Here is a 56,111-nt window from a genome sequence, read left to right on the forward strand (position 1 = left end):
CCGCAAATGAAACACGCGCCACCGAAACCGGCAAATAGCTGGTCCCGATTCCACAGTAGACGCAATCGGCCGACACCGGTCGCCGACACCCGCCGCCGTCGACCTCACCGTCGACGGGCGCTCTGCGCACGCGGCGTTCGAGCTGTCGTACCGGCAGCTCGACGAGCCCGCCCAGCGGCTGTTCCGGCTCGCCGGGCTGCACCCCTCCGGCGAGTTCGCCGTCCCCGCCGCTGCGGCCCTCGCCGGCCTGAGCGCCGCCGAGACGTCCGCGGCGCTGGGCCGGCTCGCCGACGCCCACCTGGTGCTCGAGCCGGCCGAGGGCCGGTTCCGGCTGCACGACCTGCTGCGCGAGTACGCCGCCGGGCTCGCCGCCGCCGACCCCGGCCACGCCGAGGCCACCGACCGGCTGCTGGACTGGTACGTGGCCGCGACCGCCGCCGCCACCCGCTTCTGGGAGCCCCGCCGGGACCGCGGCGCCGTCGACGACCTCCCCGGCGTGCCGGGCACGCCCACGTTCGCGGACCTGGCCGCCACCCGCGCCTGGCTCGACCGGGAGATCGCCAACCTCATCGCCGCCGTCCACCTCGCCGACCGGCTCGGCCGGCACCGGCACGCCGCGCTGCTCACCCGGGCCCTGTGGGGGTACCTGTTCCGCAACTCGATGAACGACGTCTCCATCGACCTGCACCGCCGTGCCCTGGCCGGCGCCGAGGCCCTCGCCGACGACGAGCTCGCCGCCATGGCCCACAACTACCTGGCCTCCGCCTACGCCCGCGCCGGCCACCTCGACGATGCCGCACACCACCTCGGCCGGATCGTCGAGCACCCCGGCTGGGGCTTCCGCGCCCGCAACAACCTCGCCGCCGTCTACCTCTACGCCGGCCGCCTCCGCGAGGCCCTCGCCCTGCTCGAGGACTCCATGCTCGCCGTCTACGGCGCCGACCGGAGCTGGGCGTTCGGCCAGTGGACGTCCCTGGCCACGATCCTGCAGCAGCTCGGCCGCACCGGCGAGGCCCTCACCGTCGCCCGCCGCGCCCACGCCGTCGGCCGCCTCGACCGGCTGCCGTCCCTGGCCGCCAACGCTCGCTTCGAGCTCGCCGTCATCCACCAGCGCCTCGGCCACCACCGGCTCGCCGCCCTGCTGCTGCGGGCGCTGCTGGCCGACCCGTCCCCGGAGATCGGCCCCGCGCTGGCGTGCCTGGCCCGCAGCCAGCTCGGGCTGGCCGAGCTGGCGCTGGACCGGCCCGGCGACGGCCTGGACCTGCTCGCCGCCGCGCACCGGGCCGCCGAGCCGCTCGAGCCGCACGTGGCCTGTCTCACCGGCAACAACCTCGGCACCGGGCTGCGGCTGGCCGGCCGGCCCGGCGACGCCGCCCCGGTGTACGCCGCCGTGCTCGACCAGGCCAGGCGCATGGGCTACCGCCACGAGCAGGCCCGCGCCCTGCACGGCCTCGGCCTGTGCACCGGCGACCCGGCGGCGCTGCGCGAAGCCGCCGACCTCTTCGCGCGGATGGGCGCCCAGTAGGCTTCCACGCCGTGACCCCAACCGACGACGACCCCGCGGCCTGCGTGGCCGCCGGCGACAGCCGCCTTCGCCGCGGCGGCCGGCTGAAGTTCTTCTACGGCCCGATGGACTGCGGCAAATCCACCCTCGCGCTGCAGATGGACTACAACCACGCCCGCCAGGGCCGCCACGGCCTGGTGCTGACCACCATCGACCGGGCCGGCCCGGGCCGGCTCAGCACCCGCATCGGCCTGGGCAAGGACGCCGTCGACGTGGCCGGCCTCGACCTGCGCGACCTCGTGCGGGACCGCTGGGCCCGGGGCATCCGGGTCGACTACCTCATCTGCGACGAGGCCAGCTTCTACACCGTCGAGCAGATCGAGCAGCTGGCCGACCTCGTCGACAACTCCGACGTCGACGTCTACGCCTTCGGCCTGGCCACCGACTTCCGCACCGCGCTGTTCCCGGCGGCCCAGCGGCTCTTCGAGCTCGCCGACGAGGTCACCCGGGTCCAGGTCGAGGTGCTGTGCTGGTGCGGCCGGGCCGGGCTGCTCAACGCCCGCGTCGTCGACGGCGTCATCGCCCGCGAGGGCGACCAGGTCGTCATCGGCGACACCACCGCCGACGGCGTGGTCCCCGACGCCAGCCCGGCCGACGTGCACTACCAGGTGCTGTGCCGCCGTCACCACCGCACCGGCAACCTCGGGCCCGCCGCCCGCACCGGGGGCCAGCTCCGCCTGGTGTAAATCGGGTGCCGCGGCGCGCCCGCGGCCGTAGGCTCCCCGGTTCGTGCGCCTCAGTGACTTCCGCCTCGACGTGCGGCCGCTGCGGCATCGGGACTACCGGCTGCTGCTGGGCAGCGGCGTGATCACGATGTTCGGCAGCTTCATCACGCTCGTCGCCGTGCCGTTCCAGCTCAAGCTGCTCACCGGCTCGTACGTCGCGGTCGGTGTCGTCGGCGTGGTCGAGCTCGTCCCGATGATCCTCAGCGGGCTGTGGGGCGGTGCGATCGCCGACGCGGCCGACCGGCGGCGGGTGGTGCTGTGGTGCGAGGCCGGGATGGCCGTGTGCGCCGGCGGGCTGCTCGTCAACGCGCTGCTGCCCAGCCCCGCGGTGTGGCCGCTGTACGTCGTGGCCGGCGCCGTCGCCGCGCTCGACGGGCTGCAGCGGCCATCGCTGGACGCGCTCATCCCGCGGCTGATCCCCCGCGACGAGCTGACCGCGGCCAACGCCGTGCAGGCGCTGCGTTACCAGATCGGGGCCATCGCCGGGCCGGCGGTCGGCGGGGTCCTGGTCGTCTCGGCCGGCGTGCAGGTCGCGTACGCGATCGACGTGGCGACGTTCCTGGCCTCGATTGCGCTGCTGTACGCGCTGCGGCCGGTCCCGCCGTCGGAGCACGCCGAACGGCCGAGCCTCGCCGCCGTCGCCCGCGGCGCGCGGTACGCCTGGTCCCGCCCCGAGCTGCTGGGCACCTACTTCGTCGACCTCGCCGCGATGTTCCTGGCCATGCCGATGGCCCTGTTCCCGTTCGTGGCCGACGCGCTGCACGCCCGGTGGGCGCTGGGGCTGCTGTACGCCGCGCCGACCATCGGCTCCCTGGTGATCTCCCTCACCAGCGGGTGGACGTCCCGGGTGCACCACCACGGCCGGGCGGTGCTGATCGCCGCCGGGGTGTGGGGCCTGGCCATCGCCGGGTTCGGGCTGGCCCCCGGCATCTGGGCCGCGCTGGCGCTGCTGGCCGTGGCCGGCGGCGCCGACATGGTGTCCGGGCTGTTCCGCTCCACGATCTGGAACCAGACGATCCCCGACCACCTGCGCGGCCGCCTCGCCGGGATCGAGCTGCTGTCGTACTCGATCGGCCCGACCGCCGGCCAGCTGCGCTCCGGGCTGATGGCCGGGTGGGTCGGCCTGCGCCCGGCGATCGTCGTCGGCGGCCTGCTGTGCTCGGGCGTGGTCGCGGCCTGCGCCCCGCTGATGCCGGGCTTCACCCGCTACGACGCCCGGACCGACCCGCACCGGCAGGCCGCGGAGGCGTCCGCTACCGCGGCGGCGAGTCCTTGATGAAGGCGATCGCGTCGTAGTTGCGGACGTGGGCCGGGGCCAGCGAGGCGTACCCGAACCAGGGCGACACCCTCGGCACCGCGGCGGCGAGCCTGTCGCCCGCCCGGCGCAGGTCGACGAGGAAGCGTTGCTCCGGTTCGGCGTACAGCATCCCCTCGAGCGTGTCCGGCGGCGGTTCGCCGACCCCGTGGTGGCGGATGGCGCCCAGTGCGGTGGCCACGAACGCGTACCCGTCGCGCAGGTCGGTCGCGGCGATCGCCCCGGCGCTCCACCACCGCAGGTCCATGCCGGCCATCCGCATCGTGGACCTGTCCCGCTGCAGGTGGGCGTTGTGGGCGTGGACAAGGGTGGGGGCGTCCGCGGCGAGGGCGAGGAGGTTGGCGGCCATCATGGCGTCGCGCTGGGCGCAGAGCCTGCCCAGCCGCTGCGGCGACGGGTCGGCGAGGCCGGCGTGGTAACGCAGCAGCCCCGCGGCGGTGCGCGCGTAGAGCCGCAGGAGGCCCAGGTCGCCGCGCTCGGGGGCGTGCGTTTCGACGAGCCCGGCGAGGTCGTCGGCGATCAGCCGCAGCCGCTGCGCCTCGGCGCCGCGCCCGATGGACTGGCTCGGGTCCATCATCGCGGCCGGGTTCGTCCAGCGTTCGTCGTCGCCGAGCAGCTCGTCGAGCTCCCCGGCGGTGCACGGCACCGGGCCGGGGCCGAGGCGGGCGTGCAGCGCGGTGAGGGCGGTGCGGGGGCTGGCGGCGCCGCTCATCTCCAGCGGCCCGTCGAACCCGGCGAACCGGACCTGCTCGGCCTCGGGCCGGTGCTCGTTGTGGGCGCGCATCCAGCGGACCAGATCGCGGTTGGCGGCGGACTCCCCGAAGCCGTGGCTGAAGCCGCGGGCCATGACGTCGTCGAGGTCACCCCGGCCGGTGGTGACGTAGGCGTCGACTTCGAGGCCGAGGAGGCAGTCACTTTCGATGGCGATCCGGCGGTACCCCTGCGCCTCCACCAGCTCGCGGAAGAGATCGTTGCGCAGCTCGAGCAGCACGTCCTCGCCGTGGGTCGGTTCCCCGAGCGCCAGCAGCCGCGGCCGCCGGCCCAGCATCCCGATGAGGTCGGCGGCGCCGACGGGAGCAGTAGCAGTCATACCCCTGAACCGTACCGCTGAACCGACGGTTGAACCTTCCGCGCGACCCGGCACGTCCACGGCGCCACAACCCTCAAACCAGGTTTCGCTGAAGTCCCACTCGATGATCGTCAGCGCGCAGTTGGCGAGCTCGGCGCGGTCCTCGGGGGCGCTAGCGCCGAGGTGGGCGTGGGGTTGTGCACCGCCTGTGGATAAGCGGAAACCGTCCGTTACTGCAGGCCGGGTGGGGGGTTCTCGGCGATGGCGAGCCAGGCGTCGGCCTCGGCCGGGCCGTGGAAGCGGATGGACCAGTCGACCTGGCGCAGGCTCATGTGGGCCCAGCAGGCCTCCAGGACCTCCGGCGGGGCGAGCTGCGCGGCCTCGGCGGCCAGCGGCCGGGCCAGGGCGGGGGCGCGGCGGCAGACGTAGAACAGCAGGGTGACCAGGTCGAAGGCGCGGGTGCCGCGGCCGGCGCCGTCCCAGTCGACGATGCCGGTCAGGGCGCCGTCGGGGGCGACGAGGACGTTGCCGGGGTGGAAGTCGACGTGGACCAGGTCGTCGCCGGGGAGGGTGTCCAGGGCAACGCGGCGGATCGAGGACAGCAGCGCGGCCGAGCGTGGCGAATACTGCGCCAGGGAGTCGTGGTGGCAGAAGCCGGGGCCGGGCTGGTGGAGGTACAGGTGCAGCGGCGGGACCTCGGTGGCGCGCAACAGGCCGGCGAAGCGGCGGCTCACCGCGGTCATCTCGTCGACCAGCCGCCGGTCGATCCGCTCCGGCGGGCGGCCCGGCAGCAGGGACTGCACGACGACCCGGCCGTCGATCAGGTCGTAGGAGGGGGCGGGGATGCCGGCCGCGCGGGCCAGGCCGAGCAGGGGCGCGCTGGCCGGGTTGCCTTCGGACAGCACGCCGCGGCGGCCGTCCGGCCAGCGGACGTAACCGGCGCCGATCTCGCCGCCCGTGCAGGGGCCTTCGTAGGCAAGGCCGAGACGGGCGGCGTGCCTTGCCGCATCGATTCGCACTGGAGGGCCGCCAAGGGCTATCGTTGACCGCTCTGGCATGAAAAAAGACGCCCTAAAGGGCGCCGTGTTGTGAATGTTATCCGACTGGAGACGGGTTGTCAAACTCATCCGACACCGCCGACACCGCTGACATTGTCGAGGAGCAGGAGCATCTCGACACGCTCTACGGGCACCTCGACCGGCTGCGGGGGGACGCGGCCAGCGCGCTGTCGCAGGCGCTGCTGCAGACCGGCGCGACACCCTCGGACCGGTCGCACCGGGACTCGACGGCGACGCTGTACAACGACCGGCTGGCGCAGTACTCCGCGGTGGAGAACGGGCTGTGCTTCGGTCGGCTCGACTTCGCCGACGGCGAGCGGCGCTACATCGGCCGGATCGGCATCTTCGACGAGGACAACGACTACGAGCCGCTGCTCATCGACTGGCGGGCCCCGGCCAGCCGGCCCTTCTACCTGGCCACCGCGGCCGCCCCGGACGGGGTGCGCCGGCGCCGGCACATCCGCACCGACCGGCGCGCCGTCACCGGCCTCGACGACGAGGTGCTCGACCTCACCGAGGCCCACGGCACCGGGCGCGGCGCCCACGACGGGGTGACCGGTGAGGCGGCCCTGCTATCGGCGCTCACCGCGTCGCGCACGGGCCGGATGCGCGACATCGTCGAGACCATCCAGGCCGAGCAGGACCACGTCATCCGGGCCGACCTCGGCGGGGTGCTGGTCGTGCAGGGCGGGCCGGGCACCGGCAAGACCGCGGTGGCGCTGCACCGGGCCGCGTACCTGCTCTACACCCACCGGCAGGTGCTCTCCTCGCGGGTCGTGCTCATCGTCGGGCCGAACGCGACGTTCCTGCGGTACATCTCCCAGGTCCTGCCCTCCCTCGCGGAGACCGGCGTGCTGCTGGGCACCATGGGCGACCTGTTCCCGGGGGTCACCGCGCACGGCGAGGAGCCCGCCAAGATCGCCGCGATCAAGGGGCGCGCCGAGATGGCCGGCGTGCTCGCCGCGGCCGTGGGCGACCGGCAGCGGGTGCCGGACGAGGCGCTGCCGCTGCGCCTCGACCTGCTCGACGGCGACACCGTCATGCTGGAGCCGGCCGTCATCGAGGACGCCCGCGAGCGCGCCCGGCGCACCGGCAAGCTGCACAACCTGGCCCGCCCGGCGTTCGACGCGGAGATCATCCACGCGCTGTCGCTGCTCGTCGCCGACACGATCGGCCTGGACCCGTACGCCGATGACCCCCTCGGCGGCGACGACGCCCCCGGCGAGGCCCAGCTGCTCGAGGAGGCCGACCTCGCCGAGATCCGCCGCGAGCTGCGCGGCGAGGCCGAGGTCCTGGGCGCGCTGGACTGGCTGTGGCCGATCCTCACCCCGCAGCAGCTCGTCGCCGGCCTCTTCGCCTCCGACGCCCGCCTCGCCGCGGCCGGCGCCGACCCGCGCCTGAAGCGCTCCGCGCGCGAGGGCTGGACCCCGGCCGACGTGCCGCTGCTGGACGAGGCCGCCGAGCTGCTCGGCGAGGACGAGACCGTCCTGGAGATCATCGCCGAGCGGCGCCGCCGCCAGCAGGTCGCCTACGCCGAGGGCGCCCTGGAGATCGCGTTCGGCTCCCGCTCGATCGACGTCGAGGACGAGGACGACCCCGAGCTGCTCATGGTCACCGACCTGCTGGAGGCCGACCGCCTCGCCGAGCGCCACGCCAACGGGGAGGCTCTCACCCCGGCCGAGCGCGCCGCCGCCGACCGCAAGTGGGCGTTCGGCCACGTCATCGTCGACGAGGCCCAGGAGCTCTCGGCGATGGCCTGGCGGCTGCTCATGCGCCGCTGCCCGAGCCGTTCGATGACCGTCGTCGGCGACGTGGCCCAGACCGGCGACCTGGGCGGCGCCTCTTCGTGGTCGCACGTCCTCGCCCCGTACGTGGGCGAGCGCTGGCGGCTGCGCGAGCTCACCGTCAACTACCGCACCCCGGCCGAGATCATGTCGGTGGCCGCGGGCGTCCTGGCCGGCATCGACCCGGACATCCAGCCGCCCCGCTCGGTCCGCGAGGCCGGCGTCGAGCCGTGGATCCGCGGTGTCGCCCCGGCGCGGCTGGCCGAGGCCCTGACGGAGGCGGTCGAGCGCGAGGCCGAGGCCGTTGGCGAGGGACGCCTCGGCGTGCTGCTCCCGGCGGGCATTTTCGAGGATCTGGTACCGCACGTGCGCAAGGCCGTCCCGGACGCCGCGGTCGGCGAGCAGCCGGACCTCACCGCGCGGGTCGTGGTGCTGACGGTCAAGCAGGCGAAGGGCCTGGAGTTCGACGGGGTGATCGTCGTGGACCCGGAGCGCCTGGTCGAGGAGTCCCCCCGCGGCGCCAACGACCTCTACGTGGCCCTGACCCGAGCCACCCAGCGCCTGGGCATCCTGCACCCCGGCACCCTTCCCGACTCCCTGCATGCCGTCGTGGGCATATAGGCTCGACGGGTGGTAGCGCCGTTCGAAGTCCTGGCCGAGCCGACCCGCCGCCGCATCCTGGACGCGCTGCTGGACGGCCCCCAGCCCGTCGGCGCCCTGACCGATCGCCTGGGCCTGACCCAGCCCGGCACCTCGAAGCACCTGCGCGTGCTGCGGGAGGCCGGGCTGGTCCGCGTGCGCACGGACGCCCAGCGCCGCTTCTACGAGCTGCGCCCGGAGCCCTTGGCCGAGATCGATGCGTGGCTGGCCCCCTACCGCCGCCTGTGGCACCGCCACCTGAACGCCCTGGAAGCGGCGCTGGACGCGGACCAAGAGGGGGAAAGCTGGGAGCGTGATGGGTCGGACTCCAGCACGCTCACCGAGCCGACCTGAGCCTAGCAACCCCCTTTCGGCTACTTTCCAGCGCGGTCTCCAACTGTGCGGCGAGGTCGCTCGCGGCCCCGACCAGCCCCCGCAGGGTGGTCACCACCACGTACGCGCCCTGCTCATCGCTCCCGAACGACCCGGTCCTCTGCAGCAGCATCCGCGCCACGTCGGCCGGCGGCAGCACCCGCAGGTCGTCGCGGAGCTGACGCCAGACGAGCTGCGCGAACCGTGTCGGCGTCCGGCCGCCTGTAGAGATGTCGAGCGCGTGCCCGTAGATGACAAGGCGGTCCATCGGCGGAAGGTCGGTCGCGGGCCGCAGGAGCAGCTCGAGCAGCACGCGATAGGCCGAGACCGGGCCTTCGCTTGCGTAATACCGCACTTGCGGGCCGAGATCACGCCAGATCGGGATCATCGTGTCCAATGTTTCCCCATCTTCCTGCAGAAATAAGGCGAGCCGGGCCGTGCGCCAGCCGGGGCTGTCAGCGTCCGCCAGGAAGTCCGGGAACGGCCCGTGCGGCCTGGTGACCCAGCCCAGCGAACGAAGCAACGCGATAGGGCCGCCGGGATGTGACACCGTGACGTCGGACCCGTCGTACTCGACGCGCAGGACGTCGACGAGGCGCTCGAAGTCTTCGGACGGCAGTTGGCTCTGCCAGAGGCGGGCATGCCGGATCCATGCGGCGGGGCCGTCATCACCGAAGAGGTCGGCTCCGCGAATCCGGCCGCGGGACAGGACGACGGCCAGCCACACCAGGTTGGCGGAAAACGCGGCGTGGCGGGCGGCGACGGGGCGCCGCAGCGGCTCGTACTCCTGCAGGGACCACCTCGGGTGCGGGTAGCCGGCGTCCGGCAGCAGCTCCAGGACGAGGCCGAGGCACTCGGCGCGGCGCTGCTCGTCGAGGGCGTCCAGCATCGCCTGGCAGAAGGCGCGCAGCGGGCCGCGGCGGGTGACCGTGACGAACGACGTCGCCGCGGAGAAGTAGCCGGCGTCGAGGTGACCCGGCTGGCGGCGCCCGGCCCGGAAGGCGCGGTCGGCGGCGAGGTCGTTCAGGGCGGTGACGATGTGCCGCGCGGCCAGGAACTCGCCGAACGTGGCGTGCAGGAACTCGAAGCTGGTCTCGGGGCGCCCGACGTCCCGGGTCGCCTGAGAGTCGTGGATGAAGAAGAAGCGGCCGACCAGGAACTGCCCGACGGTCAGCGCCCGGTTGAGGTCCCGGGGATCGGGCCGCGGCAGGTCCTCCGGGTCGAGCAGGTGCGGCATGTCGGCGTCGAGTTCGGCCTCGGTGATCACGTCGCCGCCGCGGTTGAGCATCGCGATCGCCACCGCCGTCAGGCGCCGCCACTCGCGGCCGGCCTCCTCGCGGCGCACGGCCTCAGTGAGGTCCGAGCCGAGCTTGTCGACCTCGCGGTCGATGAAGTCGGCGAAGAGACGCTCGTACAGCTCCCCCCGGCCCAGGTCGGCCTCGGAGCGCTGCAGCTCGTTGGCGGTCGCGTCGTACAGGGCGAGCAGGAGCAGCAGCAGCGGCTGTCCGGCCAGCTCCGGGTGGGCCAGCACCGCCTCGGGCGGCAGCGGCGCGAGCGAGCGGGCGCCCAGCTTCGCGGTGTTCGCGCCGTTCCACACGGAAAGCCACGAGCGGACGCGGGGCTCGTCGAAGGGCTCCAGCCGCACGACGACCGTGCCGTCCGGGAACCGGGCCCGGTCGGCGACCACGGTACGGCTGGTGACGACGACCGCCGCCGGCCGGCCGACGTCGGCCTCGCGCTCCTGGAACTGCCGGACCCGCTCCAGATAGTCGGACTGGTTGACCCCGGTGGCCTGCAGCAGCTCGTCGAAGCCGTCGAGGAGCACGACCGGCAGCGCGTCCCCGGCGCTGCGGGACAGCTCGGCCCACCCGACCCGCTCGCCGATCTCCTGGTACAGCGCCTGCTCGATCTGGTTCTGCACCGACGTGTCCGCCGGCACGCTGCGCAGCTCCACCCGCACGACCAGGAAGTCGTTCTCCGGCATGGTGGCGGCGAGCACCCGGGTCAGCACCGACTTGCCCGACCCGGGCTGGCCGAGCACGACGAGCGGCGCCGCCACGGCCCAGGGGGTGGTGAGGTGGGCGCCCAGGAATCCGCCGAGATCCTCGACCGGGCGGCCGTCGTGCCACCACGACTCGGACGCGGGACTGCCGCTGGTGCAGGTCCGCACCCGGCACCGGGGCGAGACGTAGGCGGCGCCGAGGGTCGGCATCGCCACGTGCTGCGGTACCGCCGCCGAGTCGAGGATGCTCCGGTCGAGACGCACGCGATAGCGCTTGGCGAGGTCGGCCCGCCGGGCGTCGGCCGCCGCGCCGGTACTCATCGACGCCAGAATCTCGCGCAGTGTGACCGTCTCGAGCCCGGCCCACACCGCGAACTCCGGGACGTCCGCTGCCAACCGTGCATAGGACAGGCTGTATGTCTGGTGAGCGCCGGCCGCCGCACTCGCGCCAAGTAGTACGTCAATCGACTCGTAGTAATGGCGATAGTGTTCGCGGATTGCGTGAAAGTCCTCATCAGGCGAGGGCGCCGGCAACTCCTGATCGGTGAGGAACGCCTCGACCTCGTCGTGGCGACGGCGCGTGAACGGGATCGAGTTGAGATCGTCCTGGTCGGTGTTCTCGAGATAGGCGGTTACCGCCAGTATCGAGTGGACCGCGAGCAGAATTTCGGTGCGCTCGAAACGCCCGATACCGGCAATCCGCCCCGGCAGGTCCCGCAGGATGTCAGCGCACCACGTGACCAGCCGCCCGCGCTGAGCAAAGAGGGGCCCGTCGCCCATGGTCGCGGCCTCGGCATCGCCGTCGGCGCTGGTCATCGTGGCGACCAGCGCGGTGATGGGGCCGTCCGCGCCGTCCAGGAGGGTCACGGCGTCGCGGTAGCTCAGGGACCGTGAACCGTACGGTATGCGCATCGTGTGACCGTAGCGGAACCAGTGGCATGATCACGTGTGTGGATGAGGCTGCGTTGTTGGTGGCGGTGGGCATCGAGCCCGAACATGGGCAGATCGCGCTCAAGGCCGGTCGGCTCGGGGCGTCGGAGGACGGGTACTGGCCGCCGCAGTGGGACGGCGGCGAATGGGCGGTGTCCGGCACCGGTTGCATCCTCGTGGCGACGCGGCCCGACTCGGAGGGCACCGTCGACGTGGCCGTGTTTCGCGGGCGGCCGCACTTCGACGGGGACTGGACGCGCGTGCACACCGCCAGGATCGTCGTCGAGGAGGACGGCGGGCTGGCGGTCGCGATGACGGTGAGCGACGAGCAGACGCCGGTGCCGGTCGGCGAAGGGCCGTACGGGGTCGAGGTGTGGGTGCGGCCCCCGACGTCGCCGGAGGCCGTCACGTTCGTGCTGCTGGGCTAACCGGCGACCTCCTGGCGCAGGGCGTCTGCGGTGTGGGATGGGGCGAAGGCCAGGAGGTCCGACGGGGTGCCCTCGAAGATGATCTGGCCGCCCGCGGCGCCGCCCTCCGGGCCGAGGTCGATGATCCAGTCGGCGTTCTTGATGATGTCGAGGTTGTGCTCGATGACGATGACCGAGTTGCCCTGGGTGACGAGGCGGTCGATGATCGCGAGCAGGTGCTGGATGTCGGACATGTGCAGGCCCGTGGTGGGCTCGTCCATGACGTAGACGGTGCCGGACTTGTGCAGCTCGGTGGCGAGCTTCACGCGCTGGCACTCGCCGCCGGACAGGGTGCTCAGGGGCTGGCCGAGGCGCAGGTAGTCCAGGCCGACGTCGACCAGGGCGCGCAGGATCGGCTGGAGCTTCTTCTCCGGGAAGAACGCGGCGGCCTCCTCGGCGGTCATGTCGAGAACCTCCGCGATGGTGCGGTCGCGGAGGCGGTGCTGCAGGACCTCGGGGCGGAAGCGGCGGCCCTCGCACTCCTCGCAGATGGACTTCAGGCCGTCCATGAACGCCAGGTCGGTGTAGATGACGCCGAGGCCCTGGCAGGCCGGGCAGGCGCCCTTGGAGTTGAAGCTGAACAGGCCGGGGCTGACCTTGTTGGCCTTGGCGAACAGGGCGCGGATCTCGTCCATGACGCCGGTGTAGGTGGCGGGGCTGGAGCGGATCGAGGCGCCGACGGCGGACTGGTCGATGGCGATGGCCTGCGGGTGCTGGGTCAGGAACGCCTCGTTGACCAGGGAGCTCTTGCCGGAGCCGGCCACGCCGGTGACGACGGTCAGGACGCCGGCGGGGAAGTCGACGGTGACCTTGCGCAGGTTGTGCACGGCGGCGTCGGTGACGGTGAGCACGCCGGTGCGGGGGCGGACCTCGGTCTTCAGCGGCAGGCGGTGGCGCATGTGGCGGCCGGTCAGGGTGGGCGCGTCGGCGAGGGCGGCGACGGCGCCGGCGAAGACGACCTCGCCGCCGTGGGCGCCGGCCTTGGGGCCGATGTCGATGACGTGGTCGGCGATGGCGATGACGTCGCGGTCGTGCTCGACGACGAGGACGGTGTTGCCCTTGTCGCGCAGCTTGCGCAGGAGGGTGTTGAGCCGGGCGACGTCGCGGGCGTGCAGGCCGATGCTGGGCTCGTCGAAGACGTACATCATGTCGGTCAGGGCGCTGGACAGGTGCCGGACCATCTTGATGCGCTGCGACTCGCCGCCGGACAGGGTCGCGGTCTCCCGGTCGAGGCTCAGGTAGCCCAAGCCGATGGTGACGAGGTTGCCGACCCGGTCCAGGAGGCTCTCCACCATCGGCGCGGCCACCGGCGCCTCGACGGTGCGCAGCACCTCGACCAGTTCGGTGGCCTCCAGGGCGGCCAGCTCGACGATGGAGCGGCCGGCGACCCGCACCGACCGGGCGGCCTCGTTGAGCCGGGCGCCGTTGCAGGACGGGCAGACGGCCTCGGTGACATACTGCGCGACCCGGTTGCGGGTGCGCTCCGACATCTCGGCCACGTCCCGTTTGATGAACAGCCGGGTGAACTTCTCCACGACGCCCTCGTAGGTGGCGTTCATCTGCCCGCCGCCGACGGCGACGGGCAGCTTCCCGCGGCCGTGCAGCAGGTTGTGCCACTCCTGCTCGCCGTAGCGCTCCAGGGGCTTGTCCATGTCGAAATACCCGCTGGCCGCGTACATCTGCCAGTACCAGGTGCCGGGCTGGAAGTCCGGGTGCAGCAGGGCACCCTCGTTGAGGGACTTGCCGCGGTCGAGGAACGCGTCGAGGTCGAGGGTGGTGATCCGGCCGATGCCCTCGCACTCGGGACACATGCCCTGCGGGTCGTTGAACGAGAACAGGTTGGACGCGCCGAGTTGCGGGGTGCCGACCCTGGAGAACAGCAGCCGCAGGATGGCGGAGATGTCGGTGATGGTGCCGACCGTGGAGCGGGACCCGCCGCCGAGGCGCTTCTGGTCCACGACGATGGCGGCGGAGAGGTTCTCGACCGAGTCGAGGTCGGGCTGGCCGTACTTCGGCAGCCGCGCCCGCGCGAAGGCGGTGAACGTCTCGTTGAGCTGCCGTTGCGCCTCGGCGGCGATGGTGTCGAAGACCAGCGACGACTTGCCGGACCCGGACACGCCGGTGAAGACGGTGATGGCCTGCTTGGGCACCTCGACGGTGACGTTGCGGAGATTGTTCTCCCTGGCCCCGACGATCCTGATCGAGTTCAACGACCCTCCCGTGTGCGCGACGAAGGAAACACCTTACATCGTAGAGGGTTTAAGGACCAGCTCCGCGACGACGGCCCAGTGGTCGGAGCCGGCGATGACGCGGGTGCCGAACTCACGCACCCCGATGCGCCGCTCGACCAGGACGTGGTCGAGCGGCACCGGCGGCGTCCAGAACGGCAGCGCCGCGTGCGCCGAGGTCTTGCGCGGCCACGTCGGCGCCAGCCCCCGCCCGCGCGCGGAGGCGGCGTCGCGGAACCCGGCCCGCAGCAGCCGGCGCAGCGCCGCGTGGTCGGCGGTGGCGTTGAAGTCGCCGAGCAGCACCACCGGAGGGCCGGCCGGGTCGGGCCGCGGCTGGTCGGCGAGGTTGTCCCGCCACACCCGCACCCACCCCCGCCGCGGCGGGTACGGGTGCGCCGACTCGACCAGCACCGCCCCCGCCCCGGGCACCCGCACAAGGCCTCGGGTCTGGGCCATCGGCACCGGCGGGAGCAGCCGCACCTCGGGCTCGTCGATCGGGTGCCGGCTGAACAGCGCGGCCCCGCCGCCCCCTGGCCGCGGTGCGACCACCCGGTGCGGCAGCAGCGCCTCGATCCCGGCCGCGTGCAGCGCGGCGAGGCCCTCCTCGGTGAGCTCCTGCACGGCGAGGACGTCGATGTCGTCGACCTTCACCTGCTCGACGAACCGGGCGGTGGCCGCGGCGCCGAAGAGCAGGTTGGCCGCCATCACCCGCAGCCGCACCCCGTCGGCGGGCGCCCGCCCTGGCACGAGCCGCGACACGACCAGGCCGGCGAGCACGACCCCGGCGCCCAGGCAGAGCAGCCCCGGCCCGGTGGCCCCGGCGGCGAGGACGATCCCGCCGGCGAGGAGGGCGCCGGCGGCGGCATACGGGGTGTACGTCACCAGCTGCGTCAGGGGCGTCCCCCGCTCCGCCCCGAGCAGCCGCACCGCCGCGAACGCCGCCGCCAGCCCGGCGACCACCCAGCACACCACCGTCATGGGCTGCACGCTACCCAGCGGGTGTGACAGTTTCCGTCAGCCGGCGCTCCAGCGGCGTCCGGAACCGCGGTGTCACCCGCACACCCCCGAGCCACCCGGAAAGCTCACCGGCGGCGGAGGCGATCGCCCGGCGGGTCGCCGCGGGCACCTCCTCCAGCAGCTCGACGGCCACCTCGCCGGTGGACCGCTGCGCCCACCCGCCGACGATCCGCCCGCCCGCCCACACGGTCGGGCCGGTGTTTCCGGTGCGGTCGAACAGCTCCGGAGCATGCGGCCCGAGGTACCAGTGGCGGCTCTGGAATCCCATGACCGTCGGGTCGAGGCCGGGCAGCAGGGCGACCCACGGCCCCGGGTCCTCGACCGGGTCGGCGTCGCCGGGCAGCACGTATCCGGTCTCTCCCCCGTCCAGGGCGACCTCGACCGCCTCCAGGGCGCGCAGCGCGGCCCGGGTCTGCGTCATCGTCCAGCCGGTCCACCACTTGAGGTCGGCGGCGGTGCCGGGGCCGTAGCGGGCCAGCCAGGCGCGGGCCAGCTCGGTCCGCGCGGTCGCCGGCTCCGGCTCCCGCATCGGCTCGGGGAGCCAGTCGGGCAGGCACGACCAGGCGTACTGGGTGCTGATCCAGCTGCCGAGCGGGCGGCCGCGCACGATCCGGCCGTCGGCGGCGAGCAGGAGCAGCAGCCGGCTGGTGACGTACTGGCTGCCCTGCGGCAGCACCATGAGGGTGCGCAGCCGCGGCTCGTCGGCGGCCAGCTGCGCGGCGGTCGCGCTGCCCCGGCGGCGCAGCGCCTCGTACGTCGACTCCTCCACCTCGGCGAGCCAGGCGGCGTCGCCGGCCCCGGCCTGGGCCAGGTGGCGCAGCAGGTGCTTACGCTGCTCGGTGGCGACCGCGCGGGTCGCGCCGGCCTGCACGACCCCGGCGAACCCGACCGGCACGACGAACATGGTGCGCCGCATGCCGAGCATCCGCAGCAGGGTCCGCCGCTCGTACAGCGCCTCCTCGACGTTCGCGACCAGCGGCGCGTGCAGCCGGGCGGCGACCGACAGGTGCACGGTCGCCGGGTCGGTCGCGTGCAGGGCCACCAGGTCGGCGGCGACGTCCTCGGGTCCCTTGCCGGGCGGCACCGGCCCGGCCAGCCCGTGCCGCCAGGCGAGCCGGGCCCGGCGCTGCCCGGTGTCGATGTGGAAGGTCACGCGATCAAGTATCGCAACCGTACCGGACGGTAACCTGTGTGCCATGACGCGATTCGTGCAGGGCGGCCCGTCGCTGCGTGACCCGTACACCGCCGACCCCCAGCTGCGCGGCTGGCTGGACCGGCTGCTCGGCGAGGACGGCCACGCCGCCGCCGGGCAGCGCCTGGCCGGCCTGTCCGCCGAGGTGCTCGGGCCGCTGCGGGAGGCGCACCACGACGCCGAGACGCACCCGCCGGCGCTGACGCGGTTCGACGCCTGGGGCCGGCGCGTCGAGCGCGTCGACACGAGCGCCGGCTGGCAGGCGCAACGGGCCGCGGCCGCCCGGCACGGCGTCGTCGCGCTGCCGTACCTGCCGGACGCCCGCGCCGCGTGGGGCCCGGGCGCGCGCGTCGTCCAGCACGCCCTGCTGCACCTGTGGGGCCCCGAGTCGGCGACGTTCTCCTGCCCGGTCGCGATGGCCGACGGCGCCGCCGCCCTGCTCGCCCAGTCCGGCGCCCAGGGCGGGTGGCTGGCCCGCCTCACCTCGACCGACCCGGACGTCGCCGTCACCTCCGGGCAGTGGATGACCGAGTCGCAGGGCGGCTCCGACATCGCCCGCTCCACCACCACCGCGCACCCCGACGGCAGCGGCGGATGGCGCCTCACCGGCGACAAGTGGTTCTGCTCGGCGATCGACTCCGCGATGGCGGTCGCCCTGGCCCGCCCCGAGGGCGCCGGCCCCGGGTCCCGCACCCTGGTGCCGTTCCTCGTGCCCCGCTACGCCGCCGACGGCGTGCGCCCCGCCGAGGGCCTGCAGGTGCTGCGCCTCAAGGACAAGCTGGGCACCCGCGCGGTACCGACGGGGGAGGTTCGTCTCGACGGCGTCGAGGCGTTCCCGCTCGCCGACCCGGCCCGGCCCGGCCTGGCCGCCATGATGACCCTCGTCGTCGTCACCCGGCTGCACAACGCGGCCGCGGCGGCCGGCGGGATGCGCCGCGGCCTCGAGTACGCGCTGAGCTACGCCGCCGAGCGCACCATCGCCGGCGGGGTCCTCGCCGACCACCCGCTGCACCGCGCCACCCTCGGCGGCCTCGCCGTCGACGCCGCCGGCGCGTTCGCGCTCGCCGCGCACTCGTTCGCGCTGCTGGGCCGGGCCGAGCACGGCGACGCCGCCGCGGCCGCCGAGTTGCGCCTCGCCGCGCCCCTGGCCAAGCTCACCACCGGCCGGCTCGCGGTCGCCTCGGCCAGCGAGTACCTGGAGGCGTTCGGCGGCGCCGGCTACGTCGAGGACACCGGCATCCCCCGGCTGCTGCGCGACGCCCAGGTCCTGCCGATCTGGGAGGGCACCACGAACGTGCTCTCCGTCGACGTGCTGCGGGCCTTGTCCGCCGCGGACGGGGCGGCGCCGCTGCTGCACCGGCTCACCGCGGCCGCCGACGCCGGCGCCGGCGCCCACCGCCTGCCCGGGGTCGCCGAGGCCCTCGCCGCCGCGACCGCGCGCCTGGCCGCCGACGTGGCCACCGCGGCCGCCGACCCCCGCAACCCGCGGGTCGTGGCCGGGGCGCGGGAGCTGGCGCTGCGCCTGGGCCACGCCTTCACCGCGGCCCTGCTCATCGAACACGCGGCGTGGGCGGCCGGCCGCGGCGACGAGCGGCCGGCGCTACTGGCGTCGCTGTGGACCCTGCGCCGCCTCGGCCAGGCCGACATCTCCGCCGACCTGCACGAGCACTTCGCCGCCCTGATCTAAAAGCCGGATGGCTCAGGTCCGCCCAACCAGGGCTCCGTTGCTCCCGTCAGACACCGGTCGGCCCTGGGGGCCTCCCTGCCAGCGCCGTCGTGCCAAGACCACAGGTCAGCCGGGCTTGCGGCGGGAGCGCGCCGCCGCCAGGGCGTAGGCGGGGTCCCGATCGAGGTTGTACCGGTCCCGGTCGTAGCGGCGCGTGGTGCGCGGGTCGGCGTGGCCCATGGCGTCCTGCACGTCCTCCAGCGACACGCCCTCGTCCCGGGCCGCGGTCGCGAACGCGTGCCGCAGCGAGTGCGGCGAGAGCCGTTCCCAGGCCGGCACCCCGGCGTCGCGGGCCAGCCGCCGCACGAGCCGGAACACGGCGTGCCGGTCGACCCGCCCGCCGGTGGCGGTGGCGAACAGCGGCCCGGGCGTGTCGCCGCGCACCGGGAGGTACTCGTCGATGGCCCGCACCACGGCCGGGGTCAGCGCCCGCCGCCGCGCCTTGCCGCCCTTGCCGACGAAGCGCACCGTGCGGTGCCCGCGCTCCGCCCCGAGGTCCTCGACGTCGAGGGCCACGACCTCGCCGACCCGCAGGCCCAGGTCGGCCAGCAGCACCAGCACGGCCCGGTCGCGGGCCGCGGTCGGGCCCTCCAGCCGCGCGGCGGCGGCCAGCATCGCGTCGACCTCGGCCGCGGCCAGCCCGACGGTGGCCGACACGTCCCGGGCCACCCGCGGCCGGTCCGCGCCCCCGACCGGGTTGGCCGGCACCGCGTCCAGCCGCACCAGGAACTGGTACCAGCTCGACAGCGCCGAGAGCTTCCGCGCCACGCTGGCCGGCGCGAGCACCCGCCCGGTCCGTGCGTCGACGGTCGCCTCGAGGTCCCGCGCGTACGCGTTGACGTGCAGGAACGAGGCCCGCAGCGGGTCGACCTCGCGGCCGGCGCACCAGCGCAGGTACTGCTGCACGTCCCGCCGGTACGCGGCCCGGGTGTGCGCCGAGAGCCGGCGGTTGGCCAGCCACCCGTCGGTGAAGTCGCCCAGCGGCTCGCCACTCACGGGCAGCCGCGGCGGCGGGATCTGCGCCGGCGTCGTCATCTACGGGTTGACCGCCCACACGGTGGTGCGCTTGATCGGGGCGTCCTCGAGCGTCTGCGGCACCGGCACGTCGTACTCGGCCAGCAGCGTCAGATGGTCCTTCGGCAGGTACGCCCGCCCCGGGTCGCCGACCAGCACCCGCGCGCCCCGCCCGGCGGCCCGGCGCAGGTAGGCGAGCATCCGCCGGGTCATCTCCCGGCTGTAGAAGACGTCCCCGGCCAGCACCACGTCGGCGTCGGGCTCCTGCTCGAGCACGTCGCCGAGCAGCGGCGTCACCGCGACCGCGTTCGCGTCGGCGTTGATCCCGATCGCGGTCACCGCCAGCGCGTCGATCTCCACCGCCGTGACCCGGGCGGCCCCGGCGTGCATCGCCGCGATCGCCACCAGGCCCGACCCGGCCGCCAGGTCGAGCACGTCGGACCCGTGGACGAGCGCGGGGTGGTCCAGCACGTACCGCGCGAGGGCCTGCCCGCCCGCCCAGGCGAACGCCCAGAACGGCGGCGGCATCTGCTCGCCCTGCTCGGACTCGGTCCGCTCCCACAGCTCAATGGCCTCGTCGGCCAGGTGCAGGCGCACCTCGGGGGTCAGCGGCACCGGTGCGAGGCGCGTGTTGGCCAGGACGAATTGCGCGGTCATCGCTGCGGACGGTATCAAGCCCGCTTGTCACTCCTGCGTGCGACGCCCCGGGCGGTGTCCCTTCGGTACCGCCGGGCCCCATGGCGGGCCCTGAGGGCATCGACCGCGCGAGGTACCGGCGGCGGCTCTCTATGCTGGATGCCATGGCCGAAACACCCACGCCGGACGTGTCGTACCTGCTCGACCACACCAGTCACGTGCTGCGCACCCGGATGACGGCGGCGATGGCCGAGATCGGCCTCACCCCGCGGATGCACTGCGTGCTCACGCACGCACTGGGCGAGGAGCGCACCCAGATCCAGCTGGCCGAGATCGGCGGCATGGACAAGACCACGATGGTGGTCACGGTCGACGCCCTGGAGAAGGCCGGCTACGCGCTGCGCCGCCCGTCGAGCACCGACCGCCGGGCCCGGATCATCGCCGTCACCCCCGAGGGCGCGGAGCTGGCCGCCCGCAGCCAGCAGATCGCCGACTCGGTCCATGCCGCGGTGCTCGACGCGCTGCCGGAGGACGAGCGCGCGGTGTTCGTGCGGGCCCTGACCAGGCTCACCCAGGGGCACCTGGCCACCCCGGCCGAGGCGCACGGCGTCCGCCGCGCCCGCCAGTAGCGCCGCGCCGGTTTGAGGAATATCACACCCTCCCATAAGAGATAGTTCCATAGCAGACGTTCCGCTACGGTCCTACTCATGAAACAGAACCGCTGGCTCGCGCTTGCCGTGCTCGCAACCGGCATGCTCATGGTCGTTCTCGACGGCAGCATCGTCACCGTCGCCATGCCCGTCATGCAGCGCGACCTCGGGTTCACCCCCGAGGGCCTCACCTGGGTCATCAACGCCTACCTGATCGCGTTCGGCAGCCTCCTGCTGCTCGCCGGGCGGCTCGGCGACCTCCTCGGCCGCAAGCGCACCCTGCTGGCCGGGACCGCGGTGTTCGTGGCCGCGTCCGTGCTCGCCGGCCTGTCGAACGGGCCGGCGATGCTCATCGCGGCCCGGTTCCTGCAGGGCGCCGGCAGCGCGATGGCCAGCGCCGTGAGCCTGGGCATCCTCGTCACGCTGTTTCCGGACCAGCGCGAGCGGGCCCGCGCGATCGGCGTCTTCTCGTTCACCGGCGCGGCCGGCGCCTCCCTCGGCCAGGTCCTCGGCGGCGTGCTCACCGACGCCCTGAGCTGGCACTGGATCTTCCTCATCAACGTGCCGATCGGCCTGGCCACGCTGGCCCTGGCCGTGCCGTACCTGCCGGCCGACCGCGGCCTCGGCCTGCGCGCCGGCGCCGACGCGCTCGGTGCGCTGCTGGTGACCGGCGGCCTGATGGCCGGGATCTACGCCGTGGTGCAGACGAGCGGCAACCGCCTCCTCACCGCGAGCCTGGCCGTGCTGCTGCTCGCCGGGTTCGTGCTGCGCCAGGCCACCGCCCGCACGCCGCTCATGCCGCTGCGGATGCTGCGCTCGCGGCAGGTCGCTGGCGCCAACGCCCTGCAGATCCTCATGATCGGCGCGATGTTCTCGTTCCAGATCCTGATCGCCCTGTACATGCAGCGGGTCCTGCACTACTCCGCGCTGCGCACCGGCCTGGCCATGCTCCCGGCCGCCCTGGCGATCGCCGCGGTGTCGCTCGGCGCGTCCGCCCGGCTGATCCACCGCTTCGGCGAGCGCACGGTCCTCATCGCCGGCCTGGTCCTGCTGACCGGCGGGCTGGGCTGGCTCACCCGGCTGCCGGCGGACGCGCGGTACACCACGGACCTGCTCCCGGTCATGCTGCTCGTCGCCGGCGGCGGCCTGGTCCTGCCCGCCATCACGGGGCTGGGCATGTCCGGCGCCCGGCCCGAGGACGCCGGCCTGGCGTCGGGTCTGTTCAACACCGCCCAGCAGCTCGGCATGGCGATCGGCGTCGCCGCGCTGTCCACGGTGGCCGCCGCCCGCACCGCCGGCCACCTGCGCGCGGGCGCCGCCGAGGCCGTCGCGCTCACCGACGGCTACCGCCTGGCGTTCACCATCGGCGCCGTCCTGCTGGCCCTCTCCATCGCCGGCGCCGCGTTCGTCCTGCGTCCGGCCGCCGCCGGGGCACCGGACGAGCCGGCCACCGCCACCCCGGCGACGGGCGCCGCGGCGGCGGCCCGGGGGCGTCGATGAGCGCGGGGGCGGCCTGCCCCCGCATACTCAACGACGTCTGCAACACTGTCGCGCATGCTGCAGCGGGTCGGGGGCGCGTTCGGGGCGTCCGGGGTGTTGGTATCGGCGGTATTGGCGTTCGGGGCGCCCGCGGTGGCGAAGGCGCCCAGCCCCGGGCCGAGCACATCGGCGTCGGCGAACCCGAACCTCGGTCCCGCAATCGCCGGCACCGCGATGTGCACGATCAGCGACCCGCAGATCACCGACGTGTCGGGGCTGGTCGTCACGGCCGACGGGTACGCGGTCATCAACGACAGCAAGGCCGAGCGCGCCCGCGCGAAGATCTTCTTCCTGGACGAGCAGTGCCGGCCGACGCGCAGTGTGTCGTACCCGAGCAACGCCTTCGACCCGGAGGACCTCGCGGTGGCGAAGGACGGGACGCTGTGGGTCGCCGACGTCGGGGACAACACCACCCTGACCGGCAGCTCCGCCAACCGCCGCTCCTCGATCGCGCTGTGGAGCCTGGCGCCGGGCGGGAACAGCCCGGTGATCCACCGGCTGGCGTACCCGGACGGCCGCGCCCGCGACGCCGAGGCGCTCATCATGGACGAGGACGGCCGGCCGATCATCATCACCAAGGACCCGGTCGGCGAGATCTACGCGCTGACCGGGCCGCTGCCGGCCAACAACGCCAATCCGGAGCCGCTGACCCGGGTCGGCACCTTCCGGCCGCAGACGACCGGCACCACCAACCCGTACGGCATCGTCGGCACCGCCGTGGTGACCGGCGCGGCACTGAGCCCGGACGGCAAGCGCGCGGTGGTCCGCACCATGTCGGACGCCTACGAGTTCACGGTCGTGGACGGTGACGTCGTCGCCGCGATCACCACCGGCACGCCGAGGATCACCCCGCTGCCGAGCGAGCCGCAGGGCGAGGCGATCGCGTTCACGCTCGACGGCCGGTATTACGTGACGGTGTCGGACCAGCCGAAGGCGACGCCGATCCTGCGGTACTCCCCGTATCAGCCCCCGGCGCCCCCGTCCGCGGCCCCGGTGGTCCAGCCCCCGGCGCCGAAGGCGGAGGACCGCTCGTTCATGGACTCCCTGTCGCTGCGCGACATCACGCGGATCGTCATCGGCATCGGCCTGTTCGGGGTGCTGCTCGTCGTGATCGGGGTGGCCGCGGTCGTCCTGTCCCGCCGCCGGCGCCGCGCCCAGCTCGCGGCCGAGCTCGCCGCGGCTCCCGCCGACCCGGCGGAGACCGGCACCGCGCCGGCCCCGGCGGACGCCCAACCGGCTGCGGCCACCGCTTCCACCGCTCCGGCGGCCCGCGCGGCTCTCACCGAACCGCCGGCCGGCGCGGCTTCCACCGAACCGGAGGCCGGCGCGGCGGACGCCGGACCCACCGAACCGGAGGCGACCGGCCAGGACGAGGCAGACCCGGCGGCGGCCACTCCGGTGGCCGACACGTCCGCGGACAGCGTGGAGATCCCCGCGGCGGCGCGGGGCGACCAGGACGCGCCGAAGCTGGCGGTCCCGCCCACGCAGGCCACCGCCGCCGACGAGCCGGAGACGGTGGCGGCGACCTCCGCCGCCACGCCCCGCAAGCGGACAACGGGGGCGGCCAAGAAGACCGGCACGCCCCGCAAGCGGCCGCCCCGCAAGGGCGGCAACGGCTGATCATCCTCCCACGTGCCCCGAACTTGTACGATCGTACAAGTTCGGGGCACGTGGGGTTCTGGGGAGGATCCGTGGCGTATCTGTTTCTGGTGCTGGCGATCGCGGTCGAGGTGGCCGGGACCAGCCTGTTGAAGGCGACCGAAGGCTTCACGCGGTTCTGGCCGACGGCCGGGGTGCTCGTCGCCTACGCGCTGGCGTTCGTTTTCATGGCGCAGTCGGTGAAGGTGGTGCCGGTCGGGGTCGCGTACGCGATGTGGTCGGGACTCGGGACCGCGGCCATCGTGGCGATCGGGGCCATGTTCCTCGGCGAGCCGCTCAGCGCCCCCAAGGTCATCGGCGTCAGTCTGGTGATCGCCGGTGTCGTCGTGCTGAACGTCGGGGGCGCATCCCATTGATGGCGAGCGCGGCCGGTGGCGGGCGGCGCGATCCCGAAGGCCGGCGGCGGGCGCTCGCGGCGGCGGTCGTCGCGGTCGTGGCCGAGGTGGGGGTCGGACGGGCCACGCACCGGATGGTGGCGGCCCGGGCCGGGGTGCCGCTCGGGGCCACGACGTACTACTTCCCGACCCTCGCCGACCTGATCGCGGCCGGTCTCGCCCTGGTCAGCGACTCGATCGCGGACGACCTGGCGTCCTGGGAGGCGGCGATCGGCGAGGCGGGCGGCGTCGCGCAGGGGCTGAGCCGGCGGGCCGCCGAGTACGCGCGGGACCAGCGCAGGGCGCTGCTGGAGTACGAGCTGTATCTGGCCGCCGCGCGCGGCCCCCAGCTGCGGCCGCTGGCGAGGGCCTGGCTCGACGGCATGCACGAGATCCTCGCGCCGCGGGTGGGGGCGCGGGCCGCCCGCGCGATCACCGCCCTCGTCGATGGGGCCATGCTCCAGGCGGCCGTCACTGGCGACCCGATCGACCAGGCCGCCCTGGCCGAGGCGATCGAGGCCCTGTCCGCCTCGCCCCGCCCGTAGTTGGCCGGTAGGCCCCCGGGCGTCGCGACAACCCCTGGTTGACAATGACAACTGGGGGTTGTCAACATGTGGCAGTGGACCAGCACAACGAGCCTCAGACTCGAGCGGACCTCATCGACCGGCTGAAGGAGGTGCGGGCCGCGGCCGTTGAGCATGCCCGCATCGCGCGTGAGCTGGCTCGGGAACGACGGCGGCTGATCGAGGCGCTACTGGCCAGCGGCCTGTCCCAGTCCGACATCGCGCGGGAGCTCGGGGTAACCCGGCAGGCGATCCAGAAGATGGTCGAGGCCGGCGCGGAGCGGCCACGGCGATGAGACGCCGGGGCGTTCTCTACGACGCAGGCCGGGTGCTCTGGGTCAATTGGCGTCCTGTCTTCGACCCCGCGAACTTGCCGTGTGCCACCCGCTTCCGCATGACCCCCGTGGTGGTCATGCGGAAGCGGAACGCGACACCCCCGAGGCGGATCCAGAACATGGCCCTCGAAGCTTGCGGTCAGCCGGCCGGCAGGAACCCTTCCGCGCCGAGCCACGCCTCGCATGCCTGGGCCCAGCGGGCCGTGTGCGGAATGTGGATGGCACCATGCGCGCCGTAGGCGACTCCGTTCGCCAAGCCGAGGCCGTGCCATCCCCGCGGATAGATGTGCAGCTCCACGGGAATGCCGGCGTCGAACAACGCCCTCGCGTACGCGAGGGCGTTCGGGAACCCCGGCGGGTCCTCGGCGGTAGCCCACAGGAAGGTCGGACAGGTGTCAGCGTCGATGTTGCGAGCCGGTGACAGCTCCTCGCGCAGTTCCATCCGCCCGTCGAGGATCCACTGCACCGGTTCATCCGGCAGTAGGTGCAGGTCTGCTGGCGAGTAGGCGAGGATCGCGAAATCCGGCCGCGGCGGCGGCGCGGCCAGCCGTTCCGTCGAAAGCACCGTGCCAGTCGCCAGCAGGCCGGCGAGATGCCCGCCGGCGCTCGAGCCGATAACGCCGACGCGCTCACCAATGTCTAATCCGTGCTCGCCGCTACGGATCCACTCCAGGGCGGCACGGCCGGACTCCAGCGGTGCAGGGAAGCGGTGGTCGGTCATCAGCGGGTACCGCAGGACGAACGCGTGGAGCCCGATGCCGCTCAACCAGCGGGCATAGCCTTCGCCCTCGTGCTCAGTGTGGAATCGGTATCCGCCGCCTGGTAGCACGAGTACTGCCGGTCGCCGGCCGGGAAAACGCTCATCAGCCGGGTAGGAGGTGATATCGGGTTCGCCAGCGGCGTGGTCGCGCCGTACGCCTGCGGTGTTGGCCACCACCGCGTCCTGGCGCGCAGTGGTGGTACTGGTCGGGTCGGTGGTCATGTGGTCCTTCGCGTCGTTGGTGATGACGACGGAAGCAGCAACAGACAGCCGAGAAGCCCGTTCGAGCTATGAGCCGGCGTAGCGCACGCCTCACCGGCACACCGCAAGGTTCACCTGCGGCGGGCGAAGCGCAATGAGATTCCGGATAGGCTCGACCGGCGAGCGACGCAGATAACGCGCCATGGCTCAGCGGTGGCTGAAGTTGCTGCCTCCATCGTGTCGGCCCATCCGGGGCACGACAAAACCCTAGCGACCAATGCCGGCATGGTTCAAGTCATTCCGGCAAGGCCTGTAGCTTCAACCAACCATCGTTTTCTGACCAGCGGGTGCGCACCATCAGCATGAGGTCGGCGAGATCCGCCTCGTACTCGGCGTCCCAGTCGGGTGCGCGCTCGAGTACCTCGCTCAGCTCCCGATGCGCGGGGACCTGGTCCTCCGGGAACTGCGCCCGGTTGATCGCGCCGGCCGAGAAGCGGCCGTTGGCCTCGCTGGTGGCGTACCCGAGTGTGAAGGTGGAGAGCAGGCGCTCGACCCGGGGGACCTCGCCGGCGGGGACGCCGAGGTCGAGCAGTGCGGCATAGAGCGCGTCGACCAGCCGGACCGCGTCGGGGGTGACCGCGGGCCGGGACAGCAGCAGCGGGTAGGCCGATGGGTGCCGGCGGGCCAGGGCGCGGGCGGCGCGGCCGATCGCGAGCAGGCGCTGCTCCGGCGTGCCGTGGGTCGCCACAGCCGGCAGGAGTTCGGCGAGCATGCGGTCGACGAGGCCGTCAAGCAGCCCGTCCTTGTCCCCGATGTGCGGATAGAGCGCCATCGCGGTGACGCCCAGCTTCTGGGCCAGCGCCCGCATCGTCACCGCGGCGAGGCCACGCTCGTCGGCGAGTTCCAGCGCGGCGTCGAGAATCTGCCGCTTGCGATCATCGTCGGGCACCTATACATTGTAGATCTCTACAACGTAGATCACAAAGGAGATGGTCTACATGCTGGCCGCCGAAGGCCTGGTCAAGCGCTACGGCGACCGCCGCGCGCTGGACGGTTTCTCCCTGTCCGTCGCCGAAGGCGAGATCTGCGGGCTGATCGGCCACAACGGGGCCGGCAAGACCACCTTCGTCGAGGTGGTGACCGGGCTCGTCCGGGCCGATGCGGGCGCCGTCACGGTCGACGGTGTGCCGCCCCGGCAGGCGCGGGACCGGATCGGCCTGGCCCCGCAGGAGCTGTCGCTGTACCTGTCGGCCAGCCTCCGGCAGAACCTGCGGCTCTTCGGCGGGCTTGCCGGGCTGCGGGGGCGCGCCCTGCGTACCGCGATCGATGACACCGCCACGCACCTGCTGCTCACCGACTGCCTGGACCGGCCGGTGGGGCTGCTGTCCGGCGGCCAGCGCCGCCGGGCCCAGGCCGCGACCGCGCTCCTGCACCGGCCGCGGCTGCTCCTGCTCGACGAACCCACCGTCGGGGCCGACCCGGAAACCCGGGCCGCACTGCTCGATCTGATCAAGCGGACCGCCGCGGACGGGACCGCCGTCCTCTACACCACCCACTACCTGCCCGAGCTCGTCGAGCTCGGGGCGAGCCTCGCGCTGTGCGCGGCGGGCCGGGTCATCGCCCGGGGCGACCAGGAGCGGCTGCTCGCCGGCCTTCCGGGCCATCTCGACGTCACCCATGCCGACGGCCGCGTCGAGCAGATCACCACGCCCGACCCGACCGCCGCGCTCGCCCGGCTCCTCGCCGACGGCGTGCGCCCCTCGGCCGTCGACATCCGCCCGGCCACCCTCGACGACCTCTACCGCAGTCTGGCGGCGACCACCCGATGAACGCCTCGATCGTCCTCATCAGACACAACTTCGCCCTGCTGCTCGGCGAACCCGGCCCGGTGCTCAGCCGCATCGGCATGCCCCTGGTACTGATCACCGCCCTGCGCCCGCTCTACTCGGCCGCGCTCGGCTCGGCCGGTCTCATCCAGGCCGTCACCGGCATGCTCGTGCTGTTCTCCATGCTCGGGCTGTCCATCATCGCCGGCGGCATCCTCACCGAGCGCTCCTGGCACACGCTCGACCGGCTGCGCGCCACCCCGGCCCGGCCCGTGCACATCCTCGTGGGCAAGGCGGTGCCCTTCGGCGCCGTGCTGCTCGCCCAGCAGGCCGCCATCGTCGCGTACGCCATGATCGCCTTCGGGCTGCGCGCGCCGCGGCCGGACCTGTTGCTCGTTGCGGGCGTGAGCTGGGCGCTGACCTTGCTCTGCGCGGGCGCCGCGCTGGCCACCGTGGTCCGCAGTCACGGCGAGCTGAGCGCCGTCAACGACCTCGGCGGCATGTTCTTCACCGTGCTCGGTGGCGCGATGGTGCCCCTGGCGCTGCTGCCCGGCTGGCTGCGCGCCGCCGCGCCCGCGTCACCCGGCTACTGGGCCCTGCACGGCCTGGGCTCGGCGCTGGCCGGCGACCCGGCGGGCACCTTCCGCGACGCCGCCGTCCTGCTCGCGGTGGCCGCGGCGCTCGGCGTGTTCGCGGCGTGGCGGATCGCCCGCGGGTGGGGCCGCAACCGGCTCCTCTAATCGCGCACCCCACGACGGGTCGCTGCCGGGGCGGCGACCCGTCGCTTTGCGCGATCAGCCGAAGGTCTCGCCGGCCGCGGCCATGTCGAGCAGGCGCTGCGGCGGGGTGAAGCGCTCCCCGTACCGCCCGGCCAGCTCCCGCGCCCGGGCGATGAAGCCGTCCAGGCCGCCGTCGTACTGGTTGATGTACTGCAGCACCCCACCGGTCCAGCCCGGGAACCCGATGCCGAGGATCGAGCCCACGTTCGCGTCCGCGACCGAGGTCAGCACGCCCTCGTCGAGGCACCGCACCGACTCCAGGGCCTCGGCGAAGAGCATCCGCTCCTGCATGTCGGCGAACGGCACGGACCCGCCGGCGCCCGCGAAGTGCTCGCGCAGGCCGGGCCACAGGCCAGCGCGCTTGCCGTCGGCGTACTCGTAGAAGCCCGCCCCGCCGGAGCGGCCCGGGCGGCCGAACTCGTCCACCATGCGGTCGAGGAGCGCGTCGGCCGGCGACGGGGTCCAGGTGCCGCCGGCGGCGACGACCGCGGCGGCCGTGGCGTTGCGGATCTTCTGCGGCAGGGTGAGGGTCAGTTCGTCCATGAGCTGCAGTACCGGCGCGGGATAGCCGGCCTGCAGGCTCGCCTGCTCGATCGACGGGGCCGGCACGCCCTCGGCGAGCATGCGCAGGCCCTCCATGGTGAACGTGCCGATGACGCGGCTGGTGAAGAAACCCCGGCTGTCGTTGACCACGATCGGGGTCTTGCGCAGCAGCCGTACCACCGCCAGGGCCCGGTCCAGCGCGCCGGGCGAGGTCTCGGCGCCGCGGATCACCTCGACCAGGGGCATCTTGTCCACGGGCGAGAAGAAGTGCAGGCCGATGAAGTCGGCTCGGCGCTGGACGCCCTCGGCGAGCAGCGAGATCGGCAGCGTGGAGGTGTTGGAGCACAGCAGCGCGCCGGGGGCCACGACGCCCTCGATCTCGGCGAACACCTTGTGCTTGAGCCCGGGGTCCTCGAAGACGGCCTCGATGACCAGGTCGGCGCCGGCCAGGTCGGCGACCTCGGCGGTCGGCGTGATCCGGTCGAGCAGGGCCTGGTCGACCCGCTTGCGCGTGGCCGCGTACTGCTTGCCGCGCTGCGCCGCCTCGAGCGTGACGTCCTTGAGCACCACGTCCAGCCCGGCCTTGGCGCAGACGTACGCGATCGCGGCGCCCATCATCCCGGCGCCGAGGACGGCGACCTTGCCGAAGGTGACGCCGGCGGCGCCGCGGGCGTTGGCCGCCTGCAGGTCGAAGAAGAACGCCTTGATCATGTTCTTGGCGATCCGGCCGGTGGCGAGCTCGACGAAGTATCGGCCCTCGATGAGGAACGCGGTGGCGAGGTCGACCTGGGCGCCCTCGACGGCGGCGCAGAGGATGCTGCGGGGGGCCGGGTAGGGCGCGCCCTTGAGCTCCTTGCGCAGCGTCGCCGGGAACGCGGGCAGGTTCGCCGCGAACGACGGGTTGGCCGGCGTGCCACCGGGGATCTTGTACCCGGTGACGTCCCACGGCTGCACGGCGCGCGGGTTGGCCAGCACCCACTCCCGGGCCCGGTCGATGAGCTCCCCGGCCGGCACGACCGCGTGGACGAGCCCGATCTGCAGCGCCTTGGCGGGACGGTGCCGCTGGCCTTGCAGCAGTACCTCCATGAGCGCCTCGGCGATGCCGAGCATCCGGACCGTGCGCACGACACCTCCGGCGCCCGGCAGCAGGCCGAGCGTGACCTCCGGGAAGCCGATCTCGATCCGGGCGTCGTCGGCCACGACCCGGTGGTGGCAGGCGAGCGCGAGCTCGAGGCCGCCGCCGAGCGCGGAGCCGTTGAGCGCGGCGGCGACCGGCCGGCCGAGGGTCTCCAGGCGGCGCAGCAGGTCCTTGAGGTGCGTGGTCGAGGCCATGACGTCGGCGGCCTGGTCGGGGCCGATGCGGCCGAGCAGGTCGAGGTCGCCGCCGGCGAAGAACGTCTTCTTGGCCGAGGTGAGCACGACGCCGGTGATGTCGTCCCGCTCCGCCTCCAGCCGCGCGATCGTGGCCCCGAGCGCCTCGGTGAACGCGGCGTTCATGGTGTTGGCCGAGCGGGCCGGGTCGTCGATGGTGAGCAGGACGACGCCGTCCGCGCCGCGCTCGTAGCGGATGATGTCCACGTCGCTCCCCCGGTTCACAGTCGCTCGACGATCGTCGCGATGCCCATGCCGCCGCCCACGCACATGGTGGCCAGCCCGTACCGCTCGCCGCGGCGCTCCAGTTCGTCGACGAGCGTGCCGAGCAGCATGCCGCCGGTCGCGCCGAGCGGATGGCCCATGGCGATCGCGCCGCCGTTGACGTTGACCTGGTCCAGGTCGAAGCCCATGTCCTTGGCGAAGTGCAGCACGACCGCGGCGAAGGCCTCGTTCATCTCGACCAGCGCGATGTCCTCGACGGTGAGGCCCGCCTTGGCCAGCGCCTTGCGGCTGGCCGGGGCCGGCCCGGTGAGCATGATGAGCGGGTCGGCGCCGCTCACGGCGGCCGAGACGATCCGGGCCCGCGGGGTGAGCCCGAACTCGCGCCCGGCGGCCTCGCTGCCGACGAGCACCAGCGACGCGCCGTCGACGATGCCGGAGGAGTTGCCGGCCGTGTGCACGTGGTCGATGCGTTCGACCCAGTGGTACCGCTGCAGCGCCACCGCGTCGAAGCCGCCCAGCTCGCCGATGGTGGCGAACGACGCCGGCAGCGCGCCGAGGCCCTCCATCGTCGAGGCGCGGAGGTGCTCGTCGCGCTCCAGCACCACGAGGCCGTTGCGGTCCCGCACGGGCACGACGGAGCGCGTGAAGTGCCCGCCGGCCCACGCCTTCGCCGCCCGGGTCTGCGACTGCAGGGCGTAGGCGTCGACGTCCTCGCGGGTGTAGCCGTCCATGGTGGCGATGAGGTCGGCGCCGATGCCCTGCGGCACGAAGCTCGTGGCCAGGTTCGTCTCGGGGTCCATCGCCCAGGCGCCGCCGTCGGAGCCCATCGCGACCCGGGACATGGACTCGACGCCGCCGGCGAGCACGACGTCCTCCCAGCCGGCCCGGACCTTCTGCGCGGCGATGTTCACCGCCTCCAGTCCGGAGGCGCAGAACCGGTTCAGCTGTACCCCGGCGGCGGTCTCGCCCAGCCCGGCCGCGATGGCGGCGATGCGGGCGATGTCGGACCCCTGGTCGCCGATCGGCGAGACGACGCCGAGCACGACGTCGTCGATCCTGGCCGGATCGAGCCCCGGGTTGCGGCGGCGCAACTCGTCGATCAGTCCGACGACCAGCGAGATGGGTTTGACGCCGTGCAGCGAACCGTTCTGCTTGCCCCGGCCGCGCGGTGTGCGGATGGCGTCGAAAACGAAAGCCTCAGTGCTCACCTACTGAAGAGTAACTACGGTGTGGCCGGTCCACCAGACCGCGTCGCGGTCAGCAGCAGATACTCCCACCGCATGGAACCGTCGGCGGCCCGGAAGCGGGCGGCGAGCCCGTCGAGGGCCGCGTCGAGCGCCGCCGTGCGGTCCGGGTCGCCGGCCAGGGCGCGGTAGACGGTCAGCGTCGGGCCGTAGTTGTCGCGGAAGTACTCCCGGAAATCACCCGGCTCGGCGAACCGCTCCACCCGGACCGCCCCGGTCCGGGCCGCGACGCCGGTGACCCGGTCGCCGAGCAGCTCCCGCACGTGCTTCTCGTCGCCCCACAGCGGCGGCGGCTGCGCCCCGGCCGGCGGCGGCGCGGCGAAGGGCTTCATCGCCGCGAACAACTGCCCGATGAAGCCGGCCGGCGTCCAGTTCAGCATCGCGATCGTCCCGCCCGGCCGGCACACCCGGACCAGCTCGCCGGCCGCGGCCCGGTGGAACGGGGCGAACATGACGCCGACGCACGACAGCACGACGTCGAACTCCCCCGCGCCGAAGGGCAGGTCCTCGGCGTCGGCCTCCACCCAGTCGAGGACCGCGCCGCGGGCCTCGGCGAGCCGCTGCCCGACGGCCAGCAGCTGCGGCGTGAGGTCGCTCGCCGTGACGTTGGCCCCGGCGAGCGCGGCCGGGATCGCCGCGTTGCCGGTGCCGGCGGCGACGTCGAGCACCCGTTGCCCCGGCCCGACGCCGGCGGCCCGCACGAGCAACGGCCCCAGGCCGGGGATGATGTCGGTGGCGACGGCGGCATAGTCACCCGACGCCCAGATGGCGCGGTACCTGTCTTGCCACGGTGTGGTCATACCGCGACGCTAGGTTCGGCGCGACGCCGCGATCCAGCACACGATCTGTACCGGGGCGGGACATCGCGGGAGACCTACGCTGCGTCGCATGGGCGCCTACTCCCAGTTCTGCCCCGTCGCCGAGGCGATGCCCCAGGACTCGAGCACCTCCTCGGTGTGCTGGCCGGGCAGCGGGGGCGGGGTGGCGGGCCCCGGCGTGGAGTGCGCGAAGCGGGGGGCGGGGGCTGGCTGCGGTACCGATGCGTGGGTCTGGAACGTGCCGCGGGCCGCGAGATGGTGGTCGGAGCTCGCCTCGGTCAGGGAGAGGACCGGGGCGACGCAGGCGTCCGTGCCGTCGAAGAGCGCGGCCCACTCGTCGCGGGTTTTCGTCCGGAACGTCGCGGCGAACCGCTCGCGCAGCGTGGGCCAGCCGGAGACGTCGAACTGCTCGGGCAGGTCCCGCAGGCCGAGCCGCGCGACGAGCTCGGCGTAGAACCGCGGCTCCAGGGCGCCGACGGCGACGTGCCGGGCGTCGGCGGTCTCGTACACGTCGTAGAACGGGGCGCCGGTGTCGAGCAGGTTGACGCCGCGCCGGTCGCGCCACAGGCCCGCGCCGAGCAGGCTGTGCAGGATCATCGCGAGGTGCGCGGAGCCGTCGACGATGGCCGCGTCGACGACGTCGCCGCGGCCGGTGACCTGCGCGGAGCGCAGCGCGGCGAGGACGCCGACGACCAGGTACAGCGCGCCGCCGCCGTAGTCGCCGAGCAGGTTGACCGGCACCTGCGGCGGCCCGCCGGCCCGGCCGATGGCGTGCAGGGCGCCGGTGCGGGCGAGGTAGGTGATGTCGTGGCCGGCGGTGCTCGCAAGGGGTCCGTGCTGGCCCCAGCCGGTCATCCGGCCGTAGACGAGGGCGGGGTTGCGGGCGTGGACCTGCTCGGGGCCGACGCCGAGCCGCTCGGCCACGCCGGGCCGGAAGCCCTCGATGAGCACGTGCGCCTTCGCCGCCAGGGCCAGCACGGTCGCCACGCCCTCGGGGGTCTTCAGGTCGGCGGCGACCGAGCGCTTGCCCCGGTTGACCAGGTCGCTGCCCGGTGGGGGCCCGAGCGGGGCCCCGCCGCCGGGCCGGTCGACGCGCACGACGTCGGCGCCGAGGTCGGCCAGCACCATGGCGGCGAAGGGCCCGGGCCCGATGCCGGCCAGCTCGAGCACGCGCAGATCCCGCAGCGGTCCTTCGCCCATGCCCGTAAGTTACCGCTCGGTCACGCGGCAGGCGAACACTCCCCAGCCGAGGTACCTGCGTTGGTACCGCAGGTGTGTCCGCTTCGCGGTCCGCAGGTATTCGCGCATCGCCGGCGCGTCGGGCGAGGCGGGGTGCTCGCGCAGCCAGTCGGAGACGGTCCACCACTGGGCGGCGACGTACCGGTCCCAGCTGTCGCCGTCGGCGAGGACCATCTCCAGCAGTTCGAGCCCGGCGCCTTCCAGCCGCTCCCGGGTGCCGTCGAGGGTGGTGAACTCGTCGCGGGGGAGGCCGAGCCCGGCGTAGGCCTCCTCGGGGGTGTCCTCGGCCCAGAAGGGCTCCCCCACCAGGATCAGCCCGCCGGGCCGCACGGCCCCTTTGAGCAGCTCGACGGTCCCGGCGAGCCCTCCGCCGATCCAGGTGGCGCCGATGCAGCTGACGACGTCGAAGGTCTCGGTCAGCTCGGCCAGCGCGGCCTTGCCCTCGGCGCGGCGGAAGGCGACGCGGTCGGCGACGCCGAGCTCCGCGGCCCGCGCGACGGCGAGCGGGACGAACACCTCGCTGAGGTCGACGCCGTGGCCTTCGATGCCGAACGCGTCCGCCCAGCGGCAGAGCATCTCGCCCTTGCCGCAGGCGACGTCGAGCTGGCGCTGGCCGGGGCGCAGGCGGCAGATCTCGCCGAGCAGCATGAGCTTGTCGTCGGTGAAGGGGTTGAGGATCCGGTGCCCGGCCTCGGCGATCTCGTGCATGCTCAGCACATCCATGCCCGCGACCGTTGCAGCGCCGGGGCGCCGCTGTCCACGGATTTGCGGATTCTCCTCCGGGTGCCCGGCGCCCCGCACCTCCGCGTGTGTGGTCACCCGGAGCGCTTTCTCCTCCGGGTGCCCGGTGTCCCGCGCCTCGGCGTTTGTGGTCACCCGGAGCGCTGCGGCTCGATCACGCCGCGGTGAGCCTGCTCACTGAGCACCGGTCGCCATGAACTCGTGGGCGCCCCGCAACCGGGTGCGCAGCGTGGCGGTGGCCAGGCCGATGTCGAGCCGCAGGTCGCCCGGCCGCCCGGACGAGGTGGCGGCCCGCAGCCGCCCGGCGTCGAGCCCGTCGCGGCGCGCGACGAGCAGCCCGAGGTCGTATCGGCTGATCGCGTCGGGCCCGGCGACGTTGAGCACCCCGGCGTGCTCCCCCGCGCCGAGTTCCAGCAGCGCGTCGGCGAGGTCGTCAACGTGGACCGGCTTGCGGACCTCGTCGGTGAACAGCGCCCCGCCGGCCCGCCCGGCCACGAGGTCGTGGGTGAGTAGCTCGTGCGCCCCGTTGCCGTCGCCGAGGATGAGCGAGGTCCGCACCACCGCCGCCGAGGGCATGATCGCGAGTACCGCGGTCTCGGCCGCCGCCTTCGCCGCCCCGTACGGGTAGATCGGGTCCGGCTCGTCGCGCTCGGTGTACTCGCGGCCCGCCCGCCCGGAGAAGATCGCGTCGCTGGAGACGTGCACGAGCCGCACCGGCCCGGCGGCGGCCTGTGCGCACGCGACGGCCACGTGGGCGGCGCCGTCGGCGGTCGCCGCCCAGTCGTTGCGGTCCCGGCCGGCGGCGGCGTGCACCACGAGGTCGGGCGCGACCGCGTCGATCACGTCCCGCACGGCCCGGCGGTGGCGGATGTCGAGCCGCACCCATTCCACGCCCGCCGGGGGTGCCGCCGTGCCGAGTTCGCGGACGTGCGTGCCGACGACGGTGTGCCCGGCCTCGACCGCCCGGTGGGCGACCCGCCGGCCCAGCGACCCGGTCGCCCCGGTGATGAGAATGCGCGTCATGGACGTCAGTCATACCGCAGAGCTACCCGCGGATCGCTCCGTGGCGTGACGTGCCCGCGCGCGCCGTCCTCGTACGGTCCGCCCCATGACAACCGAACGTGACCGTGCCATCGACGCCCTGCGCGCCGTCGCGATCCTCGGCGTGGTGCTCGGCCACTGGCTGGTCACCGCCGTCGTCCTGGACGGCGACACGGTGCGGGTGGCCAGCCCGCTGCGGGCGCTTGCCTGGCTGGCCCCGGCCTCCTGGCTGTTCCAGACCCTGGCGTTGTTCTTCTTCGTCGGCGGCATGCTCGCCGCCCGTTCCACGATCGGCCGGTACGGCCCGTGGCTGCGGGCCCGCCTGGACCGCCTCTTCCGCCCGGTGCTGATCCTCGTCGCGGCCTGGAGCGGCGTGCTGATCGTGGCCACGGTGTGCGCCCCGGGCCTGCTGCCGGTCGTCGGCTCGCACACCGTGCTGAAGCTGGTGGCCTCCCCGCTGTGGTTCCTGCTCGTCTTCGCCGCGCTCACCGCCGCGACCCCGCTCGTGCGGCGGCTGCACCCGGCGTGGCCGTTCGCCGTGGTGGCCACCGTCGACGTGGCCCGCCTCGGCCTGGGCGCCCCGGCGTGGCTGGGCTGGCTCAACCTGGCGGCGGGCTGGCTGGTGCCATTCTGCCTGGGCGCCGCCTGGACCCGCGGCCGGTTGCGTTCCCGGCGGGCCGGCTGGCTGCTGCTCGTCGTCGGCGCCGCGGCCGCGGTCACGCTGACCGGCTGGTCCGGCTACCCGGTGTCGATGGTCGGCGTCCCCGGCGAGGGCATGTCGAACCTCAACCCGCCCAGCCTCGCCGCGGTCGCGTTCGGCATCGCCCAGTGCGGCGCCGCCCTGCTGCTGATGCCGGCCCTGCGCCGCGCCATGCGCCACCGCCGCCGCTGGCTGGCCGTGGCCCTCGTCAACCTCAGCGCCATGACGATCTTCCTGTGGCACCAGACGTCCCTGCTCGCCGTGACGCTGCTGGCCCCCGGCCCGCTCGACGGCCTGCACACGGCCCCGGCGGGCGTGTCGTGGCTGTTCGCGAGGCTGCTGTGGCTGCCGGTGTTCGCGACGGTACTGGCCGTGGCCTGGCTGCTGTTCCACCGCTTCGAGCACCGCGGCCTCTCCCCGGCGGCCGTCCTCGCCGCCGACGCCCCCGGCCCTTCCCCGGCCGCTCTCGTCGCCGTCGCCGCCACCCGCGGCCTTCCCCCGGCGGCGCTCGTCGGCGGCGCCCGCGCGTCAACGCGGACGGCCCACCCGAGCGCCGGCGATGCCCAGGAGCCCGTCCGGCCGGCGTGACGCCTCGAGTGTTCAGGGGCGCGCGGCGGCGTACAGGATCTCGCGCATGCCCGGGACCTGCTCGTGGTCCTCGCGCCACACCAGGCGCAGGCTCAGGTCGGGGACGGGCAGGCCGAGCCGGACCAGCGTCCCGGAGCGGATGCGGTCGGTGACCGCGAAGTCCGGCAGCAGCGAGATGCCGAGGCCGTGCTCGGCCCAGGCCACCATGACGGAGACCCCGCCGGCCGGGACCCGCCGCGGGCCGGCGCCGAAGATCCGGTCGCCCGCGAGCCAGAACGAGCATTCGGGCACGTTGACGAGCAGTCGCTCGCCGGCGAGGTCGGCGGCGCCGAGGCGGTCACGCTCCGCAAGCGGATGGGTCGGCGCGGCGACGAGGGCGAGCGGGACGGGTTCCAGGTCGACGTACGTGAGCGGCCCGGCCGGCGCGGCGAACCCGAGGCCGCCGATCGCGTCGCCGGAGTCGAGCAGCAGCGCGGCGTCGAGCTGACCGTCGAGGACCCCGTTGAGCAGCCCGTCGCGGGCGCGGTCGGCGTGCACCTCGACGTCGATGTCGGGCCGGCGCTGCGCGAAGCGGGCCAGGACCTGCGGCACGTACACGCCGGCGAGGGTCTCCAGCGCGCCGAGCCGCAGCGGCCGGCGCTCGTCGCGGACGTCGCGGACGGCCTGCTCGGCCTGCTGCAGCAGCGCCCTGGCCCAGCCGTGCAGGCGTTTCCCGGCGGCGGTGAGCTCCATGCCGCGCGGGCCGCGCGTGAACAGGGCGACACCGAGCGTGTCCTCGAGGGTCCTGATCTGCTGGGAGACGGACGAGGGCGCGAGGTCGAGGGCGATCGCGGCGTCGGTCACGGTCCGGTGCCGGATCACCGCTTCGAAGGTCCGCAGCTGGCGCAGTTCCACGCCGGCATCAAGCCTGCCGGGCGTTCGGAAATTCCGAATGCTGCATGCGGTACCGCCGGTGGAGCCTCGACGCCGTCCGTCGCACGGTGATCCCATGAACGTTCTGCGACCGTCCGCACGCCGGATGCTGTTCGGCATCGCGCTCGGGTATTTCATGGTGCTGCTCGACATGACCGTGCTTTCGGTGGCCGAGCCGGACCTGGCGGCGTCGCTGGCCACGTCGGTGGCGGGCCTGCAGTGGGCGACGACGGGGTACACGGTCACGTTCGCCGCCCTGCTGCTGTCCGCGGGCGCCGCGACGGACCGTTACGGCGCGGCCCGCCTGTTCCGTGGCGGCATTGCCGTGTTCGCGGCCGCCTCGCTGCTGACCGCGCTCGCCCCGCACCTGTGGGTGCTCGTCGCCTTGCGGGCGGTGATGGGCGTGGCGGCCGCGGCGTGCGTGCCCGCGTCGATGGCGATGATCGCCCGCCTGTACCCGCAGCCGGCGGCCCGCGCCCGAGCCATCGCGGCCTGGGCGGCGACGAGCGGCGCGGCCGTCGCCGCCGGCCCGATCGCCGGCGGCGCCCTCGTCGGTGTGGCCGGCTGGCGCGCGGTGTTCCTGATCAACGTCCCGATCGGCCTGCTCGTCCTGGCCCTGACCGCGGCCCGCACCGGCCCGGGGCCGCAACGCGCCGGGCCGCCGCGGCGGATCGACTGGCCGGCCCAGTGCGCGGCCGCCGCGCTGCTGGCCCTGGCGACCGACACGCTCATCGCCGCCGGGGCCGGCCACTGGCCGCACGCGATGACGGCCGCGACGGTCACCGCCGTGTCGCTGTTCGCGTTCGTCCGGTTGGAGCGGCGCAGTCACGCTCCGGTCCTGCACCGCGAGCTGATCCGGGTCGGCCGGGTGCGGGCCGCCCTGCTGGCCGGCGCGGCGGTGAACTTCGCGCTGTCGGGGGCCCTGTTCGTGCTGCCGCTGCTGCTCCAGCGGCACCTGGACGCGCTGCACACGGGCCTGGCGTTTCTGCCGTTGACGGTGCCGTTCGCCGTCAACCCGCCGGTGACGGGCAGGATCGTGGCGCGGGTCGGCCCGTTCCGGCCGATCGTGGCCGGCCTTGCGCTGATGGCCGCCGGCGGGCTGGTGCTGGCGGTGGTACTGCACGTGGGCGCCGCCTATCCGTGGCTGGCGATCGGCCTGCTGCTGACCGGGTTCGGCGTGTCGTTCGCACTGCCGGTGCTGACGGCGGCGATGGTGAGCGCGGCCCCCGCCGGGGCGACCGGCGCGGCGGGAGGTGTGCTCAACGCGGTACGCCAGACCGGCGCCACGATCGGGGTGGCCGTGATGGGCGCGGCGGTTGCCGCCGGCACCGGCGCCGCCCTGCTGCTCTCCGCCGCCGTGTGTGCCCTGGCGACGGTCGTGTTCGCCCTGACCGGCCGGGCCCCCCGCCGCGCGGCCGTGCCGGCCGGGTCCGTCGCGTAGGGCCGACGCCCCGGTCTGCGTCCTCGCCCCGGGCTGAAACCGGTTGAGCGTCCCGTCCGCAGTCCCGACCAGCACCGGTTTCACCCGCGGCGGCGTACGGGATCACGTGCGGCTCGATACCGGTTCGTGCTCGTGCTCGTGCTGTGTGGCGCGGTCGCGTCGGGGCAGCAGGAGCGGGGTGGCCAGGATCAGCAGACCGGCGATCGCGATCGCGGTGCGCGGGCTGGTGACGGTGGCCAGCAGGCCCCACAGCGCGGTCAGGCCGGCGATCGTGGCGTTGCTGGTGACCGACCACGCGGACAGCGTGCGCGCGACCCGGTCCGCCGGGGTCTGGTCGAGCCGGTAGGTGGCGAACACCGGGTTGAACACGCCCATGCAGGCGACCAGGCCGAACTGGACGGCGATGACGAGCACGAGACCGCCGGTGCCGGGCCCGACGAAGGTAAGGCCGAGCGGCCAGCAGGCGCGTAACGCACCGGCGGTGAGCAGGACCTTGTGTTGCCCGAACCGGGTGACGAGCGGCTGGGCCAGGCGTGCGCCGATCAGCCCGCCGATGCACGGTGCGCCGAAGGCGAGGCCGTACTGCCAGGGCGCGAACGCGAGCCGGTCGAGCATGAGAACGGCGAGCAGCGGCGAGGTCGCCATGATCAGGCCGTTGACGAGGACCGTGTTGCAGAACAGCGGGCGCAGCGCCGGGTGGGTCAGGATGCAGCGCCATCCGTCGAGCAGGTCGCCGGCTCGCAGCCGTGGGCCGCCGGTTCGGTCGGGGCGCGGCTCCGTTCCGCCGATCGCGCGGATACCCAGGGCCGAGAGCAGGTAGCTGATCGCGTCGGCCGCCACGGTTGCCACCGGCCCGAACAGCCCGATCGCGGCATTGCCGAGCGGCGGCCCCACCACGGTGGCGGTCCAGGTGGTGGCCTCGAACCGGCCGTTCGCGACAAGCAGGTCCGCACGCGGGACGAGGGTCTTCAGGTACGCGCCGCTGGCCGCTGTGAAGGTGATGTCGGCCGCGGCGGTGACGGTCGATACGACCACGAGCTGGGTGAACGTCAGCCAGCCGAGCGCGAACGCGGCGGGGACGCTCATCAGCGCGGCGAACCGGATCAGGTCCGTCGCCACCATCACCGGCCGTTTCCGGCGAAACTCCACCCACGGGCCGAGTGGCACCGCGACTGCCGCACCGACTGCCAGTCCCGCCGCTGACAGCAGCGACACCTCGATCGGGCTGGCGCGCAGCACCAGAATCGCGATCAAGGGAAACGCGCCGAATCCGAGCCACGTGCCGAAGGTGCTGACCGTGTATGCCGTCCAGAGCCACCTGAACTGCCGCCCCAGCGATCTTCCAGTCACCATGCCCCCGAATCTCAACGCGACAACCTGTAGTTGACCGTTGAGATCCAAGCAGGCAGTACACCGGCGTATCAAACAACCGACACGCCGAAGCGGCACAACCTCAAGTTGTGCGGGTAAGGTTCGCCGGCATGGACTTCGACGCCGTACGCACCTTCGTCGCCGTCGCCGAGGCGGGCCAGTTCCAGGAGACCGCCGCCGAGCTGTCGATCACCCAGCAGGCCGTCTCCAAGCGCATCGCCACACTGGAGCGCAACCTCGGCGTACGGCTGTTCACCCGCACACCGCGCGGCGCCGAGCTCACCGTCGACGGGCACGCGTTCCTGCCCCACGCCCGCGAGCTGCTGCGCGTCGCCGAACGCGCGGCGGCGTCCGTGCGCCCCGGTAGTCGTCCGCTGCGCGTCGACGTGATCGCCTCCCGCCTCGCCACGTCCGGCCTGATCCGCGACTTCCACCGGGCACACCCGCAGATCGAGCTCGACGTGATGAAACTCTTCGACGTCGAGTCGGCCGTCGCGGCCATCCGGTCCGCAGCGATCGACGCGTCGTTCCGCGCGGTCGCCATGCCTGGCCGGCCCCTTCCCGAGGACATCGAGGCCGTCCGGGTGCTCGACGAGCCACTGCAGCTGCTCACCGGCCCCGCCCACGCCCTGGCGTCGCACCGTTCGGTCACCGTCGCCCAGCTCGCCGGGCACCGGATCTGGATGCCCGGCCTCGCCCCCGGCACCGAATGGACGGCCTACTACGACGACCTCGTCGCCGAGTTCGGCCTCACCATCGAGGCGACCGGCCCCAACCTCGGCGTTGACGCCCTCCTGGACACCATCGCCGACACCCCGGCCCTGGCCACCTTCATCGGCGAGCAGACACGCCTCGTCTGGCCCGCCGGCCACGGACTGCGCCGCATTGCGGTGACCAACCCGACGCCCGTCTACCCGCACTCGCTCCTGTGGCACCGCGACAATCTCCACCCGGTGCTGACCACCCTCCGCAACCACATCGCCGCCACGACGGCCGGCCACGACAGCCCCGGGACCTGGATCCCGAACTGGGTGACACGGGCGTAGCCGGCAGAGCTCTCCGGGATGGACGCGGCCGAAGACCCGCGTGTCACTGAGCGACACGTTCGTGACCGTCGCGCCCGGGGCCGGTCGGTATGCCCACTTCGAACGGGCCGCGTCGGTCTACCTGGCACCCGGGTCGCTCTACGCCCAACCGATCTACGGCCGTTTGTGAGAGCCGGCCGCTGCATTCGGCGCTGGCGCTGCCGGCCGGAGTGGCCCGGCTGAACGCGGGGATACGCTGGTGGTGAGCACGGACGGCGTGATTGTCATGGTGTTGTTGATCTTTTTGGTCGTCTTGGCGATCGTCGGGTTGTCGGCTAGCGCCCGGATCGTCCGGCAGTACGAGCGCGGTCTGGTCTTCCGGCTGGGGCGGCTGCGGGAGGCCACGCGCGGGCCGGGCCTGTGCATGATCGTGCCGGCGGTCGACCGGATGCAGAGGGTGAGCCTGCAGATCGTCACGTTGCCGGTACCGGCGCAGGACGGGATCACGCGGGACAACGTCACGGTCACCGTGGATGCGGTGGTGTACTTCCGGGTCGTCGACCCGGTCCGGGCCGTCGTCAACGTCCAGGACTACATGTTCGCCGTGCTCCAGGTGGCGCAGACGTCGCTGCGGTCGATCATCGGCAAGAGCGACCTCGACGAGCTGCTGACCAACCGCGAGCGGCTCAACCAGGGCCTCGAGGTCATGATCGACAGTCCGGCGATCGAATGGGGTGTGCACATCGACCGGGTGGAGATCAAGGACGTGTCGTTGCCGGAGTCGATGAAGCGGTCGATGTCGCGGCAGGCGGAGGCCGAGCGCGAGCGGCGCGCGCGGATCATCACCGCGGACGGCGAGCTGCAGGCGTCGCGCAAGCTGGCCGACGCGGCGGCCGCGATGGGGCAGACGCCGACGGCGCTGCAGTTGCGGCTGCTGGAGACGGTCGTCGAGGTGGCCGCCGAGAAGAACTCCACGGTGGTCCTGCCGTTCCCGGTCGAGCTGCTGCGCTTCCTCGACCACCAGGCCCAGGCACCCGCCGCCGAGCCGCCCGGCACCGAGCTTTCCGTCACGCGGTCACATGTCCAGGCCGCATGATCATCTCGACGCTTTCGTTGGTCCAGGTGAAAGTCAGGCCCTTTGGGAGGCCACCCTCGTGGGCCGCCTCTATGGCTTCGGGGTACGCGCGGGCCTTCTCGTGCTCGGCGAGCGCCCGGTAGATGCTGGCGACGCTGGGGCTCTGCCCCTTGCGCTTGCCGGTGGGGATGATCAGGTCGGGCTGGATCTGCTCGACCGACTCACCGAGTGCCTTACCGCGCAGGATGGTGTGCAGCATGTCGTCGGTGATGACCGGGGGTCGACCGCCACTCCTGTCAGTTTTGAGTGAGAACGACTTCTGCGCTCCGATCGGCTTCTTCGCGGTCTTCAAGCGCTCCTATTGCGGGCCTGCTTCACTTCCTCATCAACGGTCCAGGCGTCGGCGACCAGACCGAGGTGGCCGAGCTTGTCGGGGTTGATGACCGAGCGGATGGTCTGGATCTGCCCGTCGAGCACGTCGAGGGCGAGGACGTGGAGGACCTTGCCGTCGCGATCACGGAAGAGCGCGCCCGGCTGGCCGTTGACCTCGTGCAGTTCGAACGTGATGCCGACCCGCGCCATCAGCGGGTAGACGGCGGCGAGCAGCCTGGCCACGTTCTCGGCGCCAGCGACGGCCCTGGCCAGCTGCGGGGCCTTGCCACCGCCGTCCCCGACGAGCTGGACGTCGGCCGACAGCAGACTCTGCAGCCCGTCCACGTCTCCCTGCGCCAGTGCCTCGAAGAACCGCCTCGCCAGCTCCTGCCGCTCCTGGCGGTCCGCTTCGAACCGGGGCCGTCCCTCGTTCATGTGGCGGCGTGCCCGTACGAGCAGCTGTCGGCACGCCGCCTCCGAGCGTCCCACGGCTGCGGCGATCTCGTCGAAGCCAAAGGCGAAGACCTCCCGCAGCACGAACACCGACCGCTCCAGCGGGCTGAGCCGCTCCAGGAGCAGCAGCGCCGCCATTGACACCGAGTCGGCCAGCTCCGCCGCGCGGGCCGGGTCCTCGTACGGATCGTCCAGCAGCGGCTCGGGCAGCCACGGTCCGACGTACTCCTCCCGCCGTACCCGGGCGGAGCGCAGCACGTCGATGGCAATCCGGGTCACCGTGGCCGACAGGAACGCCTTGGCCGACACCGGCCGGGTGGTCGAGGCGTCGTAGCGGAGCCAGGTCTCCTGCACCGCATCCTCCGCCTCGGCCACGCTGCCCAGGATCCGGTACGCGATCGAGAACAGCAGCGGCCGCAGCTCCTCGAACTCCTCGACCTTGCTCACGCCGACTCCCCTTGCAGTCTGAGTGCCCGGCCGGACCCGCGCCGACGAGGCATCCTTCGAAGATCATCCGATGTGTGAGCGGAGCGGCCAACGCTCGCACCCGCGAACGACCTGATGGCCTTGATCATGGCCCCGGCCCCGGCAGGCCTGACCCGGGCCAGGGGTGCGGTGGCGGTTCAGTGGAACTGGCCGACCTGGTAATCGCCGGCTGGCTGCTGGGTGATGATGTTCAGCCGGTTCACCGCGTTCATGAACGAGACCAGCAGCACGAGGGCCGTAAGCTGCTCCTCGTCATAGTGCTGGGCGGCACCCGCCCACACCTCGTCGCTGACCCCGGTGGCTGCGTCCGCGACCCGGGTCCCCTGCTCCGCCAACGCGAGCGCGGCGCGTTCAGCCTCGGTGAAGACCGTTGCTTCCCGCCAAGCCGCGATCAAGTTCAGCCGCACCGGGCTCTCGCCGGCCGCGGCGGCTTCCTTGGTGTGCATGTCGATGCAGACCGCGCAGCCGTTGATCTGGCTCACGCGCAGCGCCACCAACTCCTGCGTCGTTGCCGGCAGCGGCAGTTCCTTCAGTTTCCGGCCAGCCGACATGAAGTACTTGAGGGCCTTGCCGGCGGCCGGGTTGGCGAAGTAGTTCAATCGTGCGTCCATCGTGCGCTCCTCCACGTTCGTCAACGCCTTCACCCCCGAGACGAGGCGGCCCTCACTCCTGTGACACGGCGCGGTATGACCCACGTCTCTCCGCTGTCTGGGTTCGGGCATGTCACGGGCCGAGTCGCTGCCTCGTCTCGGGTGCGGAAGTCCTCGATCAGGGAGTTGATGATGAACGTCGCGCTGTGGATCATCGCTGGAGTGCTCGCCGCTGTCTGCCTGGTGGGCAGTTCCAAGATGGTCGTGCCGCAGGAGAAGCTGGCCGCGGTGGGCTCCTCTGCGCAGTGGGTCCTGGAGTTCAGCCCCGGCGGCTCACCGGGCCGGCCCGCCCCAGCCGTCGCCCGGAAGTCCTGCCGTGACCGAAGGCGCCGCAGCCGGTCGCGTCGGCCGTGACGTGGGGTCGCTGCGTCGGGTCGTGGACTTGCCGGCACCGCGGGGCCCGGGCAGGCCGAACCCTTCGGTCTCGACCGGGCCGGCCAGCGCCACCGTCGCCGCGCGGGCACCGGCTCGGGGGTGCTGCGGCGCCGCCGTCCGGGTCGTGCGGTCCGGATCAATCGCCAGGCATCGCGGTGATCCGGTGCTGGATCACCGCGCGCCGGCAGTCCCTTGCTCGCGCAACGACTGGTCCGACAGCCCAGCGGGGGAATGCCCGTCCAGGTACGCCCGGACCATGTCCAGCAGGCGGGGGTTCTCCTCCACGGCCCAGGTGACCAGGTTGCACCGGTGGCAGAGGAGCTTGCGCACCGCACCGGTCTGGTGATCATGGTCGACCGCCAGCCGCCTCGCCGCACCGCCGCGCCCGCGTGCGGTCTCGGGCTTGCGGCAGATCGCGCACAGACCGCCCTGCGCCGTGAGCATACGGTCGTACTCCGCTGGCGTGAGTTTGTACTTCTCGCGGAGGACCTGCGCGTGTGAGGCCCGGTTGCCGTCCAGTGTGGCGTAGCGGGTGCGCTTGTCTTGCAGGATGCACGTCTTGCATGGCCGTCGCGGCGCAGTGGTGTGCGGCAGGTTGTAGAACTCGTCGCGCGGCTTCGTCTCTCCGCACCGTCGACAGTGAACGAGCTGCTCAGTCATCGTCGCACCATATAGGTAGTGTGGTGCCACCGCATAACGGTGATTATGGTGTACGCCCCGTGGAGCCGTTCCGCGCGCCGCCGGAGACCCGCAGGCGCCAATTAACGAATAATCGGTATTGGTAATTCGGTAATCGGCGTGGCGCGGTGACCAGGGAACGTTCGCTGGCTACGCTGACGCCCGTGACGGAGTCTCGAATCGACGTGCGGATCGACGACCGCGACGAAGCCGACGCACGGGCCGGCGACGACCGCCCGTGCGCCTACTGCGGGCGGCCGGTCCCGCAGCGCAACGCGGCCGGGCGGCCGTTCCGGTACTGCCGCGACAACGACGGCGAATGCCAGCGCAACGCCCGCAACGCGCGGATGCGCCAGCGCACGTCGCCGGGCCTGAGCGGGCAGCTCGCCCGCGCGTTCGAGATCGCCGAACGGCTCGACCACGCGCTGGGCGACCTCGTCGACGCCCTGCACGCCGAGGTCTCCCCCGCCGGGATCGAGCGGCGGGTCGCGGAGGCGCGGGCCGAGGCGGCGGCGGGGCTGGTCGCCGCGCACGCCGAACGCGACGACGCCCGCGAGCAGACCCGCCGCGCGCAGGCCGAGCGCGACGAGGCCCGGGCCGGGACCGGCCTGGCCCGGGCCGCGGCCCGCGATGCCCAGGAGGAGGCCGGGCAGTGGCAGGCCCAGGCCGAGCGCATGGTCGCGGAGCGCGACCAGACGGCCGAGCAGCTGCTGCAGGCCCACACCCTGCAGATGGAGGCACTGGCCCGGCTGCAGGAGGCCGAGGAGGCCGTCGAGCGGCAGGGCGTGGCGCACGCCGCCGAGCTCGTGGCGGCCGAGGAGCGGGTCCGGCGGGCCGAGACACGCGCCGAGGAGTTCGGCCGGCAGGTCGAGGCGGAGGCGGACCGGCGTGTCGCGGCCGCCCGCGCCGAGGCGGACCGGGACATCGCCGACGCCCGCGTACAGGCCGACCGGCGGGTGGCGGAGGGCAAGGCGGCCGCGGACGCGACGGTCGCCGAGGCCCGCGCCGCAATGCACCACATGATCGCCGACGCCCGCACGGCCGCCGAGCGGACGGTCGCTGAGGCCCGCGCGGAGTGTGCGCAGAACATCACCGAGGCGCAGGCCGCGGCGGACGAGACGGTCGCCGCCGCGCGGGAGGACGCCGAGCGGGTGATCGCGCAGTACCGCGAAACGGTCGACGCCGCCACCGCGGAGCGCGACGGGGCCCGGCGGGAGGCGCAGACGGCGGCGGAGTTGCGGGCCGAGGCATACCGCGAGCGTGACGCCGCCCGCGACGAGGCCGGCAGCGTGCTGCGGGAGCGCGACGTCGCGCACACCGCGGTGGAGCGGGCGCTGCGGGAGGCCGCCGAGGTGGAGAGCCGGCTGCAGCGGCGCCTCGACGCCGAGGGCGCGCGGGCCGCCGCGGCGGAGGCGGCGCTGATCGCGGCCCGCGAGGACGCGCTCCGGCTGCGCAACGAGGCGGACCGGGCGCACGGCTGGGCGGACGACCTGCGCGACCAGGTGACGCAGCTCACCGCGGCTCTGACCCGGCTCACCTCACCCGCGGGCGGCGGCGGCGCGCTCGGCGGGTGAGAACGGTCAACCTGGTGGGTGACCTGCCGAAACTACCTCCGGTGAGGCGCGACACGAATCAACTGAACTGGTCGATCATTGAAAGCCAACGTAAAATCAGGGTACCGACCCGGCGACTGACCTACCGCCAGCCCGGGTAAGTCGTGTAATCTGCCCGCCCGCGGTGGGAATCGTCAGACCGCATGGCGTCGTTGGAAACAACGCAACGCTCCACGATCCGAAGGGGAAGACCGACCATGGGCGAGCGCATGCTGCGCGGCAGCCGTCTCGGAGCCGTCAGCTACGAGTCCGATCGCAACACCGAGCTGGCTCCGCGTCAGACCCGAGAGTACCTGTGCGCCAAGGGGCACCAGTTCGAGGTTCCGTTCGCCGTCGACGCCGAGGTCCCGATGACCTGGGAGTGCAAGTTCGACGGCAGCGTGGCGCGGTTGGTCGACGGCAGCGAGCCCGAGCAGAAGAAGGCGAAGCCGCCGCGCACCCACTGGGACATGCTGCTCGAGCGGCGCACGATCGCGGAGCTCGAGGACATCCTCAACGAGCGTCTCGAAGAGGTTCGCCGGCGCCGCGGTCGCATCGCGTAGCTGCAGCAACGTCGCCGAAGCCCCGGTCCGCCCCGGCCGGGGCTTTTCGACGCCCGCACCACGATCCGCGACCCCGCCCGTTCCGCCGCCGCCCAGCACGCCAACCTTCCCGCCGCCCGTGACCGCCGGCGCCACCTCGCCGAGGCGAAGCGTGACGCCCCCGAGCCGGAAAACTCGTGGAACGGCGCCGGGCGTGATGCTTGGATCGGCGGGAAGTCACGGCCGCGGCGGGGACGGACAGACAGGAAGGCACGATGGACGCAGAGCTACGCGCCGACTGCTCACGGTGCTTCGGATTGTGCTGCGTCGCACCCACGTTCGCCCGCTCCTCGGACTTCGCGATCGACAAACCGGCCGGCCAGCCGTGCCCGAACCTCGGCGACACGTTCCGCTGCGGCATCCACACCCGCCTGCGGGAGCGCGGCTTCGCGGGCTGCACGGTGTACGACTGTTTCGGCGCCGGCCAGCACGTCGCCCAGGTCGTCTACGAGGGCCGCGACTGGCGCGGCGACCCGGCGTCCGCGCCGCGGATGTTCGACGTGTTCGCCGCGGTCCGCATCCTGCACGAACTGCTGTGGTACCTCACCGAAGCCCGCCACCTCGCCGAATCCCTGCCGCCGTCGCGCACGGGCGCGACCCACGAGGTGCCGGGCGCCCAGTCACCACCGCCGCCGGGCAGCAGCGCGGCCGTCACCGGCGAAGCGTCCCCGGCGGGGCCCGGCACAAAGCCGCCGCTGCTGTCGGGCGGCGGCGAGGTGTCCCCGGCGACGACGCCGACGGGCCCCGGCAACCGGCGGCGGGCGGGTCGGCGGCGGTCCCCGGCGACGGCGCTCACCGAGTCCGGCCCGGGGCGGAACGCGTCTGCCGCATCCGCCTCAGCGCTGATAGCGGCCGTCGACGACGCCCTGTCGGCCACGCGAGCGCTGCGTGACGCCGCCGACATCCTCACGCCGGCGGCCGCCGAGGCGCACCGCGACCGGATCGCGCCGCTGCTGCGCGAGGTCAGCGCGGCCGCCCGCGGCGCCCGGGCGAAGTCGCCGGGCCGACACCTGATCGGGGCGAAGCTGCGCCGCGCCGACCTGCGGGACGCCGACCTGCGCGGCGCCCTGCTGATCGGCGCGGACCTGCGCGGCGCCGACCTGCGCGGGACGGACGTCATCGGCGCCGACCTGCGCGGCGCAGATCTTCGCGGCGCGGACCTGAGCACGACGCTGTTCCTGATCCAGTCGCAGCTCGACGCCGCCACCGGTGACGCGGCGACGAAGCTGCCGCAGCGCCTGCGCCGACCCGCCCACTGGCAAGCGCCGTGACGCTCCGCCCCGGCCAGCGGTCAGACCGTGGCCGAGGCGGTGTTCAGGGCGGAGCCGACGGTGTCGTGGACGGGGACCGGACCGGCGATGCCCACCGCAGCGCCCGCGAACACGCGCGGCCGTGCGGCGGCGGACACGGACGGCACCCGGTGCCGGCTGGGGCCGGACCTGCTCGCGGGGCTGCAGGCGATCGGCGTGTCGCGGCCGCTGCGGGCGGTGACGACGGCAGCGTGACTGGCGGCGTTCGGGCTCGGGATGACGCCGCCGGTCGCGGTGCTGCTGGGGGTCGCGCACGACCGTCCCACCGGCGGCGGGGTGCTGATGACGGCGGTCGGGGTGGGTGCAACATCATCGGGCTGTACCGTGGCGGGCATGATGAAGAGAATCGAGTCTTCCCAAGTACGGTGAGCATGGCTGACGAGCGCAGGGCGCTCGATCATCCGGCGTCCTTGTTCGAACACGCGCTGTGCCTGCATCGGCTGACGCCGGACGGGCCGCTCCCTGACGGTGGTCATCCTCTCCCGCGCGATGGCGACCATCCGAACATCCCGTATTCGGAACGTAGGCTGGCCCTGTCGGCCCTGCTACGGGAATTCGTTAGCAACCCGATGCTGTCAGCCGCCGATCTGCACGAGCAGTGCACTCGCTTGACGGTTACCGCCCGGGACGTGACGCGAGCCCTTCAAGAACTTGCCCCCGAACCTTCGCAGCGGCTTCTCGACACGGCCCGCTGGCTCGTCCGGAACGGTACGGATCGACGCGCGGTCCTGGTCGGGCTCGGTCTGCTTGACGGCAACGCCGAACAGGCCGACGTCTCGTCGATGAAGGTCATCGGGCTGTTGCGCTTTGCTGAACGGCCCGCCGCCGAAGCGCTGGCGAAGATCCCAACCGCCGCACGAGACCTTATCTGGCTCGCCGATCGATCACGGAAGCACTCCCGGATCATCGCCGTCCGGGCGCTGGCCGGGAATCCCGATCCCGTGGTACGTGCGTGGGTGCTGTCGACGCCACGAGACCTGCTGTCCAGCGACCTCGCCCGGCAGATCGCCGAAATGTATGCACTGGCGGAGATCCTCGGCGAACCCGCCGTGCACGATGTCTCGTGGGATCAGGCCGGGAACCTCCTGCTCGCGATGACCAGCACGCGCAACTACCAGTACGAGATCAGCCGATACAAGCAAGCAACGGCCACCTATCAGCGTTGGATTGCGCTCGCGGACACGAGACCGGCCACGCTGGAGCGAGCGGCCTTGCTGACCTCGGTCGCCGAGGACCTGTGCACCGGGCCGGCAGCACCGGTGGTTGGCGACCTTCGCAGATGCCTCATCGACCGGATCAAGCAAGTGTTGACCTCCGCACCGTGGATCGAGGCGCTGGAACGTAGCGCGTCTTCCAGCAATCCGGTCGAGGCCAGGCGCGCCGCCTGGATCATCGAACAAGCGGCCAGCAGCGGCACACCTGACGAACGATTTGCTGTCCGGGTCGTGGTGCCCGATCCAAACCCGGGATTCCCTGCAATAGAGGCCAGGATCGTCATCGACGGGACACCGATCGTCGCGGCCGCGTTCGACAAGGGTCCCGCAGAGGAGCCGGAGCGGCTGGTCTACAGCGGACGGCTCAGGGCCACGAGCGAGCCGAAGGAGATCAGGCTCGCCGAGGCATACTGCACCGAGGGCTGCTGCGGTGGGCTGTATGTCACGATCGTGCGTGAGGGACCGCATGTGGTGTGGAAGGACTGGCGCTCCTCGATGCCAGGCGACCCACCGCAGGAGGTGCGGTTCGATGCGATGGAGTACGACCGAGAGGTCGCCCGGGCCGAGCAGGACCATAGCTGGGAATGGCCGACCAGGACCTTGGCCCGGCTGGTAGCCGACCAGTTCCGCGCTGATCCCACCATCCTGGCTCGATGGGACTGCGCCCCAGGCTGGTGCACAGCCTGGTTGAAGGACTTCGATGTCGCACGCCTGACGTTCAACTATCCGGCCCGCAGAGCCTCGTTCGAGGATCCGTCGGTGCAGTTCGGCCTCGTGGTTGACGTTCGGGGCCAAGCTCCGGAGGCCCTGGCTACCGAGCTTGTCGAGTCGATGAGGAACATCGATCCGAAGTCCATCGCGGAGATGATCGGTGGCAGTAAGGACGGGGCCGAGAAGCTTGGCCTCGTCTACCGGAGCCCGAGCCGCTGGTAGAAGCCGGGCCAAGCCCCGCTTCCTGCCCACCCGGCTTAGCGTGATTTTTCGTTCCGCTGTTCCTCAACGGCCAGGCCGGGCGGAGCACGGGGCAGGCGGTGGAGTCCCGCGGGTGGGTGGACACGTGTACGGGTTTTCGTTCCGATGCTGGTCGACCCCCGACACGTGTGTGCGGGCGGCGGTCCGAGGACTGCCGCCCGCACACGTGCTGTCGCCTAGCGGTGGTGGTGGCGACGGCCGTCGCGCTCGTGCGCGACCAGGATCCAGCCCTTCTTACCGAAGGCCGGGACGCAGACGCCGTAGTCGAACCGGCCCGAGTGCGCGCCGGTCCAGGCGAAGAACTGGCAGGTCTTCTTGTTCTGGTACCAGCCGGCGATCCAGGAGCGGTCGTGGTCACCGGGCCGGCCGCCGCGCGGGCCACCCTGCGGGCCGCCGTGGGGACCACCGCTCGGGCCGCCGTGCGGGCCTCCCTGCGAGCCGCCGCTCGGGCCGCCGTGGGGACCGCCCTGCTGGCCGCCGCTCGGGCCGCCGTGCGGGCCCGGCTTGTCGGCGCCGGGCTGGGCGACCGTGGTCTTCTCGGCCTGGGTGGTGGCGGCCGACGCGGCCGTGGCCGTCAGGCCGAAGACCGCGCCGGCGGTCAGGGTCATGGCGCCCAGCGCCAGCACTCGTTGTGCGTTTCGCATCTTGACTCCCCCTCGTGTCGTGATGACGCGATCACACTATGTAGCTAAAGGGCGCAAATGCCGCAAAACGCTTCATCCTTTCAGTCAGAGACTGCAGGACGTGTGGACAGGCGCTCTCGCCGGGCGGGGTGGCTCGTGATGGACGGATTTGCCGGCTACACGGGCAGGACGAGTACGGTGCCGCCCGTGGTGAAAGGCTCGCGCTGCGTGACTTCGAAGCCGCTGCGGACGTACGCCGACAGGGCGGCGGTGTTGCCGACGGCGACCTCGAGCTCGACGGTGGCGTGGCCGCGGTCGCGGGCCCAGCCGGCGGCGGCCTCGACGAGACCGGCGGCGACGCCACGGCCGCGGGCGGCGGGGACGACCCACATGCTGATGAGGTGCGCGGTGGCGGGGTCGGCGACGGCGACCCAGGTCCCGGCGATCCCGACCGGCTCGCCGGGGGCGGCGAACGCGGTGAAGAAGGCGCCGCCGGCGGGCCAGGTGCGCCAGTCGGCCTCGCTGCGGTGGGCCTCCCGGGCGTACGTGCTGGCGAAGGCGGCGGGGCTGTCGCGGAGGGCGGCGAGGCGCAGGTCACGCTTGAGCTGCCACTCGTCGGCACGGAGGGGGCGCACGTCCACGAGAGGACCTTCCCAATTCACCCGTATCGCGGCAAGTGGGATATCACCGGACGAGTCACCCGTAAGCGGGGCACATTGCGGACGGGATCCCTGCACGAGGTCGCTCAGGTCGGGGCCGGGCACCTACGGCGCCGGCCGCTGGAGGGTCAGGTGGCGGCGCGGGAGGTGTCCAGCTGCTGCAGCAGGGGGCCGACGAGGTCGGTCAGGTCGCGGACGAGGACAGTGACGGCGCGTTGCGCCGACGCGGCGATGTCGTCGTCGGTGGCGTCCGGGTCGGGGGCGGCGGGCAGGTCGTCCAGCGGCAGGGGCGCCTCGACGAGCAGGGTGGCCCGCAGGTGCGGGTTGCGGCTCAGGTCCCGGTCGGTGGGCCGGATGAACTGGCCGAAGAGTTCGGGCCAGCCCCGCCAGCCGCGGTCGCGCCACCAGGTTCGGGAGGCGGTGAGTTCGGCGGGCAGGGAGGAGACGAGCTCGACGCGGGCGGTGAGGCCGCCGTCGAAGGGGTTGCGGGCGCATTCGGCGGTCAGGATGCGGCGGTGCCAGCGGACGTAGCCGGGGTCGAGGGCGGGCGGGGTGGCGAGCGTCCAGGCGGTCGCGGCGAAGGCGACGGGGGCGATGTCGCCGAGGCTGTCGGCGAACGCGGGCCGCGCGGCGAGGGCGAGCGCGCGATACCGCTCGTGGTCCCGGTCCAGCCAGAACGTCTTCACCACTGCGACGATAGCCCGGGAACCGGCCGCCGCCCGCCTCGTCCGCGCACAGCCGAACCCGCAGCCCACGGCCACGCGAACCCGCCCGCTCCTGACCGCGGCGGACTCCGGCCGGCCCCGCCGCCTGCTCGTCGGCCCCGCCGGCCGACCCGGCCCCGCGCAACGCCGCGAAAGGTCACGAATCCCCGGCAGGGCCGGCGTGCGTTCAGGCGACCTCGACCACGCGCGCCGGGTGGCGGGGATCATCGGCCCGCACGACGACGTCGGCCTGGTACTCGGGCATGACCTCCGACCGGTACCGCTCGAACGCCGGCAACGTCCACGCCAGCGCCGGATCGGCCCGCCGGGCCAGGGCCGCGTCGCTCTGCATGAGGTGCACGGCAAGGTCGAAGTCGAGCCCCGCCCCGAGCAGGAACACCCCGGACACCACGACCACGCCGTGCTCCGGCAGCTGCACGTAGCCGGCCCGGGTGGCCCGGTCGGTCCGCGGGTCCCACAGCGACGGCAGTACCCGCCCGGTGCCGCCGGGCCCGGCCGGGCCGAGGACTTCCCGGGTGAGGCCGCGCAGGTCGAGCCAGTCCTCGTAGTAGGCGTCGGGGTTGGTCCGGCCCCGCTCCAGCCGCAGGGAGGCGGCGCGCAGGAACCCGTCGGCGGGCACGTGCAGCACGAACCGGCCGGCATCGCGCAGTACCGCCACGATCGCCTCGGCAAGGTCGGCGGTGCCGGCGGTGGGTGCGCCGTCCACGGCGAGCCTGGCCGGGTGGCCCGGCGCGAGGGTGGCGGCCCGGTCGGCGAGGTCGCGGGCGAGGGCGTCGACGGTGACGGGCTCGGCCCTCACCGCGGGTCGATGACCTCTCCCTCGACGACCTCGCCCTCGACGATCCCGCCGTCCGCGGATCCAGCGTCGGGGGTGCGGTCGGCGCGCACGACCCGCGGTCCGAAGAGGTCCCCGGCGGCGGCCGGGGAGATGCGCCGCTCGGCGACGCCGCGGACCTGCCGGCCGGCGAGGGCCCGCACGGGCGGGATGAGCAGCAGCAGCCCTGCGGTGGCGGTGATGAACCCGGGGACGATGAGCAGCAGCGCGCCGAGCAGGCCGGTGAGGCCGTCGGACACCTCGCCGCCGGCGGGCCGGCCCTGGTTGACGGCGTCGCGGAAGCGCCGCCAGGCCCGCATGCCCTCGCGTTTGACGAGCATCGCCCCGATGAACATGGTGGCCAGGCCGAGCAGGACCGCCCAGGCCCAGCCGACGGCGTGCGCGACGAGCACGAACACCACGATCTCGGCGACCACCAGGACGAACCCGCCGACCGCGGCCCAGCCGACCCCACGCATGCCTGACTCCCCTTTTATCGAGCGGGACCGTTCCCGGCGACCGCGCGTTTCAGCGCGACCCACCGGGCGGAGGTCCCCCACAGCGTCACCTTCCACAGTGCCTCGCGAACGATGCTGGAGCTCATCTTCGACTGGCCGCGTTCGCGTTCGGTGAACGTGATCGGCACCTCGGTGACGCGGAACCCCCCTTTGTGGGAGCGCCAGGCGAGGTCGACCTGGAAGCAGTAGCCGTGCGACGCGATCGTGTCGAGCTCGAGCTTGCCGAGCACCGGGGTGCGGTACGCCCGGTAGCCGCCGGTCGCGTCGCGCAGCGGCATGCCGAGGGCGAGGCGCACGTACAGGTTGCCGATGCGGGAGATCGCCTGGCGGTGCGCGGGCCAGTTGACGGTCCGGCCGTGCTTGACGTAGCGGGAGCCGAGCACCACGTCGGCGTCGGCGAGGGCGTCGAGCAGCTTCGGCAGTTCCTCGGGGGCGTGGGAGCCGTCGGCGTCCATCTCGACGACGGCGTCGTAGCCCTGCTCGGTGCCCCACGCGAACCCGGCGATGTATGCGGCGCCGAGGCCCTGCTTGCCGGGCCGGTGCAGCACGTGTACGGCACGATCCACCGCGGCGAGCTCGTCGGCGATGGCGCCGGTGCCGTCCGGGCTGTTGTCGTCGGCGACGAGGATGTCCACGTCCGGCGTGGCCTTGCGCACCCGCTCGACGATGATCCGGATGTTGTCGGCCTCGTTGTACGTCGGGATGATCACGAGCACCCTGCCGACCCCGGGGTAACCGCTCACGCCGTCACCTCCGCGGCGCTGCGGCGCCGGCGTGAGCCAAAGCTGACGCGGCGCTGCGGACCGCTCACGACTCCTCCTCGACGGCGGGGCGGCGGCGCCGCACCCAGGTGGCCGCGGCGAGCCCGGCGACGGCCAGGCCGGCGAGCACGTACTCGGGGATCGCGCCGAGCCTCGTGGCAAGCGTACGTCGGTTCGACAGGTGCAGCTCGGCCAGGATGACGGCGGGGGTGTCGAACTGCGTCTCGCCGCTGGTCACACCGCTGGCCGAGGCGAACGCGGAGATGCCGACGGTGGAGGCCATCAACGCGTCCCGGCCGTGTTCGACGGCGCGCAGCCGCACCATGGCCAGCTGCTGGCGGGCCTCGGCCTCGTCGAAGGTGGCGTTGTTCGTCTGCACGGCGATCAGCTGCCCGCCGCCGACGACGGTGTCGCGGACGAGGTCGTCGACGGCGACCTCGAAGCAGATGACGTCGCCGACGGTGGCGGGGCCGACGGTCAGGACGCCGGGGCGGGTGCCGGCGGTCATGTCGGTGACCCGGTCGACCTCCTTGGACACCATCCGGGCGA

At 73.3% G+C, this 56,111-nt stretch carries 55 protein-coding genes (1 of these 55 running past the window's edge); 24 read left to right on the plus strand and 31 right to left on the minus strand.

What is annotated here, in order from left to right; translation table 11 throughout:
* Window positions 1-298: hypothetical protein (locus tag AB0M46_RS32850; RefSeq protein WP_363342420.1), on the minus strand; the 298-nt coding region annotated here is incomplete at its 3' end.
* Between the two features lie 3 nt (window positions 299-301).
* Between AB0M46_RS32850 and AB0M46_RS32855 the strand changes: the two genes are divergently transcribed.
* The 3 genes from AB0M46_RS32855 to AB0M46_RS32865 are packed head-to-tail and all read left to right on the plus strand — an operon-like array spanning window position 302 to window position 3,565.
* Window positions 302-1,525 carry a hypothetical protein gene (locus AB0M46_RS32855; RefSeq protein ID WP_363342422.1) on the plus strand — a complete coding sequence of 408 codons (1,224 nt, stop codon included), beginning with the start codon at window positions 302-304 and terminating at the stop codon, window positions 1,523-1,525.
* Window positions 1,526-1,569: 44 nt separating this feature from the next.
* Window positions 1,570-2,250 carry a thymidine kinase gene (locus tag AB0M46_RS32860; RefSeq protein ID WP_363342526.1) on the plus strand — a complete coding sequence of 227 codons (681 nt, stop codon included), beginning with the start codon at window positions 1,570-1,572 and terminating at the stop codon, window positions 2,248-2,250.
* Between the two features lie 43 nt (window positions 2,251-2,293).
* The gene (locus AB0M46_RS32865) at window positions 2,294-3,565 is read left to right on the plus strand and encodes an MFS transporter (RefSeq protein WP_363342424.1); all 1,272 of its coding nucleotides are present in this window, start codon (window positions 2,294-2,296) and stop codon (window positions 3,563-3,565) included.
* On the opposite strand, the gene AB0M46_RS32870 is transcribed toward AB0M46_RS32865, so the two are convergent.
* Window positions 3,543-4,694, minus strand: coding sequence for an erythromycin esterase family protein (locus AB0M46_RS32870; RefSeq protein ID WP_363342426.1), 1,152 nt, complete (start codon window positions 4,692-4,694; stop codon window positions 3,543-3,545). The genes AB0M46_RS32865 and AB0M46_RS32870 overlap by 23 nt on opposite strands.
* 209 nt (window positions 4,695-4,903) lie before the next feature.
* The gene (locus AB0M46_RS32875) at window positions 4,904-5,692 is read right to left on the minus strand and encodes an aminoglycoside phosphotransferase family protein (RefSeq protein WP_363342428.1); all 789 of its coding nucleotides are present in this window, start codon (window positions 5,690-5,692) and stop codon (window positions 4,904-4,906) included.
* A 95-nt stretch (window positions 5,693-5,787) separates the two neighbouring features.
* Here AB0M46_RS32875 and AB0M46_RS32880 point away from each other — a divergent pair, with 95 nt between their 5' ends.
* Both AB0M46_RS32880 and AB0M46_RS32885 read left to right on the plus strand, forming a co-directional pair.
* Window positions 5,788-8,136, plus strand: coding sequence for an ATP-binding domain-containing protein (locus tag AB0M46_RS32880; RefSeq protein ID WP_363342430.1), 2,349 nt, complete (start codon window positions 5,788-5,790; stop codon window positions 8,134-8,136).
* Between the two features lie 9 nt (window positions 8,137-8,145).
* Window positions 8,146-8,508, plus strand: coding sequence for a metalloregulator ArsR/SmtB family transcription factor (locus tag AB0M46_RS32885; protein WP_363342432.1), 363 nt, complete (start codon window positions 8,146-8,148; stop codon window positions 8,506-8,508).
* Here AB0M46_RS32885 and AB0M46_RS32890 read toward each other — a convergent pair.
* Window positions 8,492-11,440, minus strand: a complete 2,949-nt coding sequence (locus AB0M46_RS32890; protein ID WP_363342434.1) for a hypothetical protein — start codon at window positions 11,438-11,440, stop codon at window positions 8,492-8,494. The genes AB0M46_RS32885 and AB0M46_RS32890 overlap by 17 nt on opposite strands.
* A gap of 38 nt (window positions 11,441-11,478) precedes the next feature.
* Between AB0M46_RS32890 and AB0M46_RS32895 the strand changes: the two genes are divergently transcribed.
* Entirely contained in the window at window positions 11,479-11,886 is a 408-nt protein-coding gene (locus AB0M46_RS32895) for a hypothetical protein (RefSeq protein WP_363342436.1), read from the plus strand.
* On the opposite strand, the gene AB0M46_RS32900 is transcribed toward AB0M46_RS32895, so the two are convergent.
* From AB0M46_RS32900 to AB0M46_RS32910, 3 genes are read right to left on the minus strand one after another with little or no spacing between them, the layout of a single operon-like run.
* Window positions 11,883-14,135: an excinuclease ABC subunit UvrA gene (locus AB0M46_RS32900; RefSeq protein WP_363342438.1), complete on the minus strand. Its 2,253-nt coding sequence runs from the start codon at window positions 14,133-14,135 to the stop codon at window positions 11,883-11,885. The genes AB0M46_RS32895 and AB0M46_RS32900 overlap by 4 nt on opposite strands.
* A 33-nt stretch (window positions 14,136-14,168) precedes the next feature.
* Window positions 14,169-15,131, minus strand: a complete 963-nt coding sequence (locus tag AB0M46_RS32905; RefSeq protein WP_363342440.1) for an endonuclease/exonuclease/phosphatase family protein — start codon at window positions 15,129-15,131, stop codon at window positions 14,169-14,171.
* Window positions 15,132-15,141: 10 nt separating this feature from the next.
* Window positions 15,142-16,323, minus strand: a complete 1,182-nt coding sequence (locus AB0M46_RS32910) for a winged helix DNA-binding domain-containing protein (protein ID WP_363342442.1) — start codon at window positions 16,321-16,323, stop codon at window positions 15,142-15,144.
* Between the two features lie 43 nt (window positions 16,324-16,366).
* On the opposite strand from AB0M46_RS32910, the gene AB0M46_RS32915 reads away from it, so the two are divergent.
* A complete protein-coding gene (locus tag AB0M46_RS32915; protein ID WP_363342444.1) occupies window positions 16,367-18,049 on the plus strand; it encodes an acyl-CoA dehydrogenase family protein in 1,683 nt (560 codons plus the stop codon).
* 105 nt (window positions 18,050-18,154) lie between these two features.
* Here AB0M46_RS32915 and AB0M46_RS32920 read toward each other — a convergent pair whose 3' ends face one another.
* Window positions 18,155-19,123, minus strand: a complete 969-nt coding sequence (locus AB0M46_RS32920; RefSeq protein WP_363342446.1) for a tyrosine-type recombinase/integrase — start codon at window positions 19,121-19,123, stop codon at window positions 18,155-18,157.
* Entirely contained in the window at window positions 19,124-19,759 is a 636-nt protein-coding gene (locus AB0M46_RS32925) for a 50S ribosomal protein L11 methyltransferase (protein WP_363342448.1), read from the minus strand. It abuts the gene before it with no gap.
* A 143-nt stretch (window positions 19,760-19,902) separates the two neighbouring features.
* Here AB0M46_RS32925 and AB0M46_RS32930 point away from each other — a divergent pair, with 143 nt between their 5' ends.
* The 6 genes from AB0M46_RS32930 (at window position 19,903) to AB0M46_RS32955 (ending at window position 24,819) form a co-directional block, all read left to right on the plus strand.
* Entirely contained in the window at window positions 19,903-20,367 is a 465-nt protein-coding gene (locus AB0M46_RS32930) for a MarR family winged helix-turn-helix transcriptional regulator (RefSeq protein WP_363342450.1), read from the plus strand.
* Window positions 20,368-20,445: 78 nt separating this feature from the next.
* The gene (locus tag AB0M46_RS32935) at window positions 20,446-21,888 is read left to right on the plus strand and encodes an MFS transporter (RefSeq protein WP_363342452.1); all 1,443 of its coding nucleotides are present in this window, start codon (window positions 20,446-20,448) and stop codon (window positions 21,886-21,888) included.
* A gap of 54 nt (window positions 21,889-21,942) precedes the next feature.
* Entirely contained in the window at window positions 21,943-23,547 is a 1,605-nt protein-coding gene (locus tag AB0M46_RS32940; protein ID WP_363342454.1) for a hypothetical protein, read from the plus strand.
* A gap of 71 nt (window positions 23,548-23,618) precedes the next feature.
* Window positions 23,619-23,942 carry a multidrug efflux SMR transporter gene (locus AB0M46_RS32945; protein ID WP_363342456.1) on the plus strand — a complete coding sequence of 108 codons (324 nt, stop codon included), beginning with the start codon at window positions 23,619-23,621 and terminating at the stop codon, window positions 23,940-23,942.
* Complete coding sequence (locus AB0M46_RS32950; RefSeq protein ID WP_363342458.1) at window positions 23,942-24,505, plus strand: TetR family transcriptional regulator; 564 nt, start codon at window positions 23,942-23,944, stop codon at window positions 24,503-24,505. The genes AB0M46_RS32945 and AB0M46_RS32950 overlap by 1 nt, the downstream gene beginning before the upstream one ends.
* A 74-nt stretch (window positions 24,506-24,579) precedes the next feature.
* A complete protein-coding gene (locus AB0M46_RS32955; protein WP_363342460.1) occupies window positions 24,580-24,819 on the plus strand; it encodes a TrfB-related DNA-binding protein in 240 nt (79 codons plus the stop codon).
* A gap of 178 nt (window positions 24,820-24,997) precedes the next feature.
* Here AB0M46_RS32955 and AB0M46_RS32960 read toward each other — a convergent pair whose 3' ends face one another.
* Together AB0M46_RS32960 and AB0M46_RS32965 are read right to left on the minus strand one after the other, a co-directional pair.
* Entirely contained in the window at window positions 24,998-25,840 is an 843-nt protein-coding gene (locus tag AB0M46_RS32960; RefSeq protein ID WP_363342462.1) for an alpha/beta hydrolase, read from the minus strand.
* A 274-nt stretch (window positions 25,841-26,114) separates the two neighbouring features.
* Window positions 26,115-26,768, minus strand: a complete 654-nt coding sequence (locus tag AB0M46_RS32965) for a TetR family transcriptional regulator (protein WP_363342464.1) — start codon at window positions 26,766-26,768, stop codon at window positions 26,115-26,117.
* A gap of 49 nt (window positions 26,769-26,817) precedes the next feature.
* On the opposite strand from AB0M46_RS32965, the gene AB0M46_RS32970 reads away from it, so the two are divergent.
* Complete coding sequence (locus AB0M46_RS32970; RefSeq protein WP_363342466.1) at window positions 26,818-27,648, plus strand: ABC transporter ATP-binding protein; 831 nt, start codon at window positions 26,818-26,820, stop codon at window positions 27,646-27,648.
* The gene (locus tag AB0M46_RS32975) at window positions 27,645-28,385 is read left to right on the plus strand and encodes an ABC transporter permease (RefSeq protein ID WP_363342468.1); all 741 of its coding nucleotides are present in this window, start codon (window positions 27,645-27,647) and stop codon (window positions 28,383-28,385) included. The genes AB0M46_RS32970 and AB0M46_RS32975 overlap by 4 nt, the downstream gene beginning before the upstream one ends.
* A 54-nt stretch (window positions 28,386-28,439) precedes the next feature.
* Here the strand turns inward: AB0M46_RS32975 and AB0M46_RS32980 are convergent, their stop codons facing one another.
* The 6 genes from AB0M46_RS32980 to AB0M46_RS33005 all read right to left on the minus strand — a co-directional run bounded on the left by AB0M46_RS32980 (window position 28,440) and on the right by AB0M46_RS33005 (window position 35,628).
* The gene (locus AB0M46_RS32980; RefSeq protein WP_363342470.1) at window positions 28,440-30,563 is read right to left on the minus strand and encodes a 3-hydroxyacyl-CoA dehydrogenase NAD-binding domain-containing protein; all 2,124 of its coding nucleotides are present in this window, start codon (window positions 30,561-30,563) and stop codon (window positions 28,440-28,442) included.
* Window positions 30,560-31,771 carry an acetyl-CoA C-acetyltransferase gene (locus tag AB0M46_RS32985; RefSeq protein ID WP_363342472.1) on the minus strand — a complete coding sequence of 404 codons (1,212 nt, stop codon included), beginning with the start codon at window positions 31,769-31,771 and terminating at the stop codon, window positions 30,560-30,562. The genes AB0M46_RS32980 and AB0M46_RS32985 overlap by 4 nt, the downstream gene beginning before the upstream one ends.
* 14 nt (window positions 31,772-31,785) lie before the next feature.
* Window positions 31,786-32,607: a class I SAM-dependent methyltransferase gene (locus tag AB0M46_RS32990; protein WP_363342474.1), complete on the minus strand. Its 822-nt coding sequence runs from the start codon at window positions 32,605-32,607 to the stop codon at window positions 31,786-31,788.
* Between the two features lie 96 nt (window positions 32,608-32,703).
* Window positions 32,704-33,825, minus strand: a complete 1,122-nt coding sequence (locus tag AB0M46_RS32995; RefSeq protein WP_363342476.1) for a CaiB/BaiF CoA-transferase family protein — start codon at window positions 33,823-33,825, stop codon at window positions 32,704-32,706.
* 9 nt (window positions 33,826-33,834) lie between these two features.
* Window positions 33,835-34,587, minus strand: a complete 753-nt coding sequence (locus AB0M46_RS33000; protein ID WP_363342478.1) for a methyltransferase domain-containing protein — start codon at window positions 34,585-34,587, stop codon at window positions 33,835-33,837.
* A 192-nt stretch (window positions 34,588-34,779) separates the two neighbouring features.
* Window positions 34,780-35,628, minus strand: coding sequence for a sugar nucleotide-binding protein (locus AB0M46_RS33005; protein WP_363342480.1), 849 nt, complete (start codon window positions 35,626-35,628; stop codon window positions 34,780-34,782).
* A gap of 85 nt (window positions 35,629-35,713) precedes the next feature.
* Between AB0M46_RS33005 and AB0M46_RS33010 the strand changes: the two genes are divergently transcribed.
* Entirely contained in the window at window positions 35,714-36,934 is a 1,221-nt protein-coding gene (locus AB0M46_RS33010; RefSeq protein WP_363342482.1) for an acyltransferase, read from the plus strand.
* Window positions 36,935-36,946: 12 nt separating this feature from the next.
* On the opposite strand, the gene AB0M46_RS33015 is transcribed toward AB0M46_RS33010, so the two are convergent.
* Window positions 36,947-37,828 (minus strand): LysR family transcriptional regulator, encoded by an 882-nt coding sequence (locus tag AB0M46_RS33015; protein ID WP_363342484.1) that lies wholly within the window; start codon window positions 37,826-37,828, stop codon window positions 36,947-36,949.
* 94 nt (window positions 37,829-37,922) lie between these two features.
* Here AB0M46_RS33015 and AB0M46_RS33020 point away from each other — a divergent pair, with 94 nt between their 5' ends.
* On the plus strand, window positions 37,923-39,287 hold the full coding sequence (locus tag AB0M46_RS33020; RefSeq protein WP_363342486.1) for an MFS transporter: 1,365 nt from the start codon (window positions 37,923-37,925) through the stop codon (window positions 39,285-39,287).
* A gap of 102 nt (window positions 39,288-39,389) precedes the next feature.
* Here AB0M46_RS33020 and AB0M46_RS33025 read toward each other — a convergent pair whose 3' ends face one another.
* Entirely contained in the window at window positions 39,390-40,640 is a 1,251-nt protein-coding gene (locus AB0M46_RS33025; RefSeq protein ID WP_363342488.1) for an MFS transporter, read from the minus strand.
* A 128-nt stretch (window positions 40,641-40,768) separates the two neighbouring features.
* Between AB0M46_RS33025 and AB0M46_RS33030 the strand changes: the two genes are divergently transcribed.
* Both AB0M46_RS33030 and AB0M46_RS33035 read left to right on the plus strand, forming a co-directional pair.
* Window positions 40,769-41,704 carry a LysR family transcriptional regulator gene (locus tag AB0M46_RS33030; protein ID WP_363342490.1) on the plus strand — a complete coding sequence of 312 codons (936 nt, stop codon included), beginning with the start codon at window positions 40,769-40,771 and terminating at the stop codon, window positions 41,702-41,704.
* A gap of 265 nt (window positions 41,705-41,969) precedes the next feature.
* Window positions 41,970-42,779 (plus strand): slipin family protein, encoded by an 810-nt coding sequence (locus AB0M46_RS33035; protein ID WP_363342528.1) that lies wholly within the window; start codon window positions 41,970-41,972, stop codon window positions 42,777-42,779.
* On the opposite strand, the gene AB0M46_RS33040 is transcribed toward AB0M46_RS33035, so the two are convergent.
* The 3 genes from AB0M46_RS33040 to AB0M46_RS33050 form a co-directional block, all read right to left on the minus strand.
* Window positions 42,751-43,110, minus strand: coding sequence for a hypothetical protein (locus tag AB0M46_RS33040; protein WP_363342492.1), 360 nt, complete (start codon window positions 43,108-43,110; stop codon window positions 42,751-42,753). The genes AB0M46_RS33035 and AB0M46_RS33040 overlap by 29 nt on opposite strands.
* Window positions 43,107-44,030 carry an RNA polymerase sigma-70 factor gene (locus tag AB0M46_RS33045; protein ID WP_363342494.1) on the minus strand — a complete coding sequence of 308 codons (924 nt, stop codon included), beginning with the start codon at window positions 44,028-44,030 and terminating at the stop codon, window positions 43,107-43,109. The genes AB0M46_RS33040 and AB0M46_RS33045 overlap by 4 nt, the downstream gene beginning before the upstream one ends.
* A 176-nt stretch (window positions 44,031-44,206) precedes the next feature.
* Entirely contained in the window at window positions 44,207-44,680 is a 474-nt protein-coding gene (locus AB0M46_RS33050; RefSeq protein ID WP_363342530.1) for a carboxymuconolactone decarboxylase family protein, read from the minus strand.
* 171 nt (window positions 44,681-44,851) lie between these two features.
* On the opposite strand from AB0M46_RS33050, the gene AB0M46_RS33055 reads away from it, so the two are divergent.
* Window positions 44,852-45,073 carry a hypothetical protein gene (locus tag AB0M46_RS33055; RefSeq protein ID WP_363342496.1) on the plus strand — a complete coding sequence of 74 codons (222 nt, stop codon included), beginning with the start codon at window positions 44,852-44,854 and terminating at the stop codon, window positions 45,071-45,073.
* A 192-nt stretch (window positions 45,074-45,265) separates the two neighbouring features.
* On the opposite strand, the gene AB0M46_RS33060 is transcribed toward AB0M46_RS33055, so the two are convergent.
* Window positions 45,266-45,754, minus strand: coding sequence for an endonuclease VII domain-containing protein (locus tag AB0M46_RS33060; RefSeq protein ID WP_363342498.1), 489 nt, complete (start codon window positions 45,752-45,754; stop codon window positions 45,266-45,268).
* 182 nt (window positions 45,755-45,936) lie between these two features.
* Between AB0M46_RS33060 and AB0M46_RS33065 the strand changes: the two genes are divergently transcribed.
* The 3 genes from AB0M46_RS33065 to AB0M46_RS33075 all read left to right on the plus strand — a co-directional run bounded on the left by AB0M46_RS33065 (window position 45,937) and on the right by AB0M46_RS33075 (window position 49,237).
* Entirely contained in the window at window positions 45,937-47,346 is a 1,410-nt protein-coding gene (locus tag AB0M46_RS33065; RefSeq protein WP_363342500.1) for a hypothetical protein, read from the plus strand.
* Window positions 47,347-47,582: 236 nt separating this feature from the next.
* Window positions 47,583-47,927: an RNA polymerase-binding protein RbpA gene (locus AB0M46_RS33070; protein WP_344619238.1), complete on the plus strand. Its 345-nt coding sequence runs from the start codon at window positions 47,583-47,585 to the stop codon at window positions 47,925-47,927.
* Window positions 47,928-48,181: 254 nt separating this feature from the next.
* Window positions 48,182-49,237: a pentapeptide repeat-containing protein gene (locus tag AB0M46_RS33075; protein ID WP_363342502.1), complete on the plus strand. Its 1,056-nt coding sequence runs from the start codon at window positions 48,182-48,184 to the stop codon at window positions 49,235-49,237.
* A 20-nt stretch (window positions 49,238-49,257) separates the two neighbouring features.
* On the opposite strand, the gene AB0M46_RS33080 is transcribed toward AB0M46_RS33075, so the two are convergent.
* On the minus strand, window positions 49,258-49,611 hold the full coding sequence (locus tag AB0M46_RS33080; protein ID WP_363342504.1) for a hypothetical protein: 354 nt from the start codon (window positions 49,609-49,611) through the stop codon (window positions 49,258-49,260).
* Between the two features lie 36 nt (window positions 49,612-49,647).
* On the opposite strand from AB0M46_RS33080, the gene AB0M46_RS33085 reads away from it, so the two are divergent.
* A complete protein-coding gene (locus tag AB0M46_RS33085; RefSeq protein WP_363342506.1) occupies window positions 49,648-51,423 on the plus strand; it encodes a hypothetical protein in 1,776 nt (591 codons plus the stop codon).
* Between the two features lie 215 nt (window positions 51,424-51,638).
* Here AB0M46_RS33085 and AB0M46_RS33090 read toward each other — a convergent pair whose 3' ends face one another.
* From AB0M46_RS33090 to lnt, 7 genes are all read right to left on the minus strand, one after another.
* The gene (locus tag AB0M46_RS33090) at window positions 51,639-52,106 is read right to left on the minus strand and encodes a hypothetical protein (protein ID WP_363342508.1); all 468 of its coding nucleotides are present in this window, start codon (window positions 52,104-52,106) and stop codon (window positions 51,639-51,641) included.
* Between the two features lie 155 nt (window positions 52,107-52,261).
* A complete protein-coding gene (locus tag AB0M46_RS33095) occupies window positions 52,262-52,726 on the minus strand; it encodes a GNAT family N-acetyltransferase (protein ID WP_363342510.1) in 465 nt (154 codons plus the stop codon).
* A gap of 146 nt (window positions 52,727-52,872) precedes the next feature.
* Window positions 52,873-53,430: a hypothetical protein gene (locus tag AB0M46_RS33100; RefSeq protein ID WP_363342512.1), complete on the minus strand. Its 558-nt coding sequence runs from the start codon at window positions 53,428-53,430 to the stop codon at window positions 52,873-52,875.
* 205 nt (window positions 53,431-53,635) lie between these two features.
* Window positions 53,636-54,268: a uridine kinase gene (locus tag AB0M46_RS33105; RefSeq protein ID WP_363342514.1), complete on the minus strand. Its 633-nt coding sequence runs from the start codon at window positions 54,266-54,268 to the stop codon at window positions 53,636-53,638.
* Window positions 54,265-54,762 carry an FxsA family protein gene (locus tag AB0M46_RS33110; protein ID WP_363342516.1) on the minus strand — a complete coding sequence of 166 codons (498 nt, stop codon included), beginning with the start codon at window positions 54,760-54,762 and terminating at the stop codon, window positions 54,265-54,267. The genes AB0M46_RS33105 and AB0M46_RS33110 overlap by 4 nt, the downstream gene beginning before the upstream one ends.
* Before the next feature lie 14 nt (window positions 54,763-54,776).
* Window positions 54,777-55,544, minus strand: coding sequence for a polyprenol monophosphomannose synthase (locus AB0M46_RS33115; protein WP_363342518.1), 768 nt, complete (start codon window positions 55,542-55,544; stop codon window positions 54,777-54,779).
* A gap of 64 nt (window positions 55,545-55,608) precedes the next feature.
* Window positions 55,609-56,111 carry the 3' end of an apolipoprotein N-acyltransferase gene (lnt, locus tag AB0M46_RS33120; RefSeq protein ID WP_363342532.1) on the minus strand. It continues 1,126 nt past the right edge of the window, so the window shows 503 of its 1,629 coding nt (coding positions 1,127-1,629); the start codon falls outside the window, past its right edge — the gene reads right to left on this strand; it ends in the stop codon at window positions 55,609-55,611.

This window comes from Dactylosporangium sp. NPDC051485, assembly GCF_040682015.1.
In the GTDB taxonomy this organism is placed as follows: Bacteria; Actinomycetota; Actinomycetes; order Mycobacteriales; family Micromonosporaceae; genus Dactylosporangium.

Coding starts and splice junctions, on each gene's coding strand:
- AB0M46_RS33020 (WP_363342486.1), top strand. CDS start 37,923: ATGAACGTTCTGCGACCGTCCGCACGCCGGATGCTGTTCGGCATCGCG.
- AB0M46_RS33030 (WP_363342490.1), top strand. CDS start 40,769: ATGGACTTCGACGCCGTACGCACCTTCGTCGCCGTCGCCGAGGCGGGC.
- AB0M46_RS33085 (WP_363342506.1), top strand. CDS start 49,648: ATGGCTGACGAGCGCAGGGCGCTCGATCATCCGGCGTCCTTGTTCGAA.
- AB0M46_RS32975 (WP_363342468.1), top strand. CDS start 27,645: ATGAACGCCTCGATCGTCCTCATCAGACACAACTTCGCCCTGCTGCTC.
- AB0M46_RS32870 (WP_363342426.1), bottom strand. CDS start 4,694: ATGACTGCTACTGCTCCCGTCGGCGCCGCCGACCTCATCGGGATGCTG.
- AB0M46_RS32950 (WP_363342458.1), top strand. CDS start 23,942: ATGGCGAGCGCGGCCGGTGGCGGGCGGCGCGATCCCGAAGGCCGGCGG.
- AB0M46_RS32960 (WP_363342462.1), bottom strand. CDS start 25,840: ATGACCACCGACCCGACCAGTACCACCACTGCGCGCCAGGACGCGGTG.
- AB0M46_RS33060 (WP_363342498.1), bottom strand. CDS start 45,754: ATGACTGAGCAGCTCGTTCACTGTCGACGGTGCGGAGAGACGAAGCCG.
- AB0M46_RS33000 (WP_363342478.1), bottom strand. CDS start 34,587: ATGGATGTGCTGAGCATGCACGAGATCGCCGAGGCCGGGCACCGGATC.
- AB0M46_RS33070 (WP_344619238.1), top strand. CDS start 47,583: ATGGGCGAGCGCATGCTGCGCGGCAGCCGTCTCGGAGCCGTCAGCTAC.
- AB0M46_RS33075 (WP_363342502.1), top strand. CDS start 48,182: ATGGACGCAGAGCTACGCGCCGACTGCTCACGGTGCTTCGGATTGTGC.
- AB0M46_RS33080 (WP_363342504.1), bottom strand. CDS start 49,611: ATGCCCGCCACGGTACAGCCCGATGATGTTGCACCCACCCCGACCGCC.
- AB0M46_RS32890 (WP_363342434.1), bottom strand. CDS start 11,440: ATGCGCATACCGTACGGTTCACGGTCCCTGAGCTACCGCGACGCCGTG.
- AB0M46_RS33005 (WP_363342480.1), bottom strand. CDS start 35,628: ATGACGCGCATTCTCATCACCGGGGCGACCGGGTCGCTGGGCCGGCGG.
- AB0M46_RS32940 (WP_363342454.1), top strand. CDS start 21,943: ATGCTGCAGCGGGTCGGGGGCGCGTTCGGGGCGTCCGGGGTGTTGGTA.
- AB0M46_RS33110 (WP_363342516.1), bottom strand. CDS start 54,762: ATGCGTGGGGTCGGCTGGGCCGCGGTCGGCGGGTTCGTCCTGGTGGTC.
- AB0M46_RS32925 (WP_363342448.1), bottom strand. CDS start 19,759: ATGACCGCGCAATTCGTCCTGGCCAACACGCGCCTCGCACCGGTGCCG.
- AB0M46_RS33055 (WP_363342496.1), top strand. CDS start 44,852: ATGAACGTCGCGCTGTGGATCATCGCTGGAGTGCTCGCCGCTGTCTGC.
- AB0M46_RS32920 (WP_363342446.1), bottom strand. CDS start 19,123: ATGACGACGCCGGCGCAGATCCCGCCGCCGCGGCTGCCCGTGAGTGGC.
- AB0M46_RS32930 (WP_363342450.1), top strand. CDS start 19,903: ATGGCCGAAACACCCACGCCGGACGTGTCGTACCTGCTCGACCACACC.
- AB0M46_RS32915 (WP_363342444.1), top strand. CDS start 16,367: ATGACGCGATTCGTGCAGGGCGGCCCGTCGCTGCGTGACCCGTACACC.
- AB0M46_RS33090 (WP_363342508.1), bottom strand. CDS start 52,106: ATGCGAAACGCACAACGAGTGCTGGCGCTGGGCGCCATGACCCTGACC.
- AB0M46_RS32935 (WP_363342452.1), top strand. CDS start 20,446: ATGAAACAGAACCGCTGGCTCGCGCTTGCCGTGCTCGCAACCGGCATG.
- AB0M46_RS32990 (WP_363342474.1), bottom strand. CDS start 32,607: ATGACCACACCGTGGCAAGACAGGTACCGCGCCATCTGGGCGTCGGGT.
- AB0M46_RS33035 (WP_363342528.1), top strand. CDS start 41,970: ATGGTGTTGTTGATCTTTTTGGTCGTCTTGGCGATCGTCGGGTTGTCG.
- AB0M46_RS33010 (WP_363342482.1), top strand. CDS start 35,714: ATGACAACCGAACGTGACCGTGCCATCGACGCCCTGCGCGCCGTCGCG.
- AB0M46_RS33025 (WP_363342488.1), bottom strand. CDS start 40,640: ATGGTGACTGGAAGATCGCTGGGGCGGCAGTTCAGGTGGCTCTGGACG.
- AB0M46_RS32970 (WP_363342466.1), top strand. CDS start 26,818: ATGCTGGCCGCCGAAGGCCTGGTCAAGCGCTACGGCGACCGCCGCGCG.
- AB0M46_RS32995 (WP_363342476.1), bottom strand. CDS start 33,825: ATGGGCGAAGGACCGCTGCGGGATCTGCGCGTGCTCGAGCTGGCCGGC.
- AB0M46_RS33050 (WP_363342530.1), bottom strand. CDS start 44,680: ATGGACGCACGATTGAACTACTTCGCCAACCCGGCCGCCGGCAAGGCC.
- AB0M46_RS32905 (WP_363342440.1), bottom strand. CDS start 15,131: ATGACGGTGGTGTGCTGGGTGGTCGCCGGGCTGGCGGCGGCGTTCGCG.